The organism is Pseudoalteromonas sp. Z1A8 (genome assembly GCF_011378855.1).
Lineage (GTDB): Bacteria > Pseudomonadota > Gammaproteobacteria > Enterobacterales > Alteromonadaceae > Pseudoalteromonas.
Genome location: NZ_WTLB01000034.1, coordinates 1 through 47,619, shown reverse-complemented (window position 1 = coordinate 47,619; position 47,619 = coordinate 1). Strand labels below are relative to the sequence as shown.

The 47,619-nt window shown below is 39.2% G+C and carries 49 protein-coding genes and 1 pseudogene; 21 read left to right on the top strand and 29 right to left on the bottom strand.

Translation table 11 applies throughout. The features are described 5' to 3' along the window. Window positions 1-166 precede the first annotated feature (166 nt). From GQR55_RS13810 to GQR55_RS13800, 3 genes are all read right to left on the bottom strand, one after another. Window positions 167-454 carry a DUF3781 domain-containing protein gene (locus GQR55_RS13810; protein ID WP_166421058.1) on the bottom strand — a complete coding sequence of 96 codons (288 nt, stop codon included), beginning with the start codon at window positions 452-454 and terminating at the stop codon, window positions 167-169. Between the two features lie 524 nt (window positions 455-978). After that, a complete protein-coding gene (locus GQR55_RS13805; protein ID WP_166377460.1) occupies window positions 979-1,230 on the bottom strand; it encodes a Rho-binding antiterminator in 252 nt (83 codons plus the stop codon). A 10-nt stretch (window positions 1,231-1,240) separates the two neighbouring features. Then, on the bottom strand, window positions 1,241-2,080 hold the full coding sequence (locus GQR55_RS13800) for a DUF417 family protein (RefSeq protein WP_166421057.1): 840 nt from the start codon (window positions 2,078-2,080) through the stop codon (window positions 1,241-1,243). Window positions 2,081-2,364: 284 nt separating this feature from the next. Between GQR55_RS13800 and GQR55_RS13795 the strand changes: the two genes are divergently transcribed. Then, window positions 2,365-3,831, top strand: coding sequence for a DASS family sodium-coupled anion symporter (locus GQR55_RS13795; protein WP_166421056.1), 1,467 nt, complete (start codon window positions 2,365-2,367; stop codon window positions 3,829-3,831). Window positions 3,832-3,927: 96 nt separating this feature from the next. Continuing rightward, on the top strand, window positions 3,928-4,362 hold the full coding sequence (locus GQR55_RS13790) for a GNAT family N-acetyltransferase (RefSeq protein ID WP_165723388.1): 435 nt from the start codon (window positions 3,928-3,930) through the stop codon (window positions 4,360-4,362). Window positions 4,363-4,364: 2 nt separating this feature from the next. Here GQR55_RS13790 and GQR55_RS13785 read toward each other — a convergent pair whose 3' ends face one another. The 4 genes from GQR55_RS13785 to GQR55_RS13770 form a co-directional block, all read right to left on the bottom strand. Beyond that, entirely contained in the window at window positions 4,365-5,000 is a 636-nt protein-coding gene (locus GQR55_RS13785) for a trimeric intracellular cation channel family protein (protein ID WP_004334621.1), read from the bottom strand. 466 nt (window positions 5,001-5,466) lie between these two features. Next, window positions 5,467-5,931 carry a hypothetical protein gene (locus GQR55_RS13780; RefSeq protein WP_231617034.1) on the bottom strand — a complete coding sequence of 155 codons (465 nt, stop codon included), beginning with the start codon at window positions 5,929-5,931 and terminating at the stop codon, window positions 5,467-5,469. Between the two features lie 14 nt (window positions 5,932-5,945). Beyond that, entirely contained in the window at window positions 5,946-6,542 is a 597-nt protein-coding gene (locus GQR55_RS13775; protein WP_166421060.1) for an RDD family protein, read from the bottom strand. Window positions 6,543-6,647: 105 nt separating this feature from the next. Further along, a complete protein-coding gene (locus tag GQR55_RS13770; protein WP_166421055.1) occupies window positions 6,648-6,818 on the bottom strand; it encodes a hypothetical protein in 171 nt (56 codons plus the stop codon). A 225-nt stretch (window positions 6,819-7,043) separates the two neighbouring features. Between GQR55_RS13770 and xdhA the strand changes: the two genes are divergently transcribed. From xdhA to puuE, 8 genes are read left to right on the top strand one after another with little or no spacing between them, the layout of a single operon-like run. Further along, window positions 7,044-8,543, top strand: coding sequence for a xanthine dehydrogenase small subunit (gene xdhA, locus GQR55_RS13765; protein ID WP_166421054.1), 1,500 nt, complete (start codon window positions 7,044-7,046; stop codon window positions 8,541-8,543). Then, a complete protein-coding gene (gene xdhB / locus GQR55_RS13760; protein ID WP_166421053.1) occupies window positions 8,530-10,869 on the top strand; it encodes a xanthine dehydrogenase molybdopterin binding subunit in 2,340 nt (779 codons plus the stop codon). Before xdhA ends, xdhB begins: the two co-directional genes overlap by 14 nt. Beyond that, window positions 10,862-11,752 (top strand): xanthine dehydrogenase accessory protein XdhC, encoded by an 891-nt coding sequence (gene xdhC / locus GQR55_RS13755; RefSeq protein WP_166421052.1) that lies wholly within the window; start codon window positions 10,862-10,864, stop codon window positions 11,750-11,752. The genes xdhB and xdhC overlap by 8 nt, the downstream gene beginning before the upstream one ends. Further along, on the top strand, window positions 11,749-12,249 hold the full coding sequence (gene uraD / locus GQR55_RS13750; RefSeq protein ID WP_166421051.1) for a 2-oxo-4-hydroxy-4-carboxy-5-ureidoimidazoline decarboxylase: 501 nt from the start codon (window positions 11,749-11,751) through the stop codon (window positions 12,247-12,249). Before xdhC ends, uraD begins: the two co-directional genes overlap by 4 nt. Next, window positions 12,246-12,584 (top strand): hydroxyisourate hydrolase, encoded by a 339-nt coding sequence (gene uraH / locus GQR55_RS13745; protein WP_166421050.1) that lies wholly within the window; start codon window positions 12,246-12,248, stop codon window positions 12,582-12,584. The genes uraD and uraH overlap by 4 nt, the downstream gene beginning before the upstream one ends. A 2-nt stretch (window positions 12,585-12,586) precedes the next feature. Beyond that, window positions 12,587-13,951, top strand: coding sequence for a guanine deaminase (gene guaD, locus GQR55_RS13740; protein WP_166421049.1), 1,365 nt, complete (start codon window positions 12,587-12,589; stop codon window positions 13,949-13,951). Window positions 13,952-13,955: 4 nt separating this feature from the next. Further along, window positions 13,956-15,167, top strand: a complete 1,212-nt coding sequence (locus tag GQR55_RS13735; protein WP_166421048.1) for a urate hydroxylase PuuD — start codon at window positions 13,956-13,958, stop codon at window positions 15,165-15,167. A 1-nt stretch (window position 15,168) separates the two neighbouring features. Continuing rightward, window positions 15,169-16,101 carry an allantoinase PuuE gene (gene puuE, locus GQR55_RS13730; RefSeq protein ID WP_166421047.1) on the top strand — a complete coding sequence of 311 codons (933 nt, stop codon included), beginning with the start codon at window positions 15,169-15,171 and terminating at the stop codon, window positions 16,099-16,101. 50 nt (window positions 16,102-16,151) lie between these two features. Here the strand turns inward: puuE and GQR55_RS13725 are convergent, their stop codons facing one another. The 7 genes from GQR55_RS13725 to GQR55_RS13695 form a co-directional block, all read right to left on the bottom strand. Then, window positions 16,152-17,483 (bottom strand): IS4 family transposase, encoded by a 1,332-nt coding sequence (locus GQR55_RS13725; protein ID WP_166421046.1) that lies wholly within the window; start codon window positions 17,481-17,483, stop codon window positions 16,152-16,154. Window positions 17,484-17,616: 133 nt separating this feature from the next. Then, on the bottom strand, window positions 17,617-18,306 hold the full coding sequence (locus tag GQR55_RS13720; protein ID WP_166421045.1) for a response regulator transcription factor: 690 nt from the start codon (window positions 18,304-18,306) through the stop codon (window positions 17,617-17,619). A 236-nt stretch (window positions 18,307-18,542) separates the two neighbouring features. Next, window positions 18,543-19,064, bottom strand: a complete 522-nt coding sequence (locus GQR55_RS13715) for a hypothetical protein (protein ID WP_166421044.1) — start codon at window positions 19,062-19,064, stop codon at window positions 18,543-18,545. 56 nt (window positions 19,065-19,120) lie between these two features. Next, window positions 19,121-20,659, bottom strand: coding sequence for an EAL domain-containing protein (locus GQR55_RS13710; protein WP_166421043.1), 1,539 nt, complete (start codon window positions 20,657-20,659; stop codon window positions 19,121-19,123). A gap of 79 nt (window positions 20,660-20,738) precedes the next feature. Continuing rightward, complete coding sequence (locus GQR55_RS13705) at window positions 20,739-21,374, bottom strand: SGNH/GDSL hydrolase family protein (RefSeq protein WP_166421042.1); 636 nt, start codon at window positions 21,372-21,374, stop codon at window positions 20,739-20,741. 8 nt (window positions 21,375-21,382) lie between these two features. Next, window positions 21,383-21,892, bottom strand: a complete 510-nt coding sequence (locus GQR55_RS13700) for a DsrE family protein (protein WP_166421041.1) — start codon at window positions 21,890-21,892, stop codon at window positions 21,383-21,385. 71 nt (window positions 21,893-21,963) lie between these two features. Beyond that, window positions 21,964-22,437 carry a flavodoxin family protein gene (locus tag GQR55_RS13695; RefSeq protein ID WP_166421040.1) on the bottom strand — a complete coding sequence of 158 codons (474 nt, stop codon included), beginning with the start codon at window positions 22,435-22,437 and terminating at the stop codon, window positions 21,964-21,966. Between the two features lie 76 nt (window positions 22,438-22,513). On the opposite strand from GQR55_RS13695, the gene soxR reads away from it, so the two are divergent. The 3 genes from soxR to GQR55_RS13680 all read left to right on the top strand — a co-directional run bounded on the left by soxR (window position 22,514) and on the right by GQR55_RS13680 (window position 25,024). Continuing rightward, window positions 22,514-22,987, top strand: a complete 474-nt coding sequence (gene soxR / locus GQR55_RS13690; protein WP_166421039.1) for a redox-sensitive transcriptional activator SoxR — start codon at window positions 22,514-22,516, stop codon at window positions 22,985-22,987. A 320-nt stretch (window positions 22,988-23,307) separates the two neighbouring features. After that, window positions 23,308-23,949: a hypothetical protein gene (locus GQR55_RS13685; protein WP_166421038.1), complete on the top strand. Its 642-nt coding sequence runs from the start codon at window positions 23,308-23,310 to the stop codon at window positions 23,947-23,949. Continuing rightward, window positions 23,939-25,024 (top strand): rhomboid family intramembrane serine protease, encoded by a 1,086-nt coding sequence (locus tag GQR55_RS13680; protein WP_166421037.1) that lies wholly within the window; start codon window positions 23,939-23,941, stop codon window positions 25,022-25,024. The genes GQR55_RS13685 and GQR55_RS13680 overlap by 11 nt, the downstream gene beginning before the upstream one ends. Window positions 25,025-25,086: 62 nt before the next feature. On the opposite strand, the gene GQR55_RS13675 is transcribed toward GQR55_RS13680, so the two are convergent. Both GQR55_RS13675 and GQR55_RS13670 read right to left on the bottom strand, forming a co-directional pair. Next, a complete protein-coding gene (locus tag GQR55_RS13675; protein ID WP_240916855.1) occupies window positions 25,087-25,593 on the bottom strand; it encodes a transthyretin-like family protein in 507 nt (168 codons plus the stop codon). A gap of 25 nt (window positions 25,594-25,618) precedes the next feature. Then, window positions 25,619-26,002, bottom strand: a complete 384-nt coding sequence (locus tag GQR55_RS13670; RefSeq protein ID WP_166421036.1) for a DUF1294 domain-containing protein — start codon at window positions 26,000-26,002, stop codon at window positions 25,619-25,621. A 51-nt stretch (window positions 26,003-26,053) separates the two neighbouring features. On the opposite strand from GQR55_RS13670, the gene GQR55_RS13665 reads away from it, so the two are divergent. After that, window positions 26,054-26,584, top strand: coding sequence for a hypothetical protein (locus tag GQR55_RS13665; RefSeq protein WP_166421035.1), 531 nt, complete (start codon window positions 26,054-26,056; stop codon window positions 26,582-26,584). A gap of 67 nt (window positions 26,585-26,651) precedes the next feature. Here the strand turns inward: GQR55_RS13665 and GQR55_RS13660 are convergent, their stop codons facing one another. Further along, a complete protein-coding gene (locus GQR55_RS13660) occupies window positions 26,652-27,194 on the bottom strand; it encodes a carboxymuconolactone decarboxylase family protein (protein WP_166421034.1) in 543 nt (180 codons plus the stop codon). A gap of 112 nt (window positions 27,195-27,306) precedes the next feature. On the opposite strand from GQR55_RS13660, the gene GQR55_RS13655 reads away from it, so the two are divergent. After that, on the top strand, window positions 27,307-27,894 hold the full coding sequence (locus GQR55_RS13655; protein ID WP_166421033.1) for a TetR/AcrR family transcriptional regulator: 588 nt from the start codon (window positions 27,307-27,309) through the stop codon (window positions 27,892-27,894). Window positions 27,895-27,988: 94 nt separating this feature from the next. On the opposite strand, the gene GQR55_RS13650 is transcribed toward GQR55_RS13655, so the two are convergent. The 5 genes from GQR55_RS13650 to GQR55_RS13630 form a co-directional block, all read right to left on the bottom strand. Then, on the bottom strand, window positions 27,989-30,109 hold the full coding sequence (locus GQR55_RS13650) for a methyl-accepting chemotaxis protein (protein ID WP_166421032.1): 2,121 nt from the start codon (window positions 30,107-30,109) through the stop codon (window positions 27,989-27,991). A gap of 105 nt (window positions 30,110-30,214) precedes the next feature. Beyond that, a complete protein-coding gene (gene arsJ, locus GQR55_RS13645; protein ID WP_166421031.1) occupies window positions 30,215-31,432 on the bottom strand; it encodes an organoarsenical effux MFS transporter ArsJ in 1,218 nt (405 codons plus the stop codon). Window positions 31,433-31,456: 24 nt separating this feature from the next. Beyond that, entirely contained in the window at window positions 31,457-32,467 is a 1,011-nt protein-coding gene (locus GQR55_RS13640; protein WP_166421030.1) for an ArsJ-associated glyceraldehyde-3-phosphate dehydrogenase, read from the bottom strand. Window positions 32,468-32,511: 44 nt separating this feature from the next. Next, window positions 32,512-32,865 carry a metalloregulator ArsR/SmtB family transcription factor gene (locus GQR55_RS13635; protein WP_165729438.1) on the bottom strand — a complete coding sequence of 118 codons (354 nt, stop codon included), beginning with the start codon at window positions 32,863-32,865 and terminating at the stop codon, window positions 32,512-32,514. A 166-nt stretch (window positions 32,866-33,031) separates the two neighbouring features. Next, a complete protein-coding gene (locus GQR55_RS13630) occupies window positions 33,032-33,460 on the bottom strand; it encodes an organic hydroperoxide resistance protein (RefSeq protein ID WP_166421029.1) in 429 nt (142 codons plus the stop codon). A 123-nt stretch (window positions 33,461-33,583) separates the two neighbouring features. Between GQR55_RS13630 and GQR55_RS13625 the strand changes: the two genes are divergently transcribed. From GQR55_RS13625 to astB, 3 genes and pseudogenes are all read left to right on the top strand, one after another. Beyond that, window positions 33,584-34,018, top strand: coding sequence for a MarR family transcriptional regulator (locus tag GQR55_RS13625; protein WP_166421028.1), 435 nt, complete (start codon window positions 33,584-33,586; stop codon window positions 34,016-34,018). A 45-nt stretch (window positions 34,019-34,063) separates the two neighbouring features. Beyond that, window positions 34,064-35,147 (top strand): annotated as a pseudogene (locus GQR55_RS13620) (L-dopachrome tautomerase-related protein). A 601-nt stretch (window positions 35,148-35,748) separates the two neighbouring features. Further along, the gene (gene astB / locus GQR55_RS13615) at window positions 35,749-37,095 is read left to right on the top strand and encodes an N-succinylarginine dihydrolase (protein ID WP_166421027.1); all 1,347 of its coding nucleotides are present in this window, start codon (window positions 35,749-35,751) and stop codon (window positions 37,093-37,095) included. A gap of 240 nt (window positions 37,096-37,335) precedes the next feature. Here the strand turns inward: astB and GQR55_RS13610 are convergent, their stop codons facing one another. Continuing rightward, window positions 37,336-38,193 carry a mechanosensitive ion channel family protein gene (locus tag GQR55_RS13610; protein ID WP_166421026.1) on the bottom strand — a complete coding sequence of 286 codons (858 nt, stop codon included), beginning with the start codon at window positions 38,191-38,193 and terminating at the stop codon, window positions 37,336-37,338. 275 nt (window positions 38,194-38,468) lie between these two features. Between GQR55_RS13610 and GQR55_RS13605 the strand changes: the two genes are divergently transcribed. Beyond that, window positions 38,469-39,149 carry an SDR family oxidoreductase gene (locus GQR55_RS13605; RefSeq protein WP_166421025.1) on the top strand — a complete coding sequence of 227 codons (681 nt, stop codon included), beginning with the start codon at window positions 38,469-38,471 and terminating at the stop codon, window positions 39,147-39,149. Between the two features lie 93 nt (window positions 39,150-39,242). Here the strand turns inward: GQR55_RS13605 and GQR55_RS13600 are convergent, their stop codons facing one another. Beyond that, entirely contained in the window at window positions 39,243-40,388 is a 1,146-nt protein-coding gene (locus tag GQR55_RS13600) for a hypothetical protein (protein WP_166421024.1), read from the bottom strand. 213 nt (window positions 40,389-40,601) lie between these two features. Between GQR55_RS13600 and GQR55_RS13595 the strand changes: the two genes are divergently transcribed. Next, window positions 40,602-41,915: a M20/M25/M40 family metallo-hydrolase gene (locus GQR55_RS13595; protein ID WP_166421023.1), complete on the top strand. Its 1,314-nt coding sequence runs from the start codon at window positions 40,602-40,604 to the stop codon at window positions 41,913-41,915. A 76-nt stretch (window positions 41,916-41,991) separates the two neighbouring features. Here GQR55_RS13595 and GQR55_RS13590 read toward each other — a convergent pair whose 3' ends face one another. The 4 genes from GQR55_RS13590 to GQR55_RS13575 form a co-directional block, all read right to left on the bottom strand. Further along, window positions 41,992-42,789 carry a response regulator gene (locus tag GQR55_RS13590; protein ID WP_149593276.1) on the bottom strand — a complete coding sequence of 266 codons (798 nt, stop codon included), beginning with the start codon at window positions 42,787-42,789 and terminating at the stop codon, window positions 41,992-41,994. 152 nt (window positions 42,790-42,941) lie between these two features. Next, complete coding sequence (locus GQR55_RS13585; protein ID WP_166421022.1) at window positions 42,942-43,658, bottom strand: Sir2 family NAD-dependent protein deacetylase; 717 nt, start codon at window positions 43,656-43,658, stop codon at window positions 42,942-42,944. Beyond that, window positions 43,655-44,671 (bottom strand): kelch repeat-containing protein, encoded by a 1,017-nt coding sequence (locus GQR55_RS13580; RefSeq protein WP_166421021.1) that lies wholly within the window; start codon window positions 44,669-44,671, stop codon window positions 43,655-43,657. The genes GQR55_RS13585 and GQR55_RS13580 overlap by 4 nt, the downstream gene beginning before the upstream one ends. Window positions 44,672-44,779: 108 nt before the next feature. Next, the gene (locus GQR55_RS13575; protein ID WP_166421020.1) at window positions 44,780-45,409 is read right to left on the bottom strand and encodes an NAD(P)-dependent oxidoreductase; all 630 of its coding nucleotides are present in this window, start codon (window positions 45,407-45,409) and stop codon (window positions 44,780-44,782) included. Between the two features lie 102 nt (window positions 45,410-45,511). Between GQR55_RS13575 and GQR55_RS13570 the strand changes: the two genes are divergently transcribed. Beyond that, entirely contained in the window at window positions 45,512-46,420 is a 909-nt protein-coding gene (locus tag GQR55_RS13570; RefSeq protein WP_166421019.1) for a LysR substrate-binding domain-containing protein, read from the top strand. Window positions 46,421-46,472: 52 nt separating this feature from the next. Here the strand turns inward: GQR55_RS13570 and GQR55_RS13565 are convergent, their stop codons facing one another. Next, window positions 46,473-47,348, bottom strand: a complete 876-nt coding sequence (locus GQR55_RS13565; protein ID WP_166421018.1) for a diguanylate cyclase — start codon at window positions 47,346-47,348, stop codon at window positions 46,473-46,475. Between the last annotated feature and the right edge of the window lie 271 nt (window positions 47,349-47,619).

Genomic DNA, 47,619 nt, shown 5'->3' with positions numbered 1-47,619 from the left:
TGAATGGATTCAAGGTTAAAAAGCAATCAATTGAAAATAGTAGAATACGTTCCTAGAAAGAGTAATTCTACAGCCTCAACGCCCCATTAAGAGGCAAAAAATAGTTGGTTAAAATAGCGAGGCACGAGCAAAAACCAACTGTTTTTTGTCCTGCTTGAATGGCTTGTTATGAGTTTTTTACCCGCGGAGTCTTATTTATTTCCTTTGCGGTGATGATAGTGAAACTATGAGAGTTAACCGTTAAAATTGCATTTTTACTAACGCATTTGAAATAATGATTTTTACCCTTCGTTTCTATATCATCAAGCGGGGTTGATAATAGAGTTTCTTTTAAATAACCTTCTGTTTCAACGTCTGAAAAATGAGTGATATTTAGATTTTTTCTAATTCTCAAAAATCCTAAAGCAGTGTTTTTAAAACCTTCAGTTATCGAGACTTTCAAAGCTTGATTCATACGTAAACTCATAACAGCTTATTGAACACCACTTTGGGGGTTTATAACACCCCAAAACGGCGTATATTACATTGTTCAATAATTCCACTAAATAACTTTAATGTAAACAAGTAATTAGGCATGTTATAAAAAGCCCTTTGTTATTTTGCACCAAAACGGCGTTTAATAATGTTATTGGACAAAATTAAATTAGCTGTTTATATAAACAGTGGCTTCTGTAAGTTAGCTTTATTTATGTAGCTACCTTTTACGACCATAATTAACAAACGTACGGATACTAAGCGCTAGTTAAGACTTATTGAGGCTTACTTATACTGGATTAGCATTTTTTACGCTTTAATAGCTGGCGTTTAGCCTTATTCGGTAAAAACATTATTAATAAATTAAGAGGAGTAATAGGAAAATTTTGGCTTTATGTATTTAGCACGTAATTAGCTAAAGCATTGGTTAGATAAGCGAGCCTTAACATATTAATGATACAGGCTCGCTGAGGTGTTTATGATAAAAACGGATGAATAAGGTATTTACTTTACATCAAAGTTCACGTGGTCAAAATATGGATTTTTCTCACGCGCTTTAAGTACACTGATCGTAGTGAGAACAATGAGTTGCAGTTCGTTATTTACGTTAACAACTATGCATTCGTCTCTATTAGCATTGCGTTTTGTGTCAGTTGCTACGCCACATACACCATCACCATTTTTTAATATAAGCTCAATGCTTAAACGGTGCATACAGGCAATTTCGATATAGTCGTATTGGTGGCAACTGATCATAAAGTTCTCTTTATTTAGCCGGTTTAAATATCATTAAAGTAGCAATAACGATTAAGTTACCTACGTACCATAAATCTTTAATTACAAACTGACCTAAACGCTCCAATAAAGTGCTTGAGCTAAATGCGCCGGTTGCGGTAATTAAGAATGTTTGAGTCATCATAAATACGCTTAAACACGCTAAGCCACTTACAATAATTAACTTTTTATTATTTAAAAATAGCCCTAAGCCCAATAACACAGCAAATAATACATCAAACCCGCCAATCACGTTAGACGCGCCTTGCACGCTAAATACCGTATATAACCACGACATAAACGGTGAGGTTTCTACTAAACTTACAATGCCTTTTGCTTCAAACTCATAAAACTTCATACCGCCAATCCACAGTAAAACCATAGCAACCGGTATAAAGTTTAAAAGTACGTGTTGTTTGTCGGTAAGTTTGTCTTTATAAAATAAAAACAAATATAAAGGCACTACAGCAAAGTATTTAATTATGCCCTGCCCGCTACCAATGATTGGAAAGCCGCCAAGTTGCGCCATCCAACGGTTGCTGGCAAATAATGTTAGTAACGGGACGATGCTAATTACAATAGCTAACACGAGTGCCGCTGTAGGCTTTATTAATTTAAAATGCGCAGCTAAGGTTGTTGCTACTAGTGCGAGCATAGTTGAGCCCGCCAATAAGCCTAATGTATTTACACCTATTAACGCATCAAGCTCATAAAAGCTAAATGTAGCCGTTAACGTATTAGGATTTGCACCTAACGCAAACGATAAGCCAAGCAGTAGAAAGCTCAATGAGAGTAAAAAAGAAAGTGCGTTGTTTGTGTGTTTTAAGTTCATTGTATTTCCAAGTATTCGTTAAGACTTACAAAGACCTTACAAGCCGATAAAAAAATTCAAACTAACCCTTAAAAAATAAGAGTTGATTAAGTACAACGTAAGCTCTCGTAGGGTAATTTAATCATTCACTTTAGTTTATGGTTTATTACCTCTTTATTAATAAAATTAAATAAGTCTAATATTCATATGATGTGCGTCACCTTTTTTATTATTAAATGAAGTAAAATAACGTTGCCTTTTCAATACACAGAATGCATGCATTTCTAAAACCTAGGGACATTTTAATGAAGGGTACTGATATTCGGGTTACCTCTGGACTGATTTCTATAGCCATTGTTTTATTACTTTGGTTTGCTGTACCGCCTCCGCAAGGTGTAACTGAAAACGCATGGCATTTGTTGGCTTTATTTGTTGGTACTGTAGTTGCCATTATTGGTAAAGCAATGCCGATTGGCGCCATTGCTATTTTGGCTATTACCTCTGTCGCGTTAACGGGCGTAACTAATGACAGTCCTTCTGGCGCTATTAAAGATGCATTAAGTGGCTTTTCTAACTCATTAATTTGGTTAATTGGTATTGCGATTATTATTTCTCGGGGTTTAGCTAAAACCGGTTTGGGAAATCGTATCGGCTATAATTTTATTTCTCTTTTTGGTAAAAAAACAATTGGTATTGGCTATGCACTCGCGCTGTCTGAACTTGTTATAGCGCCTGTAACGCCAAGTAATACCGCGCGAGGCGGCGCTATTATTCACCCAATTATGAAGTCGATAGCAACAAGCTTTGGCTCGTCCCCTGAGGAAGGTACATCTCGTAAAATTGGGCACTACCTTGCTTTAGTGAGCTACCATATAAACCCTATTACATCCGCTATGTTTATTACGGCGACTGCGCCAAACCCTCTAATTGTAAAGCTTATTGCTGATGCTACCGGTGCAAATATTAGTATTACATGGGGTACGTGGGCGCTCGCTGCACTTGTTCCTGGATTGTTATGTATTGCCCTTGTGCCTTTGGTTGTTTATGCCATTTACCCACCTGAAGTTAAAAGCACACCCGACGCTAAAAACTATGCAGAATCTAAATTAACTGAAATGGGCCCAATGAGTTATGGCGAAAAAATAATGGTGGGAGTTTTTGCCATGCTGCTTGTTTTATGGGCCGGCGTACCTGCAATGATTTTAGGGACTGACTACGCAGTTAACACAACCGCAGTAGCTTTTTTAGGTTTATCGGTTTTATTAGTGACTGGTGTATTAAGCTGGGACGATGTACTTAAAGAAAAGTCTGCGTGGGATACCGTTGTTTGGTTTTCAGCATTAGTAATGATGGCCACTTTTTTAAATAAACTAGGTTTGGTAACGTGGTTTTCAACGCTTGTTGAGAGCAACATTGCACAACTGGGGTTTGACTGGATTGTATCGGCCATTATATTGGTAGCTGTATATTTTTACGCACATTACTTTTTTGCCAGTACTACAGCACATATTACCGCTATGTTTGCCGCATTTTACGCCGCAGGTTTAGCGCTTGGCGCACCGCCTTTATTTTTAGGTTTACTGTTAGCTGGCGCTTCATCACTCATGATGTCGTTAACGCATTACGCAACAGGCACATCACCTATAGTGTTTGGCTCAGGCTATGTATCGTTAAAAGACTGGTGGGTAATGGGCCTTATAATGAGCGTTATTAATTTAAGTGTATGGGGAATTGTTGGCGGGCTTTGGTGGAAAGCACTTGGGTATTGGTAATATTGCCTTGTTAGTTTGGCTTGCACATTTAATACTGCGCACTTATTTTGATTAGTTCTACAAACATAAACATTAAGGCTGTTACAAGGGAGCACTATGGTTTTTAAATTCATAAAGGCAGCATATTCAGACCGAGACTACTTATTAAGCCTCAGAAAGCTGACTATGGTCGAACACTTAGAAAATGCCGGGTTATTTTTAACAGATCAACAGCATGTTTTAAGGCTTGATGATCAATATGACTGCTCCCATCTTATAGTTATAAATGAGGTACCAATTGGTACTTTAAAATACCAAACGCACGCTCAACACGTTGAAATAATGCAATTACAAATACATCCATTGCACCAAAATAAAGGGTATGGGAAAGCGGTTATTGAACAAGTTATTACAAATGCGCAGTCAAAACCCATTAAACTCACCGTGCTTAAAAACAACCCAGCATTAGGACTTTATAAGCGGCTGGGTTTTACTATAACGGATGAGGATAATTACGAGTACCACATGCAAACACGGGCTATTCGTAGCTAAAATTAGTCGCTTTGATCTCTGAAGTCTTTTTTTCTGAAAATAGTTAAATGCCAACCCCAATGCAAAGAGCCTAATCTTAAAAAGATAGTCGTGAAAAATGAGCCTAAAATACACCAAATGTAATCTACATTAAGGCTAAATAAAGCAGCATAAACTGCACCACCCGCTAAACATGCAGAGGCGTAAGGTTCGCTGCGCATAACAGTTGGTACCTCACGGCAAATTACGTCACGTATTAAACCACCAAATATACCTGTAGTGATACCCATGGTAATTGCGACCACCATGCCAGAGCCATTAATGAGTGCTTTTTCTATCCCCATAATATTAAATAACGCCATACCCACAGCGTCTACTAATAAGAAGTAGTAGTTATTAACGCGCGGTAAATATCGAATAAATGCAATTGTTGCTATAACGGCCCCATAGGTCGAATATAGATACTCCGGGGTAGCAATCCAAAATACCGGTTTGTTTAAAAGTATATCCCTGAGGGTACCGCCCCCTAGTGCTGTAACGGTTGCAACCACTACGACGCCAAAGCCACTAATGTTTTTTTCATACCCAAGCAATGCACCTGCAACAGCAAAAAATGCAACACCGAGTAACCCTAGTACCATAAAGTATTCAGCAGTCATGGTAATTCCTTTTTAAAGTTTATAAGGAGTTGTTTCAACTTACGTGCCAAAAAACATCCCTTAAAAGTTGAATTAACTTTAAAAAATACATTTAAAAACAACGCTGTAATTTACACTGAATGCAGTTTGAGGTTAGGTTTTATGAAAGGTAATATTTGAAAAGGTAATTATTTTAAAAGTAGGTATTTTTTACACGTTGTTTATAAGTAGCCCCTAAAATTAAATTAGCCCTATTTTTCCACTCAAAATAAGCGAGATAGCCTACAAAAATTGACTCAAAGATTAATAGGCTAATACCTATCCAACTTGTAGAATTACATAAAAAATAACGCTGACATCTACCCTAATTTTATTGTTGACGTAGGTCGGATAAATGACGAAGCCATGCTATCCGACAATTAATTTATAAACAAAAAGTAAGAGTTTATTGTGTTGGTAATTAGAGTGGATGACACCCTAATTTTCATTAACTTCCCTCAGAAAAACGCCCTGTATCGTCTGTCATCTTTACTGGTAAACCATTACCAACCATAAAGTGATAAAAACGTAAATCATCAATCAAGTCAGGGGCTGATATTTCTATGTCTCGGTAGGTCGCGTCTCTAAATTTAAACCTTAAGGTATGCTCAAACCGCTTCGTTTGACAATAAAGTACTTCTTCTAGCTCAGACACCTTTATATTTATACCAAGTAATTTAAATTCACCATTCGCAATATCAATAGCTTGTGATTGCTTATTATTTGTTGATAGCCATTCAATAACCACTCCTAAAGAAGATAATCCAAACAAATATAAAAACTGATGCAATAGAGGCTTTTCGTTAATTACTTCCATGTAAAATAGTAAAATGACAATAAATAATGCTGATAAAGCCAAACTGTAGATTATTTTAAATCCGGGTAATTTTTTTTGCCTAGGCAAAGCTGCCATAATTAATATCCTGATTAATCTACATAACTCACTTTTGTTCCCGCGAAATGATCATGTAAACATCGTTTATCTTTTCCAAATATAAATAATGGATTAACAAAACCAGCTATAAACTGACCTACCGAAGGGACAAGTGATAAGAGTTGCATAGAAAGCATGCGTTTAAAGTAAATTGTAGTAAAGCTAGCTTGTGTACCATCTAAATTTTCAATACGGATAGACATTAAAGATTTACCAATTGTTTGTCCGCGTTGGTACATAAGGTAACCATGAAGCACTAACGTGCTTAATATGCCATAACCTAGCAAACCTGCAGATAAAGTAAGTGTTGGTTGGCTTAAATTATCAAACCCTACGAGTATGAATAAAGGTATAAAACAAACAACACCTAAAACGCCATCAACAATAGCAGCCACTAGCCTATCTGAGCGCGTTGCTTTTTCTCCTGCTAGTTTTGATACAATATTTTCAGATGGGCTCTGTGCTTCTCGCGTTTTAATTAAGTCGTCTATTTCTTTTGCTCGATCTGGGTAGGCTTCGCGATCTATAACTTTCGCTGATGAGTAAAGCTCATCTAAAGTGTAGGTAGAAAAATCAATTTTAGAGTTCATAAAAGCTAAGTTCATATCTTCTTTTTATCGTAATTTAACATAATTAGTTTAGGTTATTCAATTGTTTATGTGTTTTTAATAACATACCATAACGTGTTGGCGTTTTTATAACTCGGCCCGCAAGCGTGCTGCTAAATAGTGCGTATCAGCAAGCTCTTTTATATTCATTATAAAAAACATGTCCTTTTGGTCAGGTTTAACCACACCAGAAAGCATTTTCATTAATGTGCTTTTACCAGCCCTATTTTCCCCTTTAGATTTAAATATTAAAAGCATTCACTTTACCGTGCTTTATTTTTTAAGGCTACGCCGTTATTACCTATGCCTCGATAATTTAGCCGCCCAAAACCATTAACTGACCAAGCGGTCAACAATGGCATAGTAACTGCAATAAACTTACTAATATTAAAAAGTATTTTTGTTACCCGTGCGCAAACAACAAGAAAAAACATACGCCAAGCCTTTATGTATCAGGGCTTTATAAAAATTAAGGGGGTCTGTGTGATTCAATTTTTATTAAATAACACGCCAATTGAAGTACAAGAATGTTCGCCAAGTCTCACCATTTTGGACTGGCTACGCACCAAAAAAGGGAAAGTGGGCACCAAAGAAGGGTGTGCAACTGGCGACTGTGGCGCGTGCACAATTTTAGTGGGTGAAGAGCGTATAAATGCAAACGGGCAAACTAGTTGGCAATACAAAACAATGAACAGCTGTTTATTATTATTAGGTAATGCGCATGCAAAACATATAGTAACAGTAGAGGCTGTGACTACTGGCTTATACCCAAACTTAACCGACTTACACCCTGTACAACGTGCACTGGTAGAGTGCCATGGTTCGCAATGTGGATTTTGCACGCCCGGTATAATAATGAGTTTGTTGGCTCTTTATATTAATGAGCCAACGTACCCTGGTAAAAAAGCGGTTATTCATGCACTTGGCGGTAACTTATGCCGTTGTACAGGTTATAGCCCAATATTACTTGCAGCCGATAAAGCCTATAGCTATGAGCGTAAAGCTGAACCGTACTCAGCAATGGCCGCTCAATTTAAAGCATCACTTAATACGCAATATGATGACGATATTCCATTTTTAAAAAATGGTCCTCGCAAATTTTACTTACCACAAACTACCCAGCAACTTGTTGAGCTAAAAGCGCTTTATCCTTATGCACATTTAGTTGCTGGTGGCACCGACTTTGCCATTGAGCTTAGCCAAAACATACTCTTACCGGATGTAATTATCTCCCTTAGCCAAGTAAAGGATCTTTGCACCTTGGCAGATAATAACGGTGAGTTACACATAGGTGCAGCGCTACCTTATAGCCAATTTGTTGAGGCATTTTATAACCATTACCCAGAGTCAAAAGAGCTATTTGAACGCTTAGGATCAAGCCAAGTACGTAACAGCGGCACACTCGGTGGCAGCATAGGGAATGCCTCTCCGATTGGCGATCCCGCTCCACTTTTAATCGCTCTTAATGCATCAATGGATTTATTAAGCAGCGCTGGTACGCGCACTATTAAAGTTGCCGACTACTTTATTGATTACAAAAAAACAGTTCTTAAAAGCGATGAAGTAATTAGTAAGTTCACCATCCCAAAGCGCCCAGAGTCACTAAAACTGGCGTGTCATAAAATATCAAAACGCTTTGAAGACGATATATCTACCGTTTGTTTGGTACTTGCTATAGAGCATTCACAAAACATGATTACTCAAGCCCGCTGCGCTATGGGCGGTATGGCAGCTATCCCTAAGCGCGCGCAGCATATTGAGCAAAAGCTGATATCTCAATCATTACAAGTAAGTAGTTTTATAGACGCAGCAACGGCTATTAACGATGACTTTACACCCATGAGCGATGTAAGAAGCAGTGCGCATTACCGCACTACGGTAAGCAAAAACTTATTACAACGCATTGGTATTGAGTTTTGTGAGCCGCAAGCACGCAACAATAACAACATTGCCATTACGAGGATCTCACATGCGTCACTTTGAAATGGATAAACTAAAAGCGCAAGGTGGTAGCGTCGGCCAATCGAAGTATCACGAAAGCGCTATTAAACAAGTTTGTGGCAGTGCAAATTTTGCCGACGATAATCCTGAGCCTTACGGTTGCCTCCATGCCTACCCAGTGCTCGCCCCTGTTACAAGTGGCTTTATTAAATCAATTGATACAAGTCTCGCACTGGCAGTTGAAGGCGTTAAACGTATTTTATCGGCCGAAGATGTACCGGGTAAATTAGATATTGGCCCGGTATTTCCAGGTGATGTATTACTCACTAGTCATGAAATTCAATACCACGGACAACCTGTATTAATTGTCGTTGCCGACAGCTACGCCATAGCGCGCCGCGCGGCACGTTTAGTGGTTATAGAGTGCGAGCAAACCACCCCCATACTCGATATTAAAGAAGCAATAAAAAAAGAGCATTGGGTAAGGCCGCCCCATTCACTTAACCGTGGTAACAGCGAAAACGCCATTAATAACGCAGCCCACCAGCTTAAAGGCGAAATAAACATAGGCGGGCAAGAACACTTTTATTTAGAAGGTCAAATAGCGCTGGCGCAACCTGATAACGACGGGGGGATACATGTTCAGTGCTCTACGCAACACCCTACTGAGGTGCAGCATTTAGTTGCTAAAATTTTAAAAAAGCCATTTAGCTTTGTAAACGTAGAAACCCGCCGTATGGGCGGTGCTTTTGGTGGCAAAGAAACCCAAGGCGCACCATGGGCATGCCTTGCAGCCCTTGCAGTTTACCACCTTGGCTGCGCAGTAAAAATGCGCCTAGCCCGCAGCGACGATTTTAAATTAACCGGTAAACGCCACCCTTTTTATAATCACTATCATGTCGGTTTTGACGAAAATGGTTTAATAGAAGGTGCCGACATTACCGTAAACGGATTTTGTGGCTACTCGCCTGATTTATCGGATGCAATTGTAGACCGCGCCATGTTTCATGCCGACAACGCCTACTACTACCCAGCCGCCACAATTAAGGGTAATCGCTGTAAAGTAAATACCGTAAGCCATACCGCATTTAGAGGGTTTGGTGGCCCGCAAGGGATGATTATGGGCGAGCTAATAATGGACGATATAGCAGCCAAATTAGGTAAAGATCCGCTTGAGATAAGAAAACTCAATTTATACAAAAAAGGGCGGGATACCACGCCGTATCATCAAACCGTAGAGCAACATATTTTAATAGATATGATTACTCAGCTTGAGAAATCGGGTGACTACTGGGCACGTAAAGAGGCTATTAAAGCATTTAACGTATCGTCACCTATTATCAAAAAAGGCCTTGCGATGACGCCGGTTAAATACGGTATATCGTTTACCGTACAGCACTTAAACCAAGCCGGTGCATTAGTGCATGTATATAGCGATGGCTCGATACATTTAAACCATGGCGGCACCGAAATGGGCCAAGGGCTTAATACTAAAATAGCGCAAATTGTGGCCCATGGCTTTGGGGTTGATTTTGACGCGGTAAGTATTAGTGCTACGCGTACCGACAAAGTACCAAACACCTCACCAACAGCGGCCTCAAGCGGTACCGACTTAAACGGTATGGCGGCGCTAAATGCAGTAAACACAATAAAAGAGCGCTTAATTAATTTTATTACCGAGCACTTTGAAGTAGATAGCAACAGTATTGTATTTAAAGATAACTTAATTACCTTTAGTAAAGGCGAAATTAGCTTTAGCGAACTGGCAAACCTTGCTTACATGAACCGTATATCGCTTTCATCTACTGGGTATTACGCCACCCCTAAAATTCATTACGACAGAGCCAAAGGCGAAGGCCGCCCATTTTTTTACTACGCTCACGGCGTAGCACTCAGTGAAGTAGAAGTAGATACGCTTACGGGCGAAAACACCGTAACCCGTGTTGACATACTGCACGATGTAGGCAGCTCAATTAACCCAGCACTTGATATAGGGCAAATTGAAGGCGCCTTTGTGCAAGGCATGGGCTGGCTAACAACTGAAGATTTACAATGGAACGATAAGGGCCAGCTTGCAAGCTTTGGCCCAGCCAACTACAAAATACCAGCCATTGGCGATACCCCAGCCGAATTTAACGTCAATCTTTATAACTCAGCAAATCCAGAAACCACTGTGTTTAGATCAAAAGCAGTAGGCGAGCCGCCATTTATGCTGGCCTTTAGTGTATGGAGTGCTATTCGTAATGCCATAAGTAGTGTGGCCGATTACAAATACACCGCCCCACTTGATACTCCAGCAACACCTGAGCGTGTATTAAATGCAATTGAGCAAACCGCTAGCTGGTTTAAGGAGCAGCAACATGGCTAATTTAAATGAGTCGTTTCAGGGTTTTCATACGCAAAATTGGGCACAGGCTATAAACGAGCACGAACAAAGCGGCACTAATTATGTTATTGCCACGGTACTTGGCACAAATGGCTCAACCCCGCGTGGCACAGGCTCTAAAATGGTAATAAGTGGCGAGCATATTTACGACACCCTAGGCGGTGGTCACCTTGAATACGTAGTAATAGAAAAAGCCCGCGAACTACTTGCCAAAAGCGAAGCCGCCCAAGTGATAGAGCAATTTAACTTAGGCGCTAATTTAGGCCAGTGCTGTGGCGGCGCAGCCACTGTGATGCTTGAGTGCATGCAATGCGAACGCTTTACGCTTGATATTTACGGCGCAGGCCACGTAGCACAGGCGCTTATTGGTATATTGGCACAATTGCCAATACGCATACGCTGGATAGATAGCCGCGCAGATGTATTCCCACAGGCTATTCCAAATAACGTAGTAAAAGTGGTTGATGAAGAGCCAACAGAACAAGTAAAACGTGCGCCTAAAGCTAACAATTACTTAATACTGACCCATAACCACCAGCTCGACTTTGCACTCACCCAAGCAATTATTAAACGCGCTGATGCCAATTGGCTGGGCGTTATTGGCTCTGACACTAAAGCAAAACGTTTTAAACAACGCCTAGCACATCGCGATTTTACAGCCGATCAAATACAACAAATGACCTGCCCTGTTGGGCTTAAAAATATTACGGGCAAATTACCAATGGAAGTGGCTATTTCGATTAGTGGACAGCTAATTGGCCTTTATCAGGCTATGCAAACCCAAGCGCCAAAACGCCAAGGCTTGCAATGGCGCACACTAAAAAATGCCTTAATTAGCACCACGCAGGAGGAAGTAAACGCATGAGCAGTTTACAAATAAATACGCTAAATGATGCACAAGCAAAACAAGCACTTGAGCATTGCTGCGCGGCTCCTAACTGGGTGGCAGCTATGGTAAAAGCAATGCCATTTAAAAGTGCTCAGCAGCTGTTTGAATGCGCACAAAGCACATGGGATAACCTTAGCGAGGGTGACTATTTAGCTGCCTTTGAAGGCCACCCGCAAATAGGCGACTTATCAACCCTTAGCAAAAAATACGCTGCTACCGCACAAAAAGCGGGGCATGAGCAATCAGGTATGAGCAAAGCAAACGAAACCGTACTTATCAAAATGATTGCCCTTAATAAAGAGTACCTGAACAAGTTTGGCTTTATTTTTATTGTGTGCGCCAGCGGTAAAACGGCCGTTCAAATGCTTGAACTCATAGAGCAGCGCATACACAACACCCGCAGTACAGAGCTTAGTATAGCCGCGGGCGAACAAGCCAAAATAACAAAAATAAGATTGGAGTCACTGCTATGAACAAAAGCCCTATTACTACCCATATACTCGATACCAGCACAGGTAAACCAGCTGCAAACGTTGCTGTTAAGCTATTTAAACTTACAAATAACGAATGGGTACAACTAACCCAAGGCACAACCGATAGCGATGGGCGTATTACCGACTGGCTAAATACAGACGTAGAATTTGCTAACTATAAGCTGGTATTTGATTTAGATAGTTATTATGAAAATCAACCTACCCCAGCGTTTTACCCAGAGGCGCAAATTACCTTTAGATTACAAGATAAAAAGCATCATCATATTCCGTTATTGCTTAGCCCATTTGGCTACTCAACGTATAGAGGCAGCTAATAATGAGCATGCAAAATAATAATAAAATGACCGTAATTTGTGCCAACATACTCGATTTTGTAGACGACCCTGCCATAGCAGGCGACAACGCCCATCGCTATTTTGAAAAAGGCGCGTTGGTTATTCAAAACGGCAAAGTAGTTAAACTTGGTTACGAGCAAGACATACTGCCAAGCTTAGATAAATCAGCCACTATTATTCGCCACGATGGCAAATTGGTTATGCCCGGCATGATAGACACCCACATACACTTACCACAAACTGAAATGGTCGGTGCGTATGGCGAGCAGCTCTTAAGCTGGCTCACCGAATATGCCTTCCCAACTGAAAAAAAGTTTACCTGTGAGCATTATTCAAAAGAAATCTCTAACCGCTTTTTAGACGAGCTGCTGCGCAATGGCACCACCACTGCTTTAGTATTTGGCACTGTGCACCCGCAGTCGGTGGATGTATTTTTTAACGAATCACAAAAACGCAATTTACGCATGATTGCCGGTAAGGTAATGATGGACCGTAACTGCCCTGATGATTTATCAGATTGCCCACAAACCAGTTACGATCAATCAAAAGCACTAATAGAAAAATGGCATAATGTTGATAGGCTAAGCTATGCGGTAACGCCACGCTTTGCGCCTACATCAACCCCAGAGCAACTTCAAAAATGTACTCAGTTACTTGAAGAATACCCCGACACCTACCTGCATACACACTTATCTGAAAACAAAGACGAGTGCGAATGGGTAAAGGGGCTATTTCCAGAAGCTGAAGATTACTTAGGCGTGTACGAGCAGGCTAAAATGGTACGTAAACGCTCGGTATTTGCCCATAGCATTCATTTATCTGAGCGCGAACTTTGCTGCCTTGCCGATAACAATGCGGCTATATCGCACTGCCCTACCTCAAACTTATTTTTAGGCTCTGGCTTATTAAATTTAAAAGCCTGTGAAGAACACGGAATAAACGTGGGCATGGGTACCGATGTAGGCGCAGGAACAAGCTTTTCTATGCTACAAACAGGTAACGAAGCGTACAAAATTCAGCAGTTACAAGGCCAAAAGTTTTCTGCATTTAAAGGGATGTATCTCGCCACTTTAGGCGGTGCACGAGCACTTGATTTAGAAGGCACCATAGGTAACTTTGAAATAGGTTGTGAAGCCGATTTTATTGTAATGGATTATGCGGCTACCCCGTTTTTAAAGTTCAGAATTGGTCATGCAAAAACACTGCATGAGCAACTTTTTGCCATGATGATGCTAGGCGACGATCGCTGCATAGAACAAACCTACATTATGGGTAAAACCGTGTATAAGCGCGATGAAAAAGAGCAGTTTTCAGCAACCCACACACCGCAATTAGAAGAGGCTTAACCTAATGGAAAACTATTTATTTGAGCTTGCTCATTTAGTACTGCGATATTTTCATGTAATTGCGGGCATAGCATGGATTGGCGCTTCGTTTTATTTTGCGTGGCTTGATAACAACTTACAAACGCCGCCACAGTGGAAGCAAGATAAAGGCATAAAAGGCGATTTATGGGCCGTGCACGGCGGTGGTTTTTACGAAGTGGCTAAATATCAAAACGGGCCTGAACAAATGCCCCATACCCTGCACTGGTTTAAATGGGAAGCCTACACAACCTGGATCACGGGTGTTTTATTATTTAGCTTACTTTACTATGTTGGCGCCGATGTTTACCTAATCGATAACAGTAAAAGTGAGCTAAGTAAATTTGCCGCTATTGGCGCATCCCTTGGTTTTATTGGCTTTGGCTATGGTGTTTATCGTTTATTATGTAAAACCCCACTGGTTGAAAACGGCAAAGTGTTTATTGCTGTAGTTATTGGAATATTAGCTCTTTGGACTTACGGAGTTGACCAATTATTTAGCGACCGCGCTGTGTATATTCATGTAGGTGCACTTATTGGTACTTGTATGGTTGGCAATGTGTATCACATTATTATGCCAGGGCAGCGCTACATGGTAAGTGAAGTAGAAGCTGGCCGTATTCCTGAATCGCTCCCGGGTTTAAAAGCAAAGATGTGCTCTATTCATAATAACTACGCCACGCTACCAGTGGTATTTATTATGCTGAGCAATCACTTTCCTTACACGTATAGCCACAGCTTTGGCTGGCTTATATTAATTGCATTATTTGGTATTGGTATGTGGATACGCCACTACTTTAACTTAAAACATCAAGGCGTTAGTAAACCTTCAGTACTTGTAAGTGGTATTGCCGCTTTTTTTGCCCTTATGCTGGCAATAGCTCCGTGGCCTAGCAGTACAACAAATACAGGTGAAAACGCGCCTTTACAAGCAAGCATTACCGACACCCAAGCGTGGGATATAATCAGTAAACACTGTACACAATGCCACAGTGAAAAACCGACCTCTGAGCTTTTTCAAACAGCGCCGCTTGGCTTTAAGCTCGACTCTATTAGTGATGTAAAAAAAGCCAGCGCGCTTATTCATACTCGCGCAGTTATAACCAAAGATATGCCACTGGCCAATATGACCAAAATGACTGATGCAGAGCGCGAAACGCTAGGTTCTTGGCTCACAGCACTTAAAAAGGAGCAATGAAATGAGCGAGCAATTTAAACATTATCCGCGCGATTTAATTGGTTATGGCCCACATGCGCCTCATGCAAATTGGCCCAATAAAGCCCGTATAGCCGTGCAAGTGGTATTAAATTACGAAGAAGGCGGCGAAAACTGTGTATTACATGGTGATACAGCCGCAGAAACGTTTTTATCTGAAATAGTCAGTGCCCCGCACGTAGAAGACCGCCATATAAGCATGGAGTCTATTTACGAATATGGCTCGCGAGCGGGTGTATGGCGTTTACTTAAACTATTTAAAAAATACGATATACCGGTCACCATTTTTGCAGTGGCGATGGCCCTTGAGCGCCACCCTGATGTAGCTAAAGCCTTTGTTGAAGCGGGCCACGAAATTGCAAGCCATGGCCTGCGCTGGATTAATTATCAAAATATAGATAAGCAAACCGAGCGCGAGCATATGCAACAAGCAATTGATGTCATTAAAAAGCTCACAGGTAAAAAGCCCAAAGGCTGGTACACCGGGCGCACAAGCCCTAATACTGCAGCTCTTGTGGTAGAAAATGGCACATTTTTATATGACGCTGACGATTACAGCGACGATTTACCGTTTTACAGTATTAAAGAAAACAAGCCACAACTCATTGTGCCCTACACGCTTGATGTAAACGACATGCGCTTTGCAGCTGTGCAAGGTTTTAATGCCGGCGATCAGTTTTATAATTATTTAAAAGATGCATTCGATACGCTATACGAGGAAGGAGACCCAGAAGGTGAAAACACACCAAAAATGATGTCGATAGGTTTGCATTGCCGTTTAATTGGCCGCCCTGGGCGAATTAAAGCCCTCGCACGATTTTTAGAGTATGCCCGCTCGCATGAGCAAGTTTGGTTTGCCACGCGTGAACAAATAGCCGAGCACTGGCTTAAAACACACCCGTATAAAAAAGCATAGTTTATATTTTTTAAAACAAAAAAAGCCCAGCAATGCTTAACACCACTCGTTTAAGAACGAGTGGTGTTTTTTCGTTTATACCTAACTGGATATTTTTGTGTCTTTGCGAGCACCGTTCGCGGATAAGCTTTTCGCTTTCTTTTCTCCGGTAATATTAGCCGTTTACCGCTTTCACGTAGTTCTTTTAGCTTTTTAGGGATTGTCCCGAGGCTTCGACCTGAGCACCATAAAAACTCGTCTTGTATTAGGTATAATGCGTTTATGAAACTGATGCGTAATGGCTCCACTTTATGGGCTTTAGCCATCTCTGCCATTTCAAGTCTCACGATATTGTATGACGTCAGAATTCCCCAAAGCTCTTGATAAATACCTTCCTTTTTCAAGCTCCGTAGCGCTGGCTTATTAGATAATTGATATTGCTTGAGCTCACCATATCCTCGCTCTATTTCCCATCGTTGCCAATAAACATCGAGTAGCGCTTTCAGCGGGTATTTTTCTGGACAGGCGCATGAGGTGATGAAGCCTTTTATTTCACCTTTAGGTGTCGGAATTTGAATAAGTCTTGCTTGCCATGTGTCACCTAGGTAAGGGGCTAATTTTTTAGCTTGTGGCGAAATAGGCATTGTTATTAAGTGGTCGTAATCACTAAATGATTCCGTTATTTCATAGCGCATTTTACTTTTGATGGGCGTAAGCCAATGATGATTTTCGCTAACACCTTGCCAGCTTGTGAATAGTTCAGCCGAAAAGAAACCTCTATCAAATAGAGTTAGTGAATGTTCAGGTGCTGAGCCAACAAGCTGTTGAGCGTAATGAATTTCACTTTGAGTAATGGGGCCAAACGCTGCATCGGATATTAAATGCGTTCTTGTCGACATCAAGGTCACAGCAAGTACTGAGGGGAAGTTCGTTGTCGATTGAGCATAGCCAAAATGACGGTTACTCGGTGTATCTTGGGTTTTAAATTGTGTACCGTCAACGCTTAGCAGCTTTAAACCACACACGTCATCAAAAATTTGCGACTGCTCCCACTGCGTTGCTGTATGTTTAAAAAGGTGTTTCATAGGCGCTGCGCCTAGCTTTTCTTTCCCTTTTATAATACTGCTGGTCGCCAATGGTGGAAGCTCTCCTTTAGCGTCAGGAAAAGCGAGCTCTAGTTTGTCACAGACTTCAGATATTGAGCGGTTTCTTAATAAGCCAATTCCTAACACAAGCCAAGCGGCTTGTTCGGCGGGGAAGCGTCGTTTGCGTACAGAGGCTCTTCCTGTTTGGGTAACAGCTTCTTCAATCCACTCAAGGGGAATGTGCTTAGTGAACGAATCAATATCGCGATCTTGGCAAAACTCAGTAGTAAGGTGTAATTCTTTAATAAATTCAGACATAAAAATAGGCCACAACTTCTGTTGTAGCCTATTATGAGCCCTTTGAAAGATCGTTCAATTAGCTTAAACGATCTGCATTACAGCAATGCTGGGCTTAAAGTCACTTTAGGAGTAGTGAAATTTATTCAAAAAACTATTTCCCCATTGGCAGCAAAACCGATATATAGCGCTGTGCCCAATTAGCAAGCTCCACTCTATTGCGTGAGTTCGTTTTTTTAAATGCACTATACAAATGCGTTTTAACAGTGTGGTCACTAATATTAAGTTTGTCAGCAATAATATTATTGCTCGCACCTTGCGCAATTAGATGAATTACAGATTTTTCTCGCTTTGTTAAATGATCGTAATCGTCCTGCTTAAATTCAATATCGTCGTGTAAGTGATTAAAAGACGATGCTACGGCTAAAATATCGTTAAATACTTTTGAAATCACTTTGCGTGTAAACCAAAGCTCGCCAGTATTAACCCGAAGTAACCCTTTAAAAATATCTTCAGGTGCATCAGATTTATAAAAAACGCCATTAAAATGGTTAAGCAATAAGTTTTGCTCGCATACATCGTCTTTATCAACATTAAAAATGACGACGTTATAGTGTTTAGCTAAACAAATAAGATCTGCTGGGATAAGGTCTTGCCATTTGCTTTTAGCACCATCAATTAAAAACAAATCATAATTAGCTCGCTGCTCTGCTTTAGGCACAACATCATCCATTTTAATATCACTAAACAATGCTTGAAGTGTTCTTAAAATAGCGGTGTAATTATGTGAGTGGAAAGATGTTTGAAGCGTTGTTTTTACAAATAATGAGTTTATATGAGGCATAGATTTCATCCTTGAAACATTTATATTACATTACCTAAATCAAATACAACTTACAATGAGCTTTTGGTATTAAAATACAGTTATCGCTTCTCATCCTTAAATAAATAAAACAGAATAAAATCAATGCTTAAAATTAAAAATCGAGTCAATTAAATTACTTTTATAAGATAAATAACAGATCGGATTAGTTACTTATAAAGCTTAGAATCTACATTAACTCAAATATTTAGAGTAATTTATTTTATCGCTTCTTTTAATTTATTTAACGCATCTACCGAAAAACCTCGGTCATAAAAATATAAAATTTCGCCACTGTTATTAATAAGTACTACACGAGAGTTATTTGGGCTTTGGTTACCTGTAAACTTTTGTACCGCTTCACCATCTTTATAAATAGTGATTACCCCACCCCATAATTCTTTAGGGATGCCTTTGCGCATACCACTGTCTATAAATGTACTGAACATGCGTGGCGCCATGCCCGCAATAGTAGGTAGCTCGTAGGTAGGAAGCGTAACGCCCGCCATGTCTAAGCCAATTAACCAACGGTCTATATCAAACTGGCTGTCTTGCTTGTAACCAATAAGCAGCAGTGTTTTAGCTGCTTTAAAGTCGCTAGGTATAGTTACCATATTTTGTTCTAGGCTTTCGCCATTAATAATTGGAAACTGTTTACCTGTTATTTGTTGGTTTGGGTACTGCGTGGTACAAGCGCTAAGTAGTAAAAGTGCAAAAGCACTTAATGTTAATTTGATCATAATAAACCTAATATTTATAAATTTCATACCGATACGTTTAGTATGGCAGCTGAGATCTAAAAATGTTGATTAGCTATGTAACTTTTAAATTTAGACGCGGTCATAGCCTTACCATACTTCCAGCCTTGTCCGTAATGCACACCCGCCATTTTTAAAATAGCTTCTTGCTCTGGGGTTTCAATCCCTTCGGCTACGCAGGTATAATTAAACTTATGCACAAGTTCCATAATATTTGGGATCATAGACGCTTTTAAGCCCTCAGTTGCTATATCTTGAACAAACGTACGGTCAATTTTGAGTTGGTGAAAACTTAAATTTTGTAAGTTTCTTAAATTTGAATAACCCGTACCAAAATCATCTAATGATAAATTAAACCCCGATTCAACTAATGTTCTAAAATGAGCATGCGCAATGCTTGTATCAAGGTATTCGTCTTCGGTTATCTCTAAACAAATAATAAAGCGTGAGTTGGTTAGCTCTGTAATTTTTGGTAGCAACGACACATTACCTTGCTCTACATCGCACGGAAATATATTAAGCGATACTTTAAAGCCATCAGGTAATGCCTCTATTGAGGTAAGTTCTTTCATAGCTGTAGCAATCATTGCCTTAGTAAAAGTCCATGTTAAATTGTTTTTTCTGATAACCGGAATAAACTCATCTGGGAATAAAGCCCCGTACTTATCTTCAAAACGCGCAAGTACCTCACAACCAATCAGCTTGCCACTTTGTAAACAAATAATGGGCTGGTAAGTCCAATAAAATGATCCCTTTTTAAGCCCTTTACGGATACGCTGGTTAGTAGAGCGACGTGCAGCAATTCTTGCATCAACAATTAGTGCAGTCGATATGCCCGCTAAACAGGTTAAAATTAACGAAATTATTAATAATAAGTGATTATTAGAAAAAAACAGACTCCAAGGTAAGTGCACTACTACACAATAATGACTATTTGTAGAGCTGCAAACTGAATTAGTTGAGTAAGGAAAGAAAACATTACTTTTTACCTGCTGATACACCCCCTCTTTACCCGCTAAATGATGTAAAGCATTTGGTGCTTTATAAATAACCTCCCAATCTGGCGCAATAATTCCGATATTGGTAAAAGGCGTGCTCTGCATAATTAAATTATAGTCACCTTGCCTGACTATAATTACTTCCATAGGGCGTTCACTAAATAATAATAAATAAAGCTCTGCCTCAAAACGAACTCTCACCTCTTCATCATCTCGAATAAAGTCAGGCTGTTTGTCATTAATTGGTTTACTTAATAAGCCCGCGCCAGTAGTGCAAACTAGCTGGTTATCTTTAAAAAAGCCTATATCAATTACATATTTTGCGTCAAATAAAGCGCGGCGCATCTCAAGAAGAGTCGCGTTATCACACTGTTTAAATGCCAACTTATTTAATGGAGTAAGAATTCGACGCCTTTCTGCAATTGCACCTTCTACATGAGTTAGAATATACTCAGCATCAGATTTTGTTTGTGCTGTTAACTGCTGGGCTGAAAAATTAAGCAAAATAAAGCAGCCAGTTACAAAAACCAACCCTCCGGTTAAAATAGCTATAATCGATTTTTGTTGGTACTTTTTCATAGCATCCCGAGCTTATTAATTTATATCACTACTTTATTTAGATGATTGCATAAGTTGCATTAAATTCAAACAGATAGATTTAAGGAGTTTTTAACAATTCTTGAACTAATTGAGTAATTTCAAAGCTTACCGTTAAGTGTTGGCTACTTTCAAAATGGATCCCGTCACCGCCAAACACGTTAGTAAATGCATTAAGGTCAATAAAATCGCATTTGTTATTAGCTGCCACGCACTTAAATTCGTTAGATAACTCTATTGCTTTTATATCGGCCCCTTCAAAAATACGTGAGTACTGCTCGGTAATTGTTATTTTAGGTGGGCTGGCAATAATAATTTCAGGGGCTTGTAAAGTACTACTTTGTTCATAATAACCATGTATTGAGCTAATTAAATCATTCAAGCCGTCGGCTATTAAAATAGGTGTTAAATTAAAGCGCTTTTTAAGATCGTTCGTACCAAGAGCAATAATAATAAAGTCGATATCATACCTCTCTAAATAAGGCTTTAAATAACTAACACCATTTAGCACACCATCAAAAGGCGGGTTATGTACTAAAGTACGATTAGGTTGCCCCGCCTCAATTATAGTAAAGTCACACCCTAAGTTTTTAGCTAATAGCGATGTCCAGCGGGTATTTTCATCAAAACGTTTACCCGTTATAGGGTTTAATCCCCAGGTATTAGAATCGCCAAAGCAGAGTATGTTTTTTGTCATTTGAGTCATTAAAATGGATTGAGTGTATAACCTTGTTGTTGTAACTGAGCATGTGCTGTCATCGCCGAAAGTGACATTTTCACACCTTCGATTAGTTGCTCTGGCGCTACTTTATAGTGTGTCGCCGACTGCCCACATACATAAACCACAGTGTTACTAGCAAGTAATTGCTCGATCAACGCTTGGTTTTTATTATCAACATTAAAGCGTTTTTTGTATTCTTTATTGGCAAGCACGTCAACACTTGCGCTCCCGTGCACGACTAACGCAAGTTGTATATTTTCAGGTTTTACACCATGCGCTACATGCATGTTAATAAAACGCGCTAATGAATTCATCGAATTATTTTGCTCGCCTTTTTTAGCGCTATCAGCAACATCAAAAGCTATTTTAAATACGGTGGAATCATTAATCGGTGCATGCTGAGGTACATTATAAAAGTTACCAAAGCCTTTAATAGTATTGTCAGCCGCTTGCGAAAATGGGCTAATAAGTAAAAGTATTAATAGGTATTTCATAAACAATCCTGTGTTTTAAATAAGTTAACTTATTTATAAAAATAACAGAAGCAAAGAAAAAAGGCTGCAATTTAAGCAACCTTTTGGGTACTTTTATGGCTATGGTTAATAAACTGCATACCTAAATAGCAAAACGTATTCTTAAACTGCTCTATAAAACAAGCGGGAGCTTCGGTTGATGACGCATTTGAGAGCACTGAAAAATGCTTACCACGTAAACTACGAAGCTTTGGTTTTAATACTTCATCGTCCATGTAATCGGTTATTCTATCAATAAATAATTTCATTTGTACTGTGGTGCTGTACCAATAAACGGGTGAGGCAAACACCCAATGGTCATACTTTAAAAGCGCTTCAAATACAGCGTGAAAATCATCATTTTTATAGTTTTTGTCATAACAGTACGGCGCAATTTTATAATTATCCAGGCAAATTACACGCACATCATTTTGCTCGGCAAAGCTATTAACATGGGCTGTGGTATTGCCGTTTTTTCGTGCGCTTGAATAAATAATAACAGTACTACGCTCATTTTTTTGTTGCATTTAGTTAGCTCCTTTTTTAATGTGGTAGGAGCTTAAAACCTCAAGTTATATTGAGGTCAACTAAAGGATTAAAATAATGGACGCTTCACAAAAAAAATTAACCGAAGCCAACCTAACCGTTGGTTATGTTGCAAAAAGAAGCGGTGTGAAAGTATCTACTCTTCACTTTTACGAAACAAAACATTTGATAAGAAGCTGGCGAAATAACGGCAATCAGCGACGTTATAAACCCGACGTATTACGCCGAGTAGCGGTTATAAAAGCGGCACAAGCGATGGGAATAACACTCGATGAAATTAAAAACACCTTAGCTACCCTACCCGACAACCGCACACCAACAAAACAAGACTGGTCAGCACTTTCAAAACATTGGCAAGCGCAACTTGATGAGCAAATTACGCATATGCAGCGTCTGCGCGACCGCGTTGATGGGTGTATTGGTTGTGGGTGCTTATCGCTCAAAAGCTGCCCAATTTATAATAAAGATGATCACTTAGGAGATAAAGAGAGCGGAGCTGTACTTTTAAATTCTGAGCTTATACTTGTGTAAAAAGTTCAGCTCTTTTATGTATAACAAAATAAGCATTCCCCATTAGGAGTTAGCCAACAAGGTCTAAATATAACTTCAGGCGCTACAAAACAAACTCTCGATTCATCAATATAAAGCCTAGAGCTTTCTCGTTTAGTTGACTCAATAGAGAGTTGAATAAAGTAATTTACAATTTTAGCCGGGCCATACTCGAATGGTTTCTTTTATATAGATAAATATGTGAAAAATATATTCAATGTGGGTAGGAGCATTGCTAACTGGCTAATTTTTAAGTATTCTTGCGTGCCTAAAAAGGAAGCGAAAATTTAAGGAATAAGCTATTGGAACCAACTAATCACACCCCAGAAAACAATACAAAACCACCTATAGTTACTCAAAAATTCACTCAAGCCCTTAAAACGGTCGATCATAAAGAACTGAAAAGCACAGGTTTTTGGCTAAATCAATTTTTTATGGTTATTTCTACTGTATTTGGTGTTTTTTTAGCGGCTCAAAGCGGCTTAGAACAAGCACTTAAGTTTGATTCATTTAGTAAAATGGAAGATAACTACTATTTACGTACATCACTTTATGACGAAGTTAATGATAATGCCAACACGGTAGCCGAATATGCAGAACGCTTAGCGAAGAGCCCACCAACATCAGAGATGGAGTTTTTTAAACCGACACTTGAGCAGTATATATGGAAAACAATGCAATTTTCCCCTACTACGCTTGAAACACCGAGTGAGTTTTTAACTAGAATACGTCGGTTTTATTCTCGAGCCGACTTTATCATCAATGCCGCAATAAATCGCAAAATGTCTGCTAAGCAAGCCTCTATCGAATTAGCAAAAATAACAGACTTAATTAAAACTCAAACACTACCAGCATTAAAAAATAGCGCTAAACAATTAAAAATGGAATTACAGCAGAATGATATTTCTGTTGGTTCGTTAAAGGAACTTGAAAATGCTAACTAAGAACTGCCCTCATTGTAAAGACCATCCATTAGAAGCAACCAATTATCAAGGTGAAGAAATAGATATTTGCCGTGAGTGTGGCGGTTTATGGTTCGAAAAAAATGAAGTAAACAGGATGATTTCAGAGATAAATGACGGTCCTGAAGGAGATAAATTTGAAACTCACTTTGGTGAACCATTAGGAATTTCTGAGCTTGACTGTCCTGATTGTAAAAAAAGTTTAGAGCGTTTTCATTTACTTGAAGCTTTTCATACCGAAATTGATGTTTGTAGACACTGCGATGGCACATGGATTGATAAAGATGAGCTTGAAAGTGTAGAAAAAAGCCCTGAAATAAAAGCGAGTTTAGGCGAACTAAATCAAAAAGTAAGTTGGAAAACCTATCTGTTCCAATTTTTAACGCAAATGCCTGTTGAATATAATATTAAACCACAAAAAACACCTTGGGTTACTCGCAGCCTTATTGTTTTAAATACATTGATTTTTGCACTTTATTTTTTAAACCCAAGCTCATTTAGCTATGTTATTGATAACTTTGCTATGACACCTGCAGATTTAAGCAAGGGTAATGAGCTATGGACTGTATTAACTTGCGTATTTTTACATGGCTCTATAATGCATTTAGTCGGCAATATGTACTTTTTATATATCGTTGGCGATAACCTAGAAGATGTTTTAGGTCATAAACGCTTTCTGTTGTGGTATTTAGCCTGTGGACTACTCGCATCGTTTGCAAGCTACATTGTAAGCCCAATGTCGAATATACCCGGCGTGGGGGCAAGTGGCGCCATAGCAGGCTTATTTGGCATGTACTTAATGTGGTTTAGACACGCAAGCCTTACCTTTATGTTTGTAATTTATCAGAAGAAACTTTCTGCAGTATGGTTTTTTGCTATTTGGTTAGGATTTAACATTTTTGGTGCAGTAACAGGCCCTGATGGCATTGATTATGGTGCGCATATTGGTGGCTTTATAGCTGGACTAATTATTGGTTATATTTTGAAAAGTAAAATATTAGAGCAAAACCCTATAATTCGTTTACTAAACCAAAAAGAAGCACAATTAAAACGTTAATCGTCATATTAAAGCCACTAATAGATGAACATTAGTGGCTTTATAAAACTTCTCACTAATTTCTATAACTTGCAACGTGTATAAGCTGTATAAAATTGACCCGTGTTTTTTATCGGTATATCGTACGTTATAGCCTCTTTACTAAGTTCGCATTCAAAGTTATTTAATATATCAGACAGCAGTGCTTGCTCTTCGGTGAACTGTATTGTGGTGTACCACAAGATTGAATCTTCATCTTTTTTGTTTTCAATATAAATACTCTGTAGTAAAGAGCTATTAAAAAACATGTTTGAAAGCTTTGAAGTACGTATTGTTTTATTATCGAAATAAAAGTAACCATTGTTATCACTTATGGCTTCATCAATATAAGTATCACCATAAATCTGCTCTCTTGTTACTTTAACGCCCTGTTGGGGCTCACCCTTGTTTAATAGTCTGCCTTTTACAGGCAACGACAACGTAACGTCTTGTTTATTAAAAAAGCCAAACATGTCTGCACATCCTTGCATTGGTATTAATAAAAATAAAATAAGCGTTAAAGTCACGCCAGCCGATCTTGTATTAGTCATAAAAAGTCCTTTTCCTATTTATACTTTAACTTAACAATAAATCTGGAAAATAAATAGCGACAATACTACATCCCACATTAACTAAAATACATAACCACAACACAATAATAAAGCGTCGCTTTTGCGATTTATGACGAAGTAATTGTTGAGCAAGCAATGCCCCCGGCCATCCTCCAAATAATGCAAGAAGCTGCAGCGTGCGCTCTGGTGTGCGGTTAACTTTTGTATGTGAAGAGCGCTTAGCTTGTCGCTTATCCCATGCATACATTAAAAAGGTTATAGCACTTAATACACTTACATAACCTGGTACATATATTGGTATATAAACGGGTAAGTATTGCAGCGGGTAAGCCAGCCAAATGACAGCTAAATAAAGCAATGAGAACGTGATTAATATTTTCTTTATCAATTAATTATCACCTATACTGGGCACTACGATTATAAAAATAAGAATCAAATTATGACATACTTTAAATCGCTATTCTTAGTATTATGCTTATGTACATTTAGTAGCTTTGCTAGTGAAACTGCAAGCAATCTCGATAAAGAGCTGGAAGTGTTTAAACCTTACCTAGGAACGTGGCAAGCTGACTTTAATGTATCTGAAGGCGCAAAACCTGTGCAAGATGTAGGTAAGTGGGAACGCGTGCTAAATGGTAAAGCTATACGTACTATGCACTCAATTAACGAAGGTGAATATGGCGGTGAGTCGATGATTTTTTACGATACTAAAAAGCAATCACTTGTATTTTACTACTTCACCACCGCAGGATTTTATACAAAAGGGATTATGAAGGTATTAAGCCCTACTCAATTTGTCGCTTATGAAGATGTAACAGGCAGCAAAGATGGGATCACAAAGGTTAAATCGACCAGTAACTTACAAAACGGTAAGTTTGAAGTGTCGACCTCATATCTAAAAAAAGGTGAATGGACTAAACCTGAAAGCCGTACTTATACCCACAGTACAAAAGCGGTTAAATTTAAATAGCCGCAATTTATATACAAAAGGCAGCCTAGGCTGCCTTTTTGTTATTTCACTCTTTAAAAATCGTAAATTATTTTACGAATTTTTTAAATGGTGCATCTACTGGTGTATCAGCAAGGTGATTAGTGTAGTTGCTCATTACTTTTTGAGATAAACCAACAATAATTTCAAGTAGTTGCTGCTTGCCGTAACCTGCTGCAAAGAACTTTTCGATTTGCTCATCGCTGATCACGCCACGTTCACGTGTCATTGCAAGTGTAGTTTCACGAAGAGTTTCTAGCTTAGGGTTAGCTAGTGGTGTTTTGTTTACAAGTGCATCAACAATATCTTGGTCAACTTTCATTGAAGCTGCAATTGCACTATGTGCTGGTACGCAGTAGTGACACGCGTGCTCAACGTTAATTGACTGCCATACAACTGTTAGCTCTTCTGCGTTGAACGATGTTTTTTGAAACAACTCATGCAGTACTTGGTAACCTTTAAGTAATGTTGGTGCTTCAGCCATTACCGCGTGTAAGTTAGGTACCATACCAAATGCAGCTACTGAATCAGCCATTAGAGATTTTGATTCTTCAGGTGCATTTTCTGCTGTGTATAAAGTAAATTCTGTCATATCTAGCTCCAATAATTAATTAGTTTTAAGTAACTTCGAGACACATAGTATTTGATTTTGAGCGACTGTTCAAGTTAAAATTGAGCAAATGTTCAAATTGATTGAGAATGATATGGCTAATAAGGTTAAATTTGAACGCGAGAATGTAGTTCGCGTTGCTAGTCAGCTATTTTGGCAAAAAGGGTTTCACGCAACCTCAACGCGTGACTTACAAGAAGCCGTTAATATGCGCCCGGGTAGTATTTACTCTGCGTTTGGCTCTAAAGAAGGGCTATACAGCGAATCGCTGAAAGATTACACCGTACAAATGAAAAACCAAATAGAAGGGTTTTTATCAAGTGCCGATACGGTTCTTGGTGGATTGCGTGCATTTGTAGAAAACGTGGTAATTAAAACAAAAGATTGCAGCCCAAGTGCAATTTGCATGTTAGTTAAAGCAAACAGTGAATTTGCAGAAAAAGACTCAAACCTATACGAGTTAAGTTTAGAGTTAGCAGCTCAATTTGAAGCTTATTTAACGCAATTGTTTACACAAGCAATAAACAAAGGTGAGTTAGGTGATACGTTAACCGCTGTTGAATATGCGCGCTTTTTTCAGGTGCAATTTACAGGATTACGTGGCTACTTTAACCGCCCTGGTGTTGAGCAATTAGCGCAGCCGATGATCAACCAAATGTTTATGTTGATTAAAAAGTTATAAACATTGATTGGCGTTTATTATCAACAAGTTATACTTACTCACTAAATAAAAATGGCCAGCATAAGCTGGCCATTTTTATACCTAAAACTTAAAATTAAGTTTTAAGTTTGTTTAGCTCGCTATCTTGCTGGGCAACAAGCGCATTAAGTGCTTCGCTGCTATCCCCAGCTTGAGTTGATAGGTCAGCAAGTTGCGACGCGGCATCAGATATAAGCGTAAGATTACGGTTAATTTCTTCAGTCACTAAGCTTTGTTCTTCAGCGGCGGTAGCAATGTGCGTAATTTGATTGGTTATTTCATCAACTTTAACAACAACACTGTGCAGTGCATCAAAAGCTACTGACGTTTCATCAACGGCATTTTGTGCTCGTACTACGCCTTTTTCTATTACCGTTGAAGCATTACCAACCTCGTGTAATAAGCTATCAATTAACTTACTTATATCGTCAGTTGATGAACGCGTTTTAGAAGCAAGTGCACGTACTTCATCTGCTACAACTGCAAAGCCTCGGCCATGTTCGCCAGCGCGCGCAGCTTCAATAGCGGCATTTAGTGCCAGTAAGTTTGTTTGCTCTGAAATAGTCCGAATTACATCTAATATTTGAGTAATATCTTTACTACGTGAAGCTACTTTTTCGACTGCTTGGTTAGCTTCTTTAATTTCTTCAGACATGGTTTTAACTTGCGTCATTGCTGACGATAAACTCGATTCACTGCTAACAACTAAACCATTTATTTCATCGGCTTGCTGGGCTGATTGCTCTGATGCTCTTGCAACTTCAAGTGCTGTAGCGCTCATTTCGTTCATAGCCGTTACAACGCTTTCAATTTCGTGAAACTGCGATTGCACATTATGCTTAGTATCAATAGCTATATGCTGCGCTATTTCACCTTGTTGCTTGGTTTGATCAGACACATCTTTTAATTCTGTAATTAAAATACGTAACTTTGATAAAAAGGCATTAAAGCCCCCCGCCAGAGCAATAAGTTCTGCGTGGGTTTCAACATGAAGTGTATGTGTTAAATCGCCTTCTGAGCTTGCAAGATTATCTACACGTTGTTGAATTTGCTGAAGCGGTGCAACCACACTACCAATAACAATTTTCATAATGATAAACGCGATTACTGCAATTACAGCACCTGTAATTAAAATCATTGCGCCTAAGTCGTTTGCTGTGTCAGTCATATCTTGCGATAAAGCATCAGGGCCAGCTAAAGCTAAGTTACTTGGTACTTCAATAATTAAAAACCAGTCTGTGTTAGCTAGCTTTATATTTATAGGGTAATTAACTAAGTACTCAGAGGATGTTTTAAATATGCCTTTTTGGCCTTTAAATTTTTCAAGCTCTTTAAACAAGTCAGAACTAACGGCTTCTTTAAATGGGCGTCCTAATTTAGATTTATAATGGCTACTCCCTACAACTAAACCAATATCGCTAAGCACGGTTACTTTGGCTTGGCCATTATAAAGCTGCTTAGAAAGCTCTTCAGTCATTGTTTGAAAAGTAGGTAGCGTTAAATCAACACCCGCTAAACCAATAAACTGCCCCGCTTTTAAAATAGGCACAGTTAACGAAGTTAGCATTACTGAATCGCCCGAAGGAATTTCGTATAAGTACGGCTCCATAATACAAGGCTTAAGCGTGTCTTTTGCACATAAGTACCAATGCGCTTCGCGAATACCAAATTCGTTTAAAGAGGTTATATATTTATCGGCGGCATTAGCTACTTTTTGCTGCTCAATAGCCCCACTTGGATCACGTGTTATGTAAACTTCTAAGGTACCATCGCCATTAACGGAGTGTTTGTAGCCTTTTTTAAAGCTCGAATCTTGCCCGTCAAACGCGTTTGGTTCAAACTGAGAATAAATAGATGAGAGTAATGTATTTTGTTCTAAAATAGAGCGATTTATACTTACTACCGTATCGCGGCTAAGGGTTTCGCTTTTTGCGGTATCACCTAATAAAGCGGCTAAAGAGTATGGCACTCGATAAGCTTCGTTAATAAAGCCCGCTATTTTTTCACCATATATTGCGGCATTCGCATTTAACTTTTCTTCTACTTCAGCAACAATATAATTTTCTGACTTGCTTGCAAGCTCTTCATTACTTGCAGATAACTGCCACCATAAAATGCTCGAAAGCACCAATACGGTAATAAATATACTTCCGACAGTAAGCCACAGTAATTTTTTTGCTAGCGATATTTCCCGCATTCATCTCACCCTTTAATTAAAACTACTGATACAGTTTAGTAGATCTAACCAACGAAGCTATGAATATCATCAAACAAATTGAAATTAATACAATAAGTTGAGTTTTTAACGCTTAGCCAAGCATGCAGTTGTAATTGTAGCCATAATTAGCAAACACACACTTACCCATAAACATGCCACCAGCCCATATACTTGAAAAACCCAGCCAGAGAGCACCGTGCCAAGCAAACGCCCTATTGCATTGGCCATATAGTAAAAACCAACATCGAGCGATACCCCATCGTCTTTAGCAAAACTTACTATTAAATAGCTATGCAATGATGAATTTACAGCAAATACACCGCCAAAAATAAGTAAGCCGATTACAAGCGTAAAATGTACCGCTATATCAAATTGCATCAGCAACGCTAAAATACTGGTTACGCCACTTAATAAAGCAACCCACCAATACGCTTTTTTGACTGTGTGTAAGTTTGAATCACTTTGTCCGGTTATACGTGGCGCTTGCGACTGCACTAATCCATAAGCAATCACCCATAAGGCCATAAAGCCACTTACCCACCAATGATCCCAGTTAAACTGAGCAGCTAAGTAAACAGGCAGTGCCACTACAAACCACACATCGCGCGCTGCAAATAAACATAAACGCGCTGCGCTAAGTAAGTTTATTGCCCGCGATTTAGAAAATAGCTCTTTAAACTTAGGTTTATTTTTGGCTTTGCCAATATCGCCTTTTAAATAAATTAAACTAATAACCCACGCAACACTAAGTAAAGCTATTAAGCTTACTAACGCACCTACAAAGCCAAATACGGTAAGTAGCAAGCCACCTAAAAAAAAGCCCACTCCTTTTAACGCATTTTTAGAACCCGTAAGTATGGCAACCCATTTATATAATTGGCTTTTCCCGGCGTCTCCTTGCGGTACTAAATACTTAATAGCGCTTTTTGCGCTCATTTTATTTAAATCTTTAGCTATACCGCTCAGTGCTTGCGCTGCCATTACGTAGGCAACAGTTAGCCAATCTCCAGGCACGCAGAGCATAGCCAAAGCTACCAATTGCAGCCCAAGCCCTACATTCATGGTTTTATTTAACCCTAAATGCGCCCCAAGCCAACCACCGACTAAATTGGTGATCACACCAAAAATTTCATAAAACAAAAACAGCATGGCTATCGCAAATGCGCCATATCCTAACTGATGAAAATACAGCACCACCAGCATGCGCAGCGCACCATCTGTTAAAGTAAATGCCCAGTAATTACCGGTAATTATTAAATATTGTTTTATAGAACTTGGTAAACTAGCTAACTGCGCAAACATAGCGTTAAGCCTTTTTAAACGAGATTAGACCACATCACTTTTTGCAACTTTAAGCATTAGCTCAGCAGTACGGTTTGCATAACCCCACTCGTTATCATACCAAGCGTATAACTTAAGCTGAGTGTTATTAATTACCATGGTTGAAAGGGCATCTATGGTGCAGCTACGCGGATCTGTTTTGTAATCTATAGATACAAGTGGTTTTTCTTCGTAGCCTAAAATATCTTTTAGCTCGTTATTTGCAGCGTTTTTAAACCAAGTGTTCACTTCACTTTGTGTAACGCCGCGCTCAAGCTCAAATACGCAATCGGTAATTGACGCATTAGTAAGAGGTACACGCACAGCATGGCCGTTTAACTTGCCCTTAAGCTCAGGGAATATATGCGTAATAGCTGTTGCACTACCGGTTGTGGTTGGTATTAAACTAGCCCCACACGAACGTGCGCGACGTAAATCTTTATGCGGTGCATCAATAATAGTTTGTGTATTGGTTATATCGTGAATAGTGGTCATTGAGCCGTGCTTGATGCCCACTTTTTCTTGCAAAACCTTTACTATTGGCGCTAAACAGTTAGTAGTACAAGAGGCGGCTGTAACAATCTTATGCTCACTTGGGTTATAAAGATCATCGTTTACACCCATTACTACATTTAATATGCCGTCTTCTTTTACTGGCGCCGTTACTACAACGCGCTTAACACCTTGTTCTAAATATTGGTTTAGCAATTCGGTGGTTTTCATTTTTCCGCAGGCTTCTATTACTACATCGCAACCCGACCAATCAGTTTCATTTATAGTTTTATTATTCGTCACTAAAATAGTGTGTTTACCTACACTAAATGAGTTTTCATCGCTGGTAATATGTTGTGCTAAGCGCCCGTGTACCGAGTCAAACTCAATTAAATGAGCATGGGTTTTAGCATCGCCCGCTACATCGTTTACTTTAATAAACTCTATTTCTGGCCAATCAACTGCTGCGCGCAGCGTTAAACGCCCCATACGGCCAAAACCGTTAATACCTACTTTAATTGTCATAATAAAATACCTTTAATGAGTTAATTTATTTACTAATTAGTTAGTTAACAACAGCTAGCTGCTCGTTCAGGGCGATTACCCATAGTATTTAACCGCGTTAAATCGTTTTCATAAAATGAAGGGTTAGCAGTCAGGGTTTGCGTTAATACATTTTTAGCCCATTCGGGCAGGGCTTTATTAATGCTGTAATAAACCCATTGATTTTGCTTACGATCGCTCAGTAATCCGCATTGCCTTAATTGTGCTAAATGGCGCGACACTTTAGGTTGGCTTAGTTCAAGTGCAGCAACAAGTTCGCATACACACAGCTCTTCTTGGTCGCTAATTAACAGCATGGCCTTTAAGCGCGTATCATCCGCTAGGCATTTATAAAATTGAAGTGGGTTGAATTGTTCCATAGTGTCCTCGCAGTGTTAGTGCATATACAATAAAACAAAAATTCAACATATGAAATAGTGAATATACGATTATTTGTATATTTAAATTATTTTGCTCTAAAACGCAAAAAAGCACACAGCGACTAATTGTCGTTGTGTGCTTTTATAACTTTTCTTTATTTAGTTATTAAATAACTGAAAGCTCTACTTCAATATTGCCACGTGTTGCGTTTGAATATGGGCATACTTGATGCGCTTTATCTACAAGCGTTTGCGCTGCTGCTTTATCCATATCACCTAGTGATACAGCCAGTTTTACTGCAATCCCAAAACCGCCTTCAATCGCGCCAATAGACACTTGTGAATTAATATGTGTGTCGCTTGGTAAATCTATTTTTTCGCTACCCGCTACAAATTTAAGTGCGCCAATAAAACATGCTGCATAACCTGCGGCAAATAATTGCTCTGGGTTAGTGCCTTGTCCGTCATCGCCGCCTAAACCTTTAGGTGTTGATAGTTTTACATCTAAACGGCCATCATCAGATTTAGCTACGCCTTCACGGCCGCCAGTTGCAGTTGCTTTTGCTGTGTAAGCTACGTTTTGTAATACATTCATAATGAACTCCAAAGTTTAGTAATCAATTTAGTTTGTGTGCAAAATAATAGATCAAGTAATTAGAGATTGCAAATACTTTGCATGCAAATTAAAATAGCATATATTGAAATAAAGGATAACGTTATGCCGTTTGAGCAATTAAAGTTAAAAAATCAGTTATGCCACCGGTTATATATGGCATCTAACAGCATTGCGCGTGCGTATCGCAAGCCTTTAAACGAGCTAAATTTAACTTACCCGCAATACGTAGTAATGATGGCGCTGTGGGAGCAAGACGAAATAACAATTGCAGGGCTAATAGATAAAACCGCGATAGACGGCGGTGCAATGACCCAAATACTCAAAAAAATGAGCGACAAATCATTACTGGCTGTTATTAAAGATGAGCACGACAAACGCAAACGCCTAGTGCAGCTAACCCAGTATGGCCAATCACTTAAGTTAAAAGCAGCCGATATTCCTAAAAATATTTTATGTAAATTTGATAGTGTAGATGCAACACAAGCGAAGCAGTTGATGCAGCTGCTCGATTTAGTAGTAAACGACTTAGCCGATTAGGCTCTTAATTTTTAAACAATAAACGTGTTTTAAAAGGTTTTAAAAATGACTCATATAAAAAAATTACTCTTAGCAGCGGCATGTAGCACTGCACTTTTAGGCAGCAACGCCGTACTTGCTAATACCGCTAATCAAAATGCTGATTTAAAAACAGTAGCCACGTTTGATGCGCAGCACCCACCGGGTAACATTGCTATTACGCCATCGGGTAGAAAGTTTTTATCAGTACATGGTTTTTACGGCCAAAAGCAAAAAATTATGGAGCTTTTAAGCGATGGCACAACTAAGCCCTACCCTAATGAAGAATGGGCTTACGCGTACAATAGCGGTAAAGGTTTTTACGATGTACTTGGTTTTATGGATGCTCGACACATCAGGGCCAGATCGCGCTGGGCGCTTAGTGGGTTGGGATACAAGTAAAGAGCAACTGCATAAAATTATTTACCTCGCAAAACCAATGATTACCGACACCTCATTTTTAAACGATTTAGTAATCGATAATAAACATGGCGTTGTATACATTGCCGACACAGCCCATGGCAGCCAAGCCGCTATTATTACGGTTAACCTTAAAACAGGTGTCGCTCGCAGAGTATTACAAGATAGCCATTACACTACAGCCGAAAATATCGATATGGTTATTGATGGCCGCACTATGAGCATTGGCGGACAACCTGCCCGCTTAGGTGTTAACCCAATTACGCTTGACCCTAACGAAGACTGGCTTTACTTTGGATCTATGTCGGGCACGTCGGTTTACCGTATTGCCACCAGCGATATAAATAACGAGAGCCTTTCGGCTAAAGCACTTGAAGACAAAGTTACGCGTTACGGCACTAAGCCAATTTCAGACGGTATTATTGTTGATGGCGGCGGTAACGTATACGTAACCGACATAACCAACGGTGCAATTGGCGTAATTAAACCTACTGGCGACTACGAAGTATTATTTAAAGACGATCGTCTTAGCTGGCCAGATGGTTTTAGCTACGGAGCCGATGATAAAATATACTTTACCGTTGACGATTTACACAACTCGCCTGTACTTAATAATGGTAAAAATAAAAGCCACGGTAAGTTTAAAGTAATGTCGTTTGAGCCTTTAGTAAAAGCAAAAGTAGGCCGTTAATTACTTTTTGATACCTATACTTTTTAAAAGCCTTGCACATTTAAGTGACCCCAATAGTTGCAGGGCTTTTTGTTAAAAACACACCACGCTGGTGCACTTTTTAATAATGCTTCACCACTTTGGTGCTAACCCTTAAGTATGTATTTACACTTAAATACTAAATACCTGATTTCTATTCATAAAATATTCAAGTTAATGTTGGCATACTTCTTCCTATAGACTGATGTGTTCAGTGAAAATACCAAGGAAAAACCATGTTCAACTTATATCATACCCTTTACCTTTTATGGCGTTTAGACATTAGCGTTTGGCAAGTTAACGACCCTACAAATACCCGCACTACCGCTGATAAAGAACGCGCCTATGTTAAGTAGCATCTTATTGTGTAAAGGCTTGGCATAAAGCTTAAATGTATAAACTCACTTTAGGCTAAGCTTTTGCGCACTATGAAATTTATGCGTACATTTTTTATTAAACTCAAATTAACCGTTCAATATAAAAACATCAAAAAATTAGTAAAAACACTGCGTTTATAACTTTGCAAGCAGCTCAATTGCATTGTATTGTTGCACCCTATTGAAAATTTTTAGTTGGAACGTGTATGAACGCTTTGGAAGTTAATTTTGATGGCTTAGTGGGTCCTACTCACAACTACGCTGGTTTATCGTATGGTAATGTTGCCTCGTTGAATAACGCAGCAAGCTTTTCAAATCCTCAAGAGGCGGTGCTTCAAGGCCTTGAAAAAATGAAAGCCATGCACGACAAAGGCCTAACTCAAGGTGTATTTGCCCCTCATGCGCGCCCCGACTTAAACGTACTGCGCCGCTTAGGCTTTACAGGCAACGATGCGCAAGTTATTCATAAAGCGTTTAAAGCCGATCCTATTTTATTACGTGCGTGTTATTCAGCATCTGCAATGTGGACAGCTAATGCCGCTACGGTATCGCCATCTCCTGATACAACCGACGGCAAAGTACATTTTACTTCAGCTAATTTAAATAATAAGTTTCATCGTTCATTAGAGCCTGCAACCACTACACGCTTATTAAAAGCGATGTTTAATAACGACAAATACTTTGCGCACCATACCCATTTGCCAGACCAAGGCTTTTTTGGCGACGAAGGTGCAGCAAACCATACTCGTTTTTGTGACAGCCACGGCGAGCAAGGCCTTGAAATGTTTGTATTTGGTGCCAGCGCGTTTAACAGCCAATTACCAAAACCCGCTAAGTTTCCTGCAAGGCAAACACTTGAAGCCTCAGAAGCAATTTGTCGTTTACATAACTTAAAAGATTCAAGCCAAATTTTACTACAGCAAAATCCAGACGTAATAGACCAAGGTGTGTTTCATAATGATGTAATTGCTGTAGGTAACGCCAACGTATTACTGTGCCACCAGCAAGCATTTTTAAACCAAGCACTGGCACTACAAGATATTCGCGAAGCGTATGTGGGCAGTAAAGAATTTTATATTATTGAAGTACCTTCCGATAAAGTAAGCATTACCGATGCTGTAAGTAGTTACTTATTTAATAGCCAATTAGTAAGCCTTGCCGATGGTTCAATGCTGCTAGTTGCACCACAAGAGTGTAAACGCAACAGCGCAGTTAACGCCTACATTGAAGAAATGATTATGGCGGATAACCCAGTAAACCAAGTGCAGTTTTTTGATTTACGCCAAAGTATGCAAAATGGCGGCGGACCTGCGTGCTTGCGTTTACGTGTAGCCCTTAACGAGCAAGAACTTACTGCGGTAAACCCAGAGGTTATTTTAACGGATACTAAATACACACAACTATGTGACTGGGCAAAGCGTAACTACCGCGACAAATTAGGCGCAAGTGACTTTGCAGACTCAGCCCTATTAACTGAAAGCTACCAAGCACTTGATGAGCTTACACAGTTACTTAATTTAGGCTCAGTGTACGACTTTCAATTAGAAGGTTAATACCTCAACCAACACAAAGGCTAATACAAAAATAGCGAGCCAAGGCTCGCTATTTTTATTTGTGTTAGTGCTACTAGAATTTAAACGTCTTTATTATACCAATTCGCTTAATTAAGTGATCTATTTTGAGGCTGGAAAAACGTGTTGATAACTAGGCAAAGAATTCGCTATTTAGTTGTTCTAAATGAGGATTTTTTAACGCAGGTAGCGACACGTTTAGCCCCGCAAAATGATTAAGTATTATTGCGGATTGGTATTAACCGTAACTGCCGATGCCATCGACTCCGATATATGCAGCGTACGCTGCGGAAACGGAATACTCAGCCCAGCGCCTTCAATTGCTTCTTTAACACGTTTATTTAAATCCCACACAGTTTGCCAATAATCACCATTTACAGTCCATGCGCGTAATTGAATGTTTACCGCGCTTTCACCTATTGATGTCACCATTACTTTAGGTGCAGGCTCTGCGAGTAACCGGCTCTCTGATGCGGCTAATTCTTTAAGCACATTTAAACCAACGTCAATAGAGTCGGCATAGGAAATACCCACCACTATATCCATTCGTCTTTTGCCATTGCGGGTAAAGTTTTTAATATTGCCACCCCACACTTTACCGTTAGGCGATGCAATATAAAGGCCGTCGGTGGTTTTAAAAATAGTGGTAAATAGGTTTATTTCACTCACAGTACCAAGCGTGCCACTGGCATCAACAAAGTCGCCTATTTTAAAAGGCCTGAGTATTAGTAGCATAATTCCTGCAGCAATATTACTAAGCGTATTTTTAAGGGCTAAACCAATCGCTAAACCTGCAGCGCCCATTAGCGCAATTAAGCTTGCCGTATTAACGCCAAAAATATCTAAAATAAATAGCCCAGCAATTATATAAACCAAATAACCAGCAATACTCGATAAAAGAGGAAGTAGCGTACTATCCACCTTCTTTAATGGGGACTTAGAATTTTTAATCGCTTTTTTAAACGAGCGTGCAATTAAGGCACTCGCAACTAATATCACCAACGCTAAAATCACCTTGTAACCTAAAGTGATGATTGTTTCTGAATGGCTTTGCCAAAACGCTAAGAGTTTATCTTTCATGTTTGTTCCGATAAATGTGGCTGAAACTCAGCAAAATAATGGTTAAATCTAATAAAAACCGACTTCAAAAGAAGTGGCGCGAGTATATAGAATAAAAAATTTAAACCTATCTTTTTTAATCACTTATTTCAATTTTAAAAACACTGTTAAAACCATGATTTTTAAGTTGCAAAGCACACCTATTTACGGCGAATTTATAGCGACTATTCAATGTAGGTTAATCGTTTTTTGGTATCCTCGTTTTAAGCTTTCAACGTTCATAAAAGAGGTATCCCATGGCAAAAGAAAAAATAGTACTTATAACTGGCGCTTCAAGTGGCATTGGTGAAGCAACCGCAAAAACCCTTGTAAATAATGGTCATAAAGTAATACTTACCGCTAGACGCGAAGATAAGTTAACTGAGTTAGTAGAGTCATTAGGCTCAAATAATGCCCTTAGCGTAGCCGCCGATGCAACCGACTTTACCGCGCTTGAAAACGTAGTTGCTAAAGGCATTGAAAAGTTTGGCCGATTAGATGTAGCCTTTGCTAACGCAGGTATGGGTGTTTCAACCGCTGGCACCGAAAAAGGCGACCCTGATGAGTGGTCAACCATGATCGACATAAACATTAAAGCCCTACTGTGGACTGCAAAATTAACCCTGCCGCATTTACGCCAAAACAAAGGTCACTTTATATTAACCAGCTCTGCTGCGGGTCGTAAGCCAATTGGCGGCTCTATTTACGGTGCAACTAAATGGTTTGCTTACGGCTTTGGGCAAAACCTTGCTGAGGAAATGAGCGAATGGAATGGCCGCTGCACCACCATAGCACCGGGCATGGTAAACACCCCATTTTTTGATGAAGCTAAACCCGATAAGCTCGACCCACAAGATGTAGCCGACGCCGTACTGTTTGCTATTGAAGCAAACCAGCGCAACAGCGTACGTGAGATTTATTTAATGCCGACTAATTAACGTTGGCTGGTTAAGTTAGGGCTATCAGGTTTAATAATTATTATAACCTGATAGCTTTTACTCTTAATCTACCTAAGTGAAAACGATACTTGATCATTTAAGTCTATTGTAGTTTTCTAACCAATAATTAGCCTGCTTAATAAAGTCATCTAGCTTTCTATTTTGTGAATTACATGTATCCAATGTAGATACCCAATATTCCAACTCGGTCTCATTATGTTGCATTGGGTAAATATCTTTTAGGGTAAAACACATAAAGTTCCACTGCCATTGAAAATCAATATCACCAAATACAATAATTTCAACAATATTAAAATAAAAGTCATCTAAGTTAAAAAAATCGTCAAAAATAATACTCAATATAACAGGTACTTCATGCCTTACTACGTCTACGTTTTTTATACCTAAGTGGCTGGACAATGAATCTATATGGAGTTTATTACCAACTTTTATCTTTTTTTGTAAGGTCTCAAAGTAAGGAGAGGTTTTAATAATGGGCATAATAAGCTCTTCAAACCAACTTAAAATTTCCATGCGCATGCTGGTATCATTGGGTAAAGTTTTATAAGAAGTCACCTCACCTTTACTTATACTAAAGCCTTCTTCGCTATAAGCTCTGTCTCGCAGGACTTCAAACTCTCTAGCAAATGAAGGTAAAAGTAGTTGTGATGCGATTTTTTCAACAATTAAGCTGCACAGTGTTTTCAGGGTATCACTCTTAGTTTGTGATGACTCTAATAAGCTATCAATCTCCTCTCTCAACTCAGCTATGCGCTCTGCCTCATCTTTTGTTAAAGTAGTACTTGAGAGTTGTTCATCAATATCGACCTTTAAGAGCTGCTTAAAAAGTGATTTAATAATAGCTATATATTCATCAAGATGACTTCGCTGAACTGTTAAACCATTTCCTTGATGATAAAGCTTATTCCTTAAACCATGAAAAAACTCGACTCTAGCAAGCTCTTTAGCACTAATACCCTGCCTACTATTTTTAACTCCCTCAATAACACCGTGAAAGCCTTTACGAATAATATTATACCTTTCATCTTCGGGAGTTATTGACCCCGTAATATGTTTTGGTAACCTTAGATAAGTTTTAAGTAGCATTTCAGCGCCAACATCTAGCAATAAAAAGGATATTAAATTATCTTCTTCATTCTGCTTTTCCGCATGATAAATCGCTTCACTAACTATTTTTACAGGTGCTTTTTGCCAAGCATCTAATTTTTTTCTGTCCATAAATACCAAATAAAACTCGATAAAAGCGCTGTACGTATTAACGAATAATTATAAAATGAGTGAAAGGTTATAATTTGATATAACCAACTAGTTAAAGTCTAAGGTACAACATACCTCATATGATAAACCAGCTTTTTCAACCCCCCTCCCTATTGAATCCTGTGTATTTTTACTTCATATTAAATACTCTTATTTCTCACTTATTATGCTGTTATGTCATTTTTAAAATTTAGCCATGCACTTATCCTCACACTTGCTAGTACCTTACCGCTTACAAGCCATGCGGCGCTTGATAAAAACGAGCGTGAAATAATAAAACAGGTCGATAAAAACATTCCCCAAGCACTTAAAGAGATAGAGCAAGCCGTAAATATTAATAGCGGTTCGCTTAATATTGCAGGTGTAAAAAAAGTAGGTGCGCTGACAAGCGAGCAGCTTAAATCCATTGGTTTTAAAGTAGAATGGCTTGATGGCAGTGCGTTTAACCGCGCAGGGCATGTATTAGCAACCCATGAGAGTAATGATCCCGATGCAATAAAAATACTGATGATCGGCCATCTAGATACGGTATTTGCCAAAAACGATAACTTTACTACCTATAAACAGCTTGATGCCGATACAGCCAGTGGCCCAGGCGTTGCCGATATGAAAGGCGGTAACACGATTATAATTACTGCGCTTAAAAGCTTACAAGCCCTTAATTTGCTCGAAAATGTAAGCATAAAAGTATTATTGACTGGCGATGAAGAAAGCAGCGGTCGCCCGCTTAGCTTATCTAAACAAGCTATTGTTGATGCCGCAATTTGGGCTGACGTAGCGCTTGGCTATGAAAATGGCGATAACAATATTAAAACTGCTATGGCGGCGCGCCGTGGTTATACCGGCTGGACACTAAACGTAACGGCAAATGCAGCGCATTCTTCGCAAATATTTAGCGAAAGCGTTGGTTATGGCGCTATTTACGAGGCATCGCGTATTTTAAATGATTTTAGAGAACAACTTGCCACGCAACCTAACTTAACATTTAATCCTGGGCTTATTGTGGGAGGCACAAATGCCGACTACGACAGTGCTAACTCGTCAGCAACGGCGTTTGGTAAAAGTAATGTAATAGCACAAACCGTGCATGTAGCAGGTGATTTACGTGCACTTTCGCCAAAACAATTCGAAAACGCAAAAAGGTCAATGCAACTCATTGCTAGCAACAGTTTAAACGGTAGTAAAGCTGAGCTTATTTTTGAAGATGGTTACCCGCCAATGGCATTAACTGATGGCAATAAAAAGCTATTAGAATTGTACAGCGACGCAAGCCACGATTTAGGCTTTAACAAAGTAGTAGCAGCAAACCCACGTAATGCAGGCGCTGCAGATATTTCGTTTGCGGCAAGCCATGTTGATATGGCGCTTGATGGTTTGGGCTTAATGGGCAGCGGCGCGCATACCAAAAACGAAACAGCCGATTTAACCAGCCTTGATAAAAACATTAAAAAAACTGCATTACTCATTTATAGATTAGGAAAGCTGTAAGAGTAAATTTGCTTTAAGGGTAAGCGTAGGGAAATAATCATCGCCCTACGCTTAGCGTTGCTTTTAAGGCATTATTTTAAGACATTATTTTAAACAATAAGTCTTTTACTGTTGCTGGCTCAAATGGTTTATCACAAATTGCATCTACCCCTGCTTGGGCTATGTTTGCTAGGTGCGTTTCGTTAGCTTCTGAGCTCACCATTAAAATAGGGATATGGGAGTAACTATTTGAGCTTCTAACTGTTTCGGTTAGTTCGCGTCCGTCCATTTCGGGCATGTTGTAGTCGGTTACTATTAAATCAAACGATTGGTTGTTTAAGTGCTCTATGGCTTCTTTACCGTTTTCAGCTTCTACTGGTGCAGGTATTCCCATACCGGCAAGTACGCGAATAATGTGCTTACGCGCAAAGCGACTGTCATCTACAACCAATACTCGTAGTAATGTTACATCGAAATGTTCAAGCTCTACTTCTTCTTCACTAATTATGTCTAGCGTGGCTTTAAGTGCGCGTGTAATAGCGGTTGCACTAAAAGGCTTTGGTAAAATGGCTAATACACCCGATTGACGAAGTTGCTCTAAATACTTTTTATTTCGCTCGCTCGATACAAGCATAAACGGTTGATGCTCGGTGCTTGGGTTTGATCTGATTTTTTGCAATAAGGTGTCGGCTGTTCCATCGGCCAAATACATGGCGCTTATTACTAAATCTGGTTGGTATTTAATAAGCAGTGCTAATGTTTGCTCTTGTGTGGTTGCCGTTTCTACTTGTTTAACGCCACTATCTAATAACGATTTTATAATTATTTTTTGTTGAACGTCTGAAGGTTCTACTAAAAGTATTGATAAATTGGCTATTGCGGTTAAATCACTCATTTATGTCTCTTGTATATTATTATGTTTTTATAAAGCGATTGCTTTTGCTAATTAATATTATAGAACAACATGTATAACTGGAGAGATAAAAACTTTGCAAAATTGTAAATAACATTAAAGATTGCGCGTTAAATACTCATAACGCGCTTACTTTAGTTGTTTTGAATGTACTCCAGTGCCGTCATTTTTTTATAGCTTACATTCGGGTGTAAAATATGAGCCGGCTCGGGGTCTACAACTTCAATGGGAATGTTGTAATCGCGGGCTATTTCTATTGCCATTTGTGTAATATTAACGCTAAACGAGGTGCCCATAAATACAATTTTATCGGCGTTGCTCATACGCTTTTGCGCTTCGCTAATTCTATAAAGCTCGGTGTAGTACTCATCAAACAGCAAAACAAAGGGTTTAAAAGAATGATTAAGCTCGGGTGTTTGGTTTTTAATATTAAACACTTCAAATAATGAGTTGTGCAAGCAGCTTTCATCAACGTTTTCCCACGGAGCGGTAAATGGCGTTACATCGTCGCCTTGCTCATGAAATAAGGTCATTTGATCAAGCCTGCCGTGTATAGCTATGTAATTTTTATTACCTGCTTTACCATCAAGCCCATCTATGTTTTGAGTAATTAAGTTTTTATTACTCAACCAATGGTGCACGTCGTTTGGGCCATGGTTACGATACGTTGCAAAGCGATGGTAATACCATGCTAAAAACTCTTTAGGAGCGTTTTGGTACATTGCGCGTGTTGCCATTTCCATAGGCGTATAATTTTTACTGCCTATGGTCCAGTAGCCATCCTCACCTCGAAATGTGGGAATACCACTGGCTGCGCTGACTCCCGCCCCGGTAATGTAAAGGGTGTTCATTTTTGAACCTCGTAACCGAGTACGTTAGCACTTACTTGCTGGTTATTATCAATACCGCCAATTCGGTATAAAACACCGTTGTGCTCAAGTAAACCACGGTGATCCATACTTTTTACGTCAACCGGTGATAAAACCTGCCATTCGTTTTTATCAACACTAAAGCGCCAAACATGATTGCTTGCTGGTGCAGGCTTGCCGTCGTAGCCTATTGCACTGTAGTTATATGGGTTATTAGAGCCTGCCAGCATATAAATATTGCCGTTATAGCTGGTGGCTGCCATTCGATAGTGAGCAGTACCCGTTGGGTGTGGCAGCGTGCGCCAATCTATTTTTTGTGGATTAGTTGAATCTATAGAGCCTTTTAAGCACTGTGCTACGCCTGTAAACGAGCGACGCGAATCTGGGTTTGCTTGCGTTTTAACACCATCACAAATAACAATGGTATTACCGCTAATTGCAGCGGCTTGGCCAAATACGGGTTCACCGAGAAATGGCGAGGCTTGTTGCCATGTATTATTTTGTGTGTCGTACACTTGTACTAAATTTACGTTGCCGTCGTTATGCCAGCCACTAATTAAGTAAATGTAACGCGCTTTATAGCTAAGCGCTACGCTGTCGTCTACGGGTACTGGCATGCTCGCAAGGTGGGTGTAAGTATCTTTTATTACGTCGTACTTATATACGTCTGGGCTTGAAACTTCAGTATGATCTTTTGCTACCGTATAGCCGCCAAACACATAGGCGTACTCACCTAAACCCACTGCGGTACTAGCTAAGCGCCCTTTTAGTGGCAAACTTGAAGGCACGCCAGTTTTAGATTGCCACTGTGAATCGCCAATTTTAAGCGCCCACACTTTGTTATGCACTGACGAGTGCTGTTTATCGCGGCCCAGCCCCATAAAGCTTAAAAAATAGGTTTGGTTTTGTGCTGTTACTTTAGCTACCGCATTATTAGCAACAGGCTCTGGTAAAGCGGGAAGACTTGCTAACGCAAGGGAAAAAATAAGGCTCATAAGGCAAATAATTTAATAAAGATTAATATACCCAGATTAAATTATTTTAGCCTTATGAGCCAGTATTGTTATATCTAAATAATCAAACGCTTTTAATTGATAATTAGGCTAGTAGGCAATACTAATATGCTGATTTACATGCGCCGCATTTTGCGCTTCATCAACCATTGCTGTTGCGTAATCAGTGACCGAAACTTTGCTTTCGCCTGCGTCATTAGTAAAAAATGTATTGTCGCCTATACGGTAATCGCCTTCATTATCACCCGGATAAATAATGGCAGCAGGGCTTACAAACGTCCATGAAGCAGAGCTAGTTGTTGTTTTAAATACTTTAAGTGCTTCACCTTGTGCTAGCGCTTCGGCTTTATATTCATCAGGAAACTCTGGTGTTGATACAAGCGTAACTCCAGGTGCGACTTCTAAACTACCTGCACCACCCACCCACAATAAACGTGTATTAGTATTATTAAGTGCGTTAAGTAAGCGCTCTGCTGTTTGCGCTACAAGTTCGTGATTGCCACTTGCTCGACCGCCTACCGAAGCAATAACAACATCAACGCCTTCAAGTACTGATGCAATGCTATCTTGGCTTTGTAAATCAAATACACGAACGACTGTGTTATCATTTACTTTTGCGGCATCGCGTACAATGCTGACTACTTCTAAACCACGTTTAGTTGCTTGTTGTACTATTGTGCTGCCAATCCAGCCTGTTGCGCCTAAAACTGCTATTTTCATTATCGTTTCTCTATCTGTTAAGTTGATAAAGTTAGTTTACTTGCACTACTTAAAGTGATAAATACACAGTTAAGACACATATTAGTTCAAAGTAAGTTACCAATGGATAAAATAACCGCAATTACGAGTTTTGTTGAAGTTGCCCGCTGTGGCAGCTTTACTAAATCAGCCGAACATTTAGAGTTAAGCCGTTTACAAGTTACTCGCCATGTACAAGAAATAGAACAATGGCTTTCACTCAGGCTATTTCATAGAACCACACGTAAAGTAAGCTTGACCATTCAGGGCGAAGAAGCACTTATTTACTGCCAACAAATCCTCAGTACGGTGTCTGATTTACAAAGCAGAGCGCATAGCCATAATAATGAGCTGGTGGGCACAATTCGAATCGCCTCTCCTATTGGGCTTGGCCAAAACTTGTTATTTGATATGGTGGAGCAATTTGTTGCAATTCATCCTCAAACTAATATTCAACTTGTACTTTCGGATAACTTGTCGCAATTGGTTGATGAACGTGTTGATGTGGCGCTGCGTTATATTGATCAACCTAGTGAGCAGCTTATTGCGCGTAAACTCATGCATATAGATAGTGTGTTGTGTGCATCAAAAACCTATTTAGCTACATCACCTTTGCTAAACGAGCCACAAGATTTACTTAATCATAATTGCTTAGTGCATAGCAGCGCGGCTAAATGGCGAATATTATCGAGTAAAAGTAATGACCAAGTTGGCGTAAGTGGCAATTTGCAATCAAACGAAATGACCGTATTAGTTAAAGCTGCAGTTAAAGGAATGGGGATTGCTAATATTCCGTGCGATTTAGCTAATCCTTATTTGAGGAGTGGCGAACTCGTTGAGGTTTTACCTGAGTATTACTCACCAGGACACAATTTATGGGCAGTTTATTTATCAAGAAACTACCAACAAACTGTTGTAAGAGCATTTATAGATTTTTTAGCAGAGCACTGGCAAAGTGATATTAAAAATATGGCGACAAGTAAGATACTGTAGCGAAAGGTGTTGTGGTCATGAGTTAGTTTAAGGTGAAAAATCAACGTCGGTATTAAGGTAAATAGGCTACGTTGTCTAGGCCTCGTTGTTTATTTTTGTACATCGCTTGGTCAGCATGTTTTATAAGTTCGTGATCTGTTTGACCGTGCTCGGGGTAGTTTGCAATACCAATACTAGGTGAGATATTTAAGCTTAATTCATCAAGTGTAAATGTCGCTTTAAATTGGGCAAGCAATTTTAATTTTATAAAGTCAGCCTCGGTTAGTGATTTTAAATTATCTAAAATAATCAAAAATTCATCTCCCCCTAAACGCCCAGCTGTATCGTACTCTCTAATGACACTAGAGAGCCTAATAGCAATGCTGTGCAATAGTTTATCTCCCACACTATGGCCGTAAGTATCGTTAACAGCTTTAAAGCCGTCTATGTCGATAAATAGTAATGAAAAAAATGAATCGTTTCTTTGTGCTTTTATTAGCGTGCTTTGCAATCTATCCATTAATAGCGAGCGATTAGGTAAGCCGGTAAGTACATCGTGGCCTGCCAGATAATACAATTGTTCTTCCATTATTTTACGCTCAGTTATGTCGTGCGCTACAGCAATTCTTACTTGATGTTGCTCTGACCAACGAACAGACCATAGTATATGAACTACTTGACCATCTTTTCTTATCCAGCGGTTTTCAAAGCGAGGGTTTACCGTTTCGCCAGACAATAGCGTAGCTACAGCGTTATGTGTTTTATGATGATCACCTTCGTAAACATAGTTAATCATTTTTTTGCCAACAACTTCATCTGCCGTATAACCAAAAATTTGCTCAAATGCGGCACTGACAAAAACAAATGTGCCTTGTTTATCTACCACGCATACGGCATCAAGCATTAAATCGAGAACTTCTTCTACATTAATCAATTCATTTTTCATCATACTTTGGTGCCTTCAAAGCAAAACCAAGCGAATTTAAGTATTCTATATACCTTTAATAAAAGCAAAGAGAATTAAGTACTCAACAATAGTTAATTTAACGTTACATTAAAATTTTATTTTTATGCCACTCTCTCTACCTTTATAAAAACATGGTCTAAAATATTAATGACCTAAAAGTGCTTTTAAATCCTCTTGAATTCAAGTATTAAGTGCAATCATTATGCAGCCACCAGAACTTCTGATTGCCCCGTAAATAATTCATGAGGGGTTT

Bases quoted from the DNA above. Each gene is read 5' to 3' on its own strand.
- GQR55_RS13810 (WP_166421058.1), bottom strand. From the start codon at position 454: ATGAATCAAGCTTTGAAAGTCTCGATAACTGAAGGTTTTAAAAACACT.
- GQR55_RS13805 (WP_166377460.1), bottom strand. From the start codon at position 1,230: ATGATCAGTTGCCACCAATACGACTATATCGAAATTGCCTGTATGCAC.
- GQR55_RS13800 (WP_166421057.1), bottom strand. From the start codon at position 2,080: ATGAACTTAAAACACACAAACAACGCACTTTCTTTTTTACTCTCATTG.
- GQR55_RS13795 (WP_166421056.1), top strand. From the start codon at position 2,365: ATGAAGGGTACTGATATTCGGGTTACCTCTGGACTGATTTCTATAGCC.
- GQR55_RS13790 (WP_165723388.1), top strand. From the start codon at position 3,928: ATGGTTTTTAAATTCATAAAGGCAGCATATTCAGACCGAGACTACTTA.
- GQR55_RS13785 (WP_004334621.1), bottom strand. From the start codon at position 5,000: ATGACTGCTGAATACTTTATGGTACTAGGGTTACTCGGTGTTGCATTT.
- GQR55_RS13780 (WP_231617034.1), bottom strand. From the start codon at position 5,931: ATGGCAGCTTTGCCTAGGCAAAAAAAATTACCCGGATTTAAAATAATC.
- GQR55_RS13775 (WP_166421060.1), bottom strand. From the start codon at position 6,542: ATGAACTCTAAAATTGATTTTTCTACCTACACTTTAGATGAGCTTTAC.
- GQR55_RS13770 (WP_166421055.1), bottom strand. From the start codon at position 6,818: ATGCTTTTAATATTTAAATCTAAAGGGGAAAATAGGGCTGGTAAAAGC.
- xdhB (WP_166421053.1), top strand. From the start codon at position 8,530: ATGCGTCACTTTGAAATGGATAAACTAAAAGCGCAAGGTGGTAGCGTC.
- xdhC (WP_166421052.1), top strand. From the start codon at position 10,862: ATGGCTAATTTAAATGAGTCGTTTCAGGGTTTTCATACGCAAAATTGG.
- uraD (WP_166421051.1), top strand. From the start codon at position 11,749: ATGAGCAGTTTACAAATAAATACGCTAAATGATGCACAAGCAAAACAA.
- uraH (WP_166421050.1), top strand. From the start codon at position 12,246: ATGAACAAAAGCCCTATTACTACCCATATACTCGATACCAGCACAGGT.
- guaD (WP_166421049.1), top strand. From the start codon at position 12,587: ATGAGCATGCAAAATAATAATAAAATGACCGTAATTTGTGCCAACATA.
- GQR55_RS13735 (WP_166421048.1), top strand. From the start codon at position 13,956: ATGGAAAACTATTTATTTGAGCTTGCTCATTTAGTACTGCGATATTTT.
- puuE (WP_166421047.1), top strand. From the start codon at position 15,169: ATGAGCGAGCAATTTAAACATTATCCGCGCGATTTAATTGGTTATGGC.
- GQR55_RS13725 (WP_166421046.1), bottom strand. From the start codon at position 17,483: ATGTCTGAATTTATTAAAGAATTACACCTTACTACTGAGTTTTGCCAA.
- GQR55_RS13720 (WP_166421045.1), bottom strand. From the start codon at position 18,306: ATGCCTCATATAAACTCATTATTTGTAAAAACAACGCTTCAAACATCT.
- GQR55_RS13715 (WP_166421044.1), bottom strand. From the start codon at position 19,064: ATGATCAAATTAACATTAAGTGCTTTTGCACTTTTACTACTTAGCGCT.
- GQR55_RS13710 (WP_166421043.1), bottom strand. From the start codon at position 20,659: ATGAAAAAGTACCAACAAAAATCGATTATAGCTATTTTAACCGGAGGG.
- GQR55_RS13705 (WP_166421042.1), bottom strand. From the start codon at position 21,374: ATGACAAAAAACATACTCTGCTTTGGCGATTCTAATACCTGGGGATTA.
- GQR55_RS13700 (WP_166421041.1), bottom strand. From the start codon at position 21,892: ATGAAATACCTATTAATACTTTTACTTATTAGCCCATTTTCGCAAGCG.
- GQR55_RS13695 (WP_166421040.1), bottom strand. From the start codon at position 22,437: ATGCAACAAAAAAATGAGCGTAGTACTGTTATTATTTATTCAAGCGCA.
- soxR (WP_166421039.1), top strand. From the start codon at position 22,514: ATGGACGCTTCACAAAAAAAATTAACCGAAGCCAACCTAACCGTTGGT.
- GQR55_RS13680 (WP_166421037.1), top strand. From the start codon at position 23,939: ATGCTAACTAAGAACTGCCCTCATTGTAAAGACCATCCATTAGAAGCA.
- GQR55_RS13675 (WP_240916855.1), bottom strand. From the start codon at position 25,593: ATGACTAATACAAGATCGGCTGGCGTGACTTTAACGCTTATTTTATTT.
- GQR55_RS13665 (WP_166421035.1), top strand. From the start codon at position 26,054: ATGACATACTTTAAATCGCTATTCTTAGTATTATGCTTATGTACATTT.
- GQR55_RS13660 (WP_166421034.1), bottom strand. From the start codon at position 27,194: ATGACAGAATTTACTTTATACACAGCAGAAAATGCACCTGAAGAATCA.
- GQR55_RS13655 (WP_166421033.1), top strand. From the start codon at position 27,307: ATGGCTAATAAGGTTAAATTTGAACGCGAGAATGTAGTTCGCGTTGCT.
- GQR55_RS13650 (WP_166421032.1), bottom strand. From the start codon at position 30,109: ATGCGGGAAATATCGCTAGCAAAAAAATTACTGTGGCTTACTGTCGGA.
- arsJ (WP_166421031.1), bottom strand. From the start codon at position 31,432: ATGTTTGCGCAGTTAGCTAGTTTACCAAGTTCTATAAAACAATATTTA.
- GQR55_RS13640 (WP_166421030.1), bottom strand. From the start codon at position 32,467: ATGACAATTAAAGTAGGTATTAACGGTTTTGGCCGTATGGGGCGTTTA.
- GQR55_RS13635 (WP_165729438.1), bottom strand. From the start codon at position 32,865: ATGGAACAATTCAACCCACTTCAATTTTATAAATGCCTAGCGGATGAT.
- GQR55_RS13630 (WP_166421029.1), bottom strand. From the start codon at position 33,460: ATGAATGTATTACAAAACGTAGCTTACACAGCAAAAGCAACTGCAACT.
- GQR55_RS13625 (WP_166421028.1), top strand. From the start codon at position 33,584: ATGCCGTTTGAGCAATTAAAGTTAAAAAATCAGTTATGCCACCGGTTA.
- astB (WP_166421027.1), top strand. From the start codon at position 35,749: ATGAACGCTTTGGAAGTTAATTTTGATGGCTTAGTGGGTCCTACTCAC.
- GQR55_RS13610 (WP_166421026.1), bottom strand. From the start codon at position 38,193: ATGAAAGATAAACTCTTAGCGTTTTGGCAAAGCCATTCAGAAACAATC.
- GQR55_RS13605 (WP_166421025.1), top strand. From the start codon at position 38,469: ATGGCAAAAGAAAAAATAGTACTTATAACTGGCGCTTCAAGTGGCATT.
- GQR55_RS13600 (WP_166421024.1), bottom strand. From the start codon at position 40,388: ATGGACAGAAAAAAATTAGATGCTTGGCAAAAAGCACCTGTAAAAATA.
- GQR55_RS13595 (WP_166421023.1), top strand. From the start codon at position 40,602: ATGTCATTTTTAAAATTTAGCCATGCACTTATCCTCACACTTGCTAGT.
- GQR55_RS13590 (WP_149593276.1), bottom strand. From the start codon at position 42,789: ATGAGTGATTTAACCGCAATAGCCAATTTATCAATACTTTTAGTAGAA.
- GQR55_RS13585 (WP_166421022.1), bottom strand. From the start codon at position 43,658: ATGAACACCCTTTACATTACCGGGGCGGGAGTCAGCGCAGCCAGTGGT.
- GQR55_RS13580 (WP_166421021.1), bottom strand. From the start codon at position 44,671: ATGAGCCTTATTTTTTCCCTTGCGTTAGCAAGTCTTCCCGCTTTACCA.
- GQR55_RS13575 (WP_166421020.1), bottom strand. From the start codon at position 45,409: ATGAAAATAGCAGTTTTAGGCGCAACAGGCTGGATTGGCAGCACAATA.
- GQR55_RS13570 (WP_166421019.1), top strand. From the start codon at position 45,512: ATGGATAAAATAACCGCAATTACGAGTTTTGTTGAAGTTGCCCGCTGT.
- GQR55_RS13565 (WP_166421018.1), bottom strand. From the start codon at position 47,348: ATGATGAAAAATGAATTGATTAATGTAGAAGAAGTTCTCGATTTAATG.